Source organism: Mesorhizobium sp. B1-1-8 (genome assembly GCF_006442795.2).
GTDB lineage: Bacteria > Pseudomonadota > Alphaproteobacteria > Rhizobiales > Rhizobiaceae > Mesorhizobium.
Map to the genome: position 1 here is coordinate 953,935 of NZ_CP083956.1, position 54,633 is coordinate 1,008,567.

The following is a 54,633-nucleotide window of genomic DNA, read 5'->3' on the forward strand; positions in this document are numbered from 1 at the left end:
GCCGACGCAAGGCTGCGTGGCGGTGACGGCGCGCACCATGGCAAGGCTGTTGCCGATGCTGTCGCATAGGACGGTGGTGAAGGTGGTGAGGTAGGGGAGTAAGGGAGTAAGGGAGTAGGGGAGTAGGGGAGTGGGGGAGTAAGGGAGTGAAGGGAGTGAAGGGAGTAAGGGAAGCATATTCAGTTGGCTTGCGCGTTTGGCCTGCCTTTTTTCCTACTCCCCTACTCCCCTACTCCCCTACTCCCCTACCGCCTCGGCTGCTGCCAGCCCGAGCCAAGCAGTCCGATCCGGCCAAGCTCCCGGTCCATGGCCTTTGCGATGTCGTGGCGTTCGACGCCGATGTCGCGCAGCTGGCGGTCGGAAAGATCGTCGAGGGATTCGTGGGCAAGCGTGGTGGCAATTCGTGCCTGGCGCAACCAGTCGAATGCCGCGCGCAGCCAGAGCGGGAGGGGCGATTTCGAGGTGGTGTGGCACTTCAGAGCGATCTCAGACATGGCGGTTTCCGGTTCTCCGGATATCAAATCCGGTTTGACAGTGTTTCGACTGCCGCCATCATGCGCGCTTGAAATCCAAACGGGAAACGAGTAGTTCTTTTCCGATCGTCAAGTTTTATTTGGAGATCGAATGTCCCGTCTGCTGCCCGGAACGCGCGCGCTGAGGACGTTCGAGGCAGCGGCCAGGCACCTCAATTTCACCCGCGCCGCCGACGAGCTCGGGCTGACGCCGGCGGCGGTCAGCCACCAGATCAAGGAAATCGAGGATCAGCTCGACCTGGTGCTGTTCACCCGCACCAGCCGCACCATCCGGTTGACGGAAGCGGGGACTGTGCTGCTCGAGGCTTCGGTCGATGCGCTCGACCTGCTCAACCGGGCGGTGTCACGCGCGCGCAAGATGAACCGCGGCAGGTCGCTGCTGAAAGTGACGCTCGACGCGCAGTTCGCGACAAAGTGGCTGATGCGGCGTGTCGACGACTTTCGCAAGCAAAGGCCGGGCATCGAGCTTCGCTTCGACATCACTTACGATGTGCGCGACTTCGAGCTGGACGATGTCGATGTCGGCATCCGTTTCGGCGCCGGCAAATATCCGGGGCTTTGCGCCGATCGGCTGTTCGAAAACATGATCATCCCGGTGTGCAGCCCGGCTTTGCTCGCTTCGGGTCCGCCGCTGAAGGAACCGCGCGATCTTTTCCACCACACGCTCGCCCACATCGAATGGTCACGCCAGGGCGTGACATGGCCGAACTGGCGCATGTGGATGCAGGCGGCCGGCGTCGACGATTTCGATGACAGCCGCACGCTTGTCTTCAGGAACTCGACCGATGCCACGCAGGCGGCGCTCGACGGCAACGCGGTGGCGCTCGCCGATTTCGCCATGGTCGCCAACGACCTTTCGCAGGGCAGGCTGGTGCGGCCCTTCGAGCTTGGCATCAGGGTCGCCTCGGAATTCGCCTATTTCCTGGTCTATCCGCAAGCAGTGAAAGACGACGCACGCATCGTCGCCTTTCGCGAATGGCTGCTCGAAGAGGTGGCGAAGACGCCTACCTGAATGTCAACGCGCCTCAGCCCGCAGATGCCGGCGGGCCGAACCAGCCGATCACGGCGCCGATGATAAGCAGCACGCCCAGCCAATGGCCGGCATCGATGAGCGTCAGGTCCCAGCCGAAGCCTTCATAGCGGTGGTTGACCGAGAGCGTGGTGGCGACAAAGCCCAGCCAGAGCACGAAGCCGAAGATCAGCCCGGCGGGCAGGCTCGGCTCACCGGCTGTTATGGCGCCGATCACCAGGGTCATGACCAGCGCCATGATCAATTCGGCAATGAAGCTGACGATGAATGGAACGGGCGAGCGTTTCATGGTTGCCGGGTCGAGCTTCGCGGCCTTCAGCCAGGGCTTGCTCAAGCCCATGTACCACGCGGCGCCGAACAGCCACGCCACGACGGCGGCAACGATCACCGCCAGCCAGTTCACCGTTGAAAAATCCATGAATGCCCCCACCGGTCGATGTGCGATGGAATCCCTGTTCGGCGGCCGCGTCAAGCCGGCGCATCGGAAGCCCATCGCCAGACGGTGGTGCGCTTGACCTCGGCATCCTCCAGCACGCGCGTCACCGGCACCTGATAGACGGCGAGCGCCTGCAATCCCTTCTTCGGCAGATAGGCGCGGCCGGGATCGCCGACGAGGATGTCGGCGCCTCGCGCCTTCAGGCTGGTGAACCATGGCATCAGCCGGCCGGCCAACGGCTTGTCGTAGAAGACGTCGCCGGCGAGCACGACGTCCCAGCCGCCATCCGCATCGATGCAGTCTGCATCCAGGAAATCGGCGTTGACGCCATTGGCTTCCAGGTTGAGCGTGATCACCGTTTCGCAAAAGGGGTCGATATCGGCGGCGATCACTTCCGCCGCGCCGGCCTTCACGGCGGCTATCGCGACCATGCCGGAGCCAGAGGCGAAGTCGAGCACGGTTTTTCCGCGCACTATCGCCGGGTGGTCGAGCACATAGCGGGCAAGGCCCTGTCCGCCGGCCCAGGCAAAAGCCCAGAAGGGCGGCGGCAGGCCGATCTCGGCCAGCTCCGCCTCGGTGCGCAGCCACAAATCATGCGCCTCGTCGGCAAGATGCAGCAGCACTTCAGGCACATGCGGCGGCGCCATCAGCGCCGTGTTGTCGAGGATGAATTTCTTCGCGTTTTTCGGCGTCAGCCTGGTCACGGGGCCGGGTCGAGGCCGCCCATGCGGCAAACCTCTTTCCATTCGGCCGGCGTCACCGGCTGCACGGAAAGCCGGCCGAGCCGCACCAGCGCCATGTCGGCCAGCTTCGGATTGGCCTTGACCTCTTCCAGCGTCGGCGGGTTCGGCACGTCCCTGACGGCGCGGATGTCGACGCATTCCCAGCGCGGATCGTCGGTTGTGGTGTCGGGATGGGCGAGCGCGCAGACCTCGGCGATACCGACGATGTCGAGCCCTTCATTGGAATGGTAAAAGAAGCCGAGATCGCCGATCCGCATCGCCTTCATGTTGTTGCGGGCGGCGTAATTGCGCACGCCGTCCCACTGCGTGCCGGCCTTGCCTTTCGCCTTCAGCGCCTCGAAGGAGAAGACCGAGGGTTCGGACTTGAACAGCCAGTAGTTCATTCGCTTGCTCCTCCTGCGGCTCGCGCCTGCGAATTAACTAGCCGCCGGCTTGTTGAAAATCCAGTTCCACGGGCGGATTTCGACGCTCTCGAACAGGCCGGCCTCGGCGTAGGGATCCGCCGCCGACAGGGCCTGCGCGGCGGCCATGTCCGGCGCCTCGATCACTGCCAGCGTGCCGTTCGGCTTGCCGTCGGCGTCGAGGAGCGGGCCGGCGAAGGCCAGCCTGCCTTCGCCGATCAGGCCTTCCAGGAAGGCGACATGGGCGGGCCGCGTGTCGAGACGCAGCTGCAGGCTGCCGGGCTTGTCCTTGCAAATCAACGCAAACAGCATGTCAAAACTCCGATGGGTCAGATGTCGGTTTCGGTCTTGAGCGGCCGTGTCATCAGCGCCGTCACCGCCTGGCCGATGGTCACCTTGCCGTCGAGGATGGCGGCGACGGCCGAAATGATCGGCGCCTCGATGCCGCGCTCGGCAGCGATTCGGGCGGCGATCGCGGCCGTCGGCACGCCTTCCGCCAGCGGCAGGCCGGCAAGCGGCTTGCCCTGACCGAGCGCCAGGCCATAGGCGAAATTGCGCGACTGCGCTGACGAACAGGTGAGCAAAAGGTCGCCGAGGCCGGAAAGCCCCATCAGCGTCTCCGGCCTGGCGCCGAAGGCGGCGCCGAGACGGCGCAGCTCGACGAAGCCGCGCGTCACCATGGCGGCCTGGGCGCTGGCGCCGAGCCCGGCGCCGGTGACGGCCCCGGCGGCGATGGCAAAGACGTTCTTCAGCGCGCCGCCGATCTCGACGCCGACGAGGTCGTCGCTGGAGTAGCAGCGCAGGTTTTCGGCCGAAAAACGGGCGGCAAGCTCGGCCGCTAATTCTCCGTTCCGGGCAGCGACGACGACGGCCGTCGGCAGGCCGCGCGCCACATCCGTCGCAAAGCTCGGACCGGAAAGCGCTGCCACCGGATTGTCCGGCAGGCCTTCCTCGACAATCGAGGACAGCAGGAAGCCGGTGTCGCGCTCGATGCCCTTGGCGCAGAGAACCACCGGTACCCCTTGAGGGACATGGCCGCGAGCGACATCCAGAACCGCGCGCAAGGATTGCGCCGGCGTCACCGCCAGCACGCAGTCGACCCTGTCGAGGGCGGCGGCGATATCGCTTGTGGCAAAGACGCCGGATGTGATGGTGATGCCGGGCAGATAGCGCGTATTTTCGCCCCGGCCGATGGCGGCGACCGTTTCTTCATCGCGCGCATAAAGCTGGACGTCGTGGCCAGCCCGCAGCATGGCCAGCGCCAGCGCCGTGCCCCAGGCGCCGCCGCCCAGCACGGCGACGCGCCAGCCGTTTGTGGGGCTCCTGCCGCTCTCGATCATGCCTTGGCACCGCGCCGGCCCGAGCCGACCATAGGGGCGGAAACACTGTCCAGCGGCCAGCGCGAACGCGGCACGAAACTGTCGGCATTCTCGCCGGCCATGCCGGCGCGCAGCCGCTCGATGCCGGCCCAGGCGATCATCGCCGCATTGTCGGTGCAGAGCTTTTGCGGCGGCGCGACAAAGTCGAAGCCGGCCTCGGTGCAGAGGCCTTCGAGCGTCGCCTTGACCGTCCGGTTGGCGGCAACGCCGCCGGCGACCACCAAGGCGGGCTTCGCCTTGTCGGGGAATTCCCGACGAAAGCGCGCGAGCGCCCGCGCAACGCGGTCGCCCAGCGCATCCGCCACCGCCGCCTGGAAGGAGGCGCAGATGTCGGCGACATCCTGGTCGCTCAAAGGGGCGATCGCCGTTGCCGCCTGGCGCACCGCCGTCTTCAGGCCGGAAAAGGAGAAGTCGGGCTGCGCCGAGCCTTTCATCGGGCGCGGGAAGGCAAAGCGGCTGGCATCGCCGGAGGCGGCGGCCTTCTCGACATTCGGGCCGCCGGGATAGGGCAGGCCGAGCATCTTGGCCGTCTTGTCGAAGGCTTCGCCCAGCGCATCGTCGATGGTCGTCGCCCAGCGCTGGTAGTCGCCGACGCCGCGCACGGCGACGATCTGGGTGTGGCCGCCGGAGACCAGCAGCAGCAGGTAGGGGAAGTCGAGCCCGTTGGTGAGCCGCGCCGTCAGCGCATGGCCTTCGAGGTGGTTGATAGCAATCAGCGGCTTGTTCGCGGCGGAAGCGATCGCTTTGGCCGTCATCAGGCCGACGATCAGCCCGCCGACGAGGCCCGGGCCGGCCGTCGCGGCAATCGCGTCGACCTCGTCCAGCGAGACGGCGGAATCGGCAAGGGCTGCCTCGATAATGCCATCGAGCGCCTCGACATGGGCGCGGGCGGCGATCTCGGGCACGACACCGCCGAAAGCGGCGTGTTCCTCGATCTGGCTGAGCACGACGTTCGACAGGATTTCAGGCGCGGAACCACCGTCCAGCGCCACCACACTGGCTGCCGTCTCGTCGCAACTCGTCTCGATGCCCAGAACGCGGATCAATTCGTCACGGTCCTCAAAGATTGTGCAGCAGGGCTTTCCCCATTAGGAAAAGGTCAAGCAAAGCCTCACCTTCCGGGGGTTATCACGGACCGCGCGTCATGCAAACAACCTTGAAAATCGGAACACGCGGCAGCCCGCTGGCGCTTGCCCAGGCGCATGAGACGCGGGCGCGGCTGACGAAGGCGCACGGCCTTCTTGAACAGGCGTTCGAAGTGGTCGTCATCTCGACCAGCGGCGACCGCATCCAGGATCGGCCGCTGTCGGAAGCCGGCGGCAAGGGGCTGTTCACCAAGGAGATCGAGGAAGCGCTGCTCGATGGCCGCATCGACATTGCGGTGCATTCCTCGAAGGACATGCCGACGGTGCTGCCCGATGGGCTGGAGCTTTCCGCCTTCCTGCCGCGCGAGGATGCGCGTGACGCCTTCATCGGCAAGGCGGCAAAGCGGATTGCGGACCTGCCGCACGGCGCCAAGGTCGGCTCGTCGTCGCTCAGGCGCCAGGCGCTGATCCGGCGGCTGCGGCCGGATCTCGACGTGGTGATGTTTCGCGGCAATGTGCAGACCAGGCTGCGCAAGCTGGACGAAGGCATCGCCGATGGCACCATCCTTGCATATGCCGGGCTGAAGCGGCTCGGGCTTGAAAACGTCATCACCGACCTGATGCCGCTGGAGACGTTTCCGCCGGCGCCGGGCCAGGGCGCGATCGGCATCGAAACCCGCATCGGCGATCGCGCCGTCGAGGCCATGCTGGCCGCCATCCACGACGTGCCGACCGGCCAGGCGCTGGCCTGCGAACGCGCGTTTCTGGCTGCGCTCGACGGCTCCTGCCGCACGCCGATCGCCGGCCATGCGACGATCTCTGGCGAAAACCTGTCCTTCGCCGGGCTGATCATCTCGCCTGATGGCACGCAGTCGCACGAGGTCAGGCTGGAAGGCCGGGCGGCGGATGCGGCTGACATAGGCGCGGAGGCAGCGCGGGCGGTACGGGCCAAGGCCGGTCCGACATTCTTCGACGGCTGGGCCTGACATGGTCCGCGTCCTGGTGACGAGGCCGGAACCGGGCGCTTCCAAAACTGCGCGGCGGCTCGAAGAACAAGGCTTTCAGCCGATCGTGCTGCCGCTGACCGCAACGAAGGCTTTGCAAGTCGAGGCAAAGGTCGTCGGCAATGCCGTCGCGGTCGCCGTCACCAGCGCCAATGCAGTGCGCCACGCGCCGAAGGATCTCATCGCGGCGCTGGCCGGCTTGCCTTGCCATGCCGTCGGAAAAAGAACGGCGGAAGCCTGCCGTGCGGTCGGATTTTCCACAGTCAGCGAGGGTCCGGGCGATGCCGAGGCATTGGCCGAGATGCTTGCCGCCGATCTTGCGGGGCAGGCGATCGCCTATCTCTGCGGCCGGGTGCGGTTTCCGGCCTTCGAAGAGAGGCTCGCGGCGGCCGGCGTGCGGGTCCATGCCATCGAGACCTATGACACCGTTCAACTGGATTATCCCGACGCTGAAATCCTCGCCTTGCTGTCCGGCGAACCCGTCGAGGCGGTGCTGCTCTATTCGGCCAATGCCGCAACCGCGATTGCTTCGCTGGCCGGCCGGCCGGGCTTGCACAGCCTGTTCGCAAAAACCGTGTTTTTCGCGCTGTCAGGCCGTGTCGCCAAGGCGCTGCAGGGGATCGGCAACGAGCGGATCCGGATCGCGCCGCGACCCGACGAGGACGCGCTGCTCAAGCTTTTGCCGCCGCCGGGCTGAGGCGCGTCATCACACCGCCCCTTTTCACCGCTTGGTGATGTGCTAGAGCATCCCCTGGACCCTTCGAACCATCCTCAAGCCAATTCGCGGAGCCCAAGCATGGTCAAGACGCCCAAGATGCGGCATTCGAAGAGCCGCCGCGACCCGGTGACGATCGAACTCGATCCTGGCGCCGTCTCGCGAATCACCGACGAGGACGCTGCCCGGACCGAAGCCGATACGACGCCGACGGACGAGGCGAAGGCCGAAGAAGCGGCCACCGCATCGCAGCCGGAAGCTGCAGAGCCTCCGGACGAGCCGATGCATGCGGAGCAGACCGATATCGAGCCGTGGGAACACACGGACGCGGCGCAGGCAAAGAGCGACGAGCCAGACGCCAAGGCCGAGGCGGAACCGCCCTATCCCGGCGGTTCTGAAACTCCGTCGGACGTTCCAAAGAACCAAACCAAAGGCTTCGACTATAATTTCGAGGACGCGACGGCAGCCGGGGCGGGCGCCAGTGCGTCGGCGCCAAAGGCAGGCGAAGGGGACGATCGCATGGCGACATCCAACAGGCGTGCAGGCGTCAACGCGCTTGCCGCCGGCGTCGTCGGCGGCGTGATCGCGCTGGCCGCGGCCGGTCTTCTGCAGTCAGTCGGACTGCTCGGCGCGCCGAGCTCGGGCGGGGCCTCGCTCGACGGCGTCAATAGCGAGATCGCCGCGCTGAAGGGGCAGATCGCAGCGCTGAAGGAACCCGGCGACAGCGGCGCTGCGGCCAAGGTCGACAGCCTGTCGTCGGCGCTGAACCAGGTGAGGTCCGATGTCGCGGCGCTGAAGTCGTCGGCCGGGCAGGGCGGCGACAATGCCGCGCTGAAGGCGCTTACCGACAAGGTCGGCCAGATCGAGACGGCTGTCGCCGACCTGCAAAAGGCCGGCGGAACGGCCCCCGTCGATCTCGGTCCGCTCAACGAGAAGCTCGCCGGGCTGGACGCGCTGGTGAAATCGGCCGGCGACGCGGCGAAGGCCGAGGACGGCCGCATCGCGGCGCTGGAGCAGTCGGTGTCGCAGCTTTCCGGCAAGGTCGAGGCGCAGGCCTCGCAGCCGAAGATCGCACTTGCCATCGCCGCCTCGGCGCTCAAGGCGGCGCTCGACCGCGGCGCGCCGTTCGCGACCGAACTCGACACTTTCGCGGCGATCGCGCCGGACGCGCCCGAAATCGCGGCCCTGCGCTCCTATGCCGAGAAAGGCGTGCCGACCCGCGCCACGCTCGCTTCGGAAGTCGATGCGGCGGCCAACGCGATGGTCGAGGCGGCGACGCCGGTCGACCAGAATGCCGGCTTCTTCCAGAGCCTGATGTCGAGCGCGCAATCGCTGGTCAAGGTCAGGCCGGTCGGCGCCGTCGAAGGCAGGGGCGCGCCGGAAACCGTCGCGCGCCTGGAAGTGGCGGTCAACCAGGGCGACTACGCCAAGGCGCTCAGCGAATACGATACGCTGCCCGACGCGGCGAAGGCGGCGGGCGCCGAGTTTGCCGGGAAACTAAAGGCGCGGCTGGAGGTGGAAAAGCAGCTCGACGCGCTGATCGCCGGCGCGGTGAAGGCGTGAGGACCAGCAGATGATCCGCATTCTCGTCTTCCTCGCCGTCGTCTTCGCGCTCGGCCTCGGCTTCGCCTGGCTGGCCGACCGTCCCGGCGAAATGATGGTCACCTTCAACGGATACCAGTATCAGGTCAGCCTGATGGTGGCGGCGGTGGCGATCGTTGCCGTGGTCGCTGCGGTGATGATCCTGTGGTGGCTGCTGAAGTCGCTGTGGAACAGCCCCTATACGATCTCGCGCTATTTCCGCGTGCGCCGCCGCGACCGTGGCTACCAGGCGCTGTCGACCGGCATGATCGCTGCCGGTGCCGGCGACGGCGCGCTGGCGCGCAAGAAGACCAGGGAAGCCGCCAAGCTGATCAACTCCGACCAGGAGCCGCTGATCAACCTGCTCGACGCGCAGGCTTCGCTGCTCGAAGGCGACCATGAGGGCGCGCGCGAGAAGTTCGAGCGCATGCTTGATGACCCGGAAATGCGGCTGCTCGGGCTGCGCGGGCTCTATCTCGAAGCCGAGCGCCTGGGCGACCGCAACGCGGCGCGCCACTATGCCGGCCGTGCCGCGGCGGCCGCGCCGCAGCTCGCCTGGGCGGCGGAATCGACGCTGGAAGAGCTCACCGAACGCGGCGACTGGGACGGCGCGCTGAAGCTGGTCGAAGCACAGAAATCGACCAGGCAGATCGAGCGCGATGCGGCCAACCGCCGCCGCGCCGTGCTGCTCACCGCCAAGGCGCAGGCGCTGGTCGGCAGCGACCCGAACGCAGCCAGGACAGCCGCCGTCGAGGCCAACAGGCTGGCGCCCGATTTCGCGCCGGCCGCGGTGATCGCGGCGGATCTGCTGTTCAAGCAAAACGATGTGCGCAAGGGCTCGAAAATCCTCGAAGCCGCCTGGCGGGCCGAGCCGCATCCGGAGATCGCCGAGCTCTACACCCATGCCAGGCCGGGCGATGCGGTGCTCGATCGGCTGAACCGGGCGAAGAAGCTGCAGGAGATGAAGAAGAACCACGCCGAATCGTCGATGGCCGTGGCGCGCGCTGCGCTCGACGCGCAGGATTTCGCCACCGCGCGGCGTGAGGCGGAAGCCGCGATCCGCATGGATCGCCGCGAGAGCGCCTATCTGCTTCTGGCCGATATCGAGGAGGCCGAAAGCGGCGACCAGGGCAAGGTGCGGCAGCTGCTGTCGAAAGCCGTGCGCGCGCCGCGCGACCCGGCCTGGGTCGCCGACGGCGTCGTTTCCGAGCGCTGGTCGCCGGTGTCGCCAGTCACCGGCAGGCTCGATGCCTTCACCTGGCGCGCGCCGATGGAGCGGCTTGGGCAATTGATCGATAGCCATGAGGATGTCGCGGTTCCCGCCATTACGGCCGCCTCGCCCGCCGTGCCTGCCGAGGAAAAGGCGATCGCCGTGGTTTCAGACGCTGCGGTCGAAAAACAGGGCGATGCAGCCGATACGGCCGCGAATGGCAGTCAGAGGGACATCGCCGCGGAAAGCGCCGCCGACGTCGAGACGATCGAACAGACGCCTGAGCCGCCGCGCTTGCCGGACGATCCGGGTGTCGCTCCGGAAGACGAGGCGGAAAAATCGTCGCGTCGGTTTCGTTTGTTTTGAAGTCCGGCCTTCGGCCAGCGGGGAATGATCAAGATGTTCGAACGCGTGTTGTCCTTCCTGAGGGATCTGCCGGCCGGCGGAACCAAGTCCAACGCGGACGACCCACGCGTCGCGGCTTCAGCGCTGCTCTACCATGTGATGAGCGCCGACGGCGTGCGCCAGGATGTCGAGTGGGAGCGTTTCAAGAAAATCCTCGCCGAGAGCTATTCCATTAGCGGCCGCGAACTCGACGCGCTGGCCGCCGCCGGCGAACGCGCCGACAATGAGGCGATCGATCTCTACGCCTTTACCAGCGTGCTCAAGCGGCATCTCGATGCCGAGGCGCGCAAGGCCTTCATCGGCCTGATGTGGCAGATCGTCTATGCCGACGGCGAATTGCACGAGCTCGAGGACAACACGGTCTGGCGCGTCGCCGAACTGATCGGCGTCGAGCGCCGCGACCGTGTCGAGGCGCGCCGCGAGGCGGCGGCCGAGGCGCCCGGCGCGCACGGCACGTCGAGCGACGAATAGGATTTTCGCCTGACCATGCCACCCAGGCCGAGACCAAAAATCCTGATCGTGCTGCACCAGGAGACTTCGAGCCCCGGCCGCGTCGGCCATATGCTTTTGGAAGAGGGCTTCGACCTCGACATAAGGCGGCCGCCGCTCGGCGACGCCCTGCCGGAAACGCTGGATGGACACGCCGGCGCCGTCATGTTCGGCGGGCCGATGAGCGCCAACGATAACGAAGATTTCGTCCGCGGCGAGACCGAGTGGCTGGCAGTGCCGCTCAAGGAGAACCGGCCGTTCCTTGGCATCTGCCTCGGCGCGCAGATGCTCGTCAACCATCTCGGCGGCAAGGTCGAGGGCCACGGCGAAGGGCTGGTCGAGATCGGCTGGTATCCGCTCAAGGCGACGGAAGCCGGCAAGAAGCTGCTGCACTGGCCCGAGATGGTCTACCAGTTCCACCGCGAAGGCTTCTCGCTGCCCAGGGACGCGACGCTGCTGGCGACGGCCGAGACCTACCCCAACCAGGCGTTCCGTTATGGCGACAATGCCTGGGGCATCCAGTTCCACGGCGAATTGACCCGGGTGATGATGCAGCGCTGGGTGGTGCGCGGCGCGCATCGCTTCGAATTGCCGGGCGCCCAGCCCGGCCGCGACCATCTCGGCGGCCGGCTGATCTGGGACATGCATTTGAAGCGCTGGCTGCACGAATTTTTGGCGCTGATCTTCGGCAAGCCGGCTGTGGGGTAGAGCAAAAGCAGATTGCTCTGAATGGCCGAGCTAGCCCCGAAGACGACTTACGCCTGGCGAGGCGTGGACGTCCGCGCCTGATCCCGGTAATTGCGCTGACCACGTCCGCGTTGCGCGAGGTGCCATCGTTTGTTCCTTGGCTGCTTTGCGCAAGCGGACCTCCCGATCTGATGCAGACAGGTGGCGAGCATTTACGGGGTGCGAGTGCGAGATGACTTCGGCCAGTAGGGAGTCTAGGCTCGAATGCCTTTCTACCAGCACAAGAAGAGCGCGCCGCATGCCCCGCTTTCTCGCCGTCTACACCATGAAACCCGAAGACCTCGCCCGCTTTCGCAGCCTGCCCAAGTCCGAGCAGAACGCGATCGACACCGTCGGGTTAAAGCAGTGGGCGGACTGGGAGCAGAGGAACGCTGCGTCATTCCCCGATCGTGGTGGCATGGTCGGCAGGACGACGCGGGTGACCAAGGATGGCATCGCCGCCGCCGCGAATCCCTTCTGCGGCTATATTGTCGTTGAGGCCGAGACCATCGAGGCCGCCGCCCGCCTCTTCGAGAACCACCCGCATTTCTCTGTCTTTCCAGGGGACGGCGTGGACATCATGCCCTTCCTCACCGACCCCGCGCCCTAACCGTCCACCTGAGTCGCATACGTCACGACCCCTCGACTGTTCCGCTACCGATCATGCCAGGGACGCGATGCTTCTATGGCGACATGGATCCTTCCGACGCCAAGCTGCCTGAAGTGGGGACTCGATAAAGAGCGCCCCTCTTGACTCGTTCGGGCGCACCATTAGTAGACTATTTAGCGTCCTGTGCTGGGCGATCTTGTTGATCCAGGCGAAGGCAATCGAGATCAATGCAGAATTCGATGGGGCTGTCATGAACAACGCTGCGATATTTGATCGGCGAACAGCGCTGCGACTTTCGGCTTGGCTGCTTCTTGTGGGCCAAATTCTATACGTAGTGGTCACCCTATTTCATGCTGGCGGAGACGCCAACAACCACCCCGTCATCTTCGCAAGGTATGCCGCCAGCGGCACGTGGACTATCGTACATGTTGCCCAGTTCGCTTGCACCGCCATTTTGCTGGCGGGTCTATTGGCTTTGTTCTTTGGCCTCGATCCTCAGACTGAAACTGCGAAGTGGACCGGCCGATTCGGCGCGGCTTTGACGGTAGCGGCCTTTGCAATTTACGGCGCTGTGCTGGCGGTGGATGGGGTCGCGCTCAAGCAGACGGTGGACGCTTGGGTGAGCGCACCGGAGGCGGAGAAGGCTGCCCGCTTCGCGACGGCCGAGGCAGTCCGCTGGCTCGAGTGGGGGATGAGGAGCTACGAAAACTTCACGTTGGGGTTCGCAGTGCTCCTCTTCTCGGTCACGGTGGCGCTAACGGCGAGGATCCTACGGCCGATTGCCTGTCTTATGGCGCTCTCGGGCCTTGCTTATTGGCTGCAGGGCTGGACGGCCGGGTCCGACGGCTTCTCGACAAGCCACGTAATCGGCATCGAGGCGTCCGAGGTCCTGAATGTGGTTTGGGCCGCATGGCTGCTGGTCGTCGTTTCGCGAGATCATGAGTTAATGCCATCAAGTTCAAACCCGGCGGGCGCGGGTTAGGTGCTGAGTGGCAGCGCCAACCGGTAATCCCGAAAAGTGACTGCCGCCTGCCAGGCGTCTCTGGCGCGTTCCTGCCGTCCTCCAAACATCCAAGCACAGTCGGCATGAATGAGTTTCAGCCCCTTGAGCATCAGGTTCTTAGATCCGGCGCCAGTCAGTTCCGGCTGTTGAGATGCTGCACCCGCCGCAGCGCTGGGAACAGCCAGGCCCACAACCCCGCAACCGCGATGGCGCCGATGCCGCCGACCACCACCGCCGGTACGGTGCCGATCAGCGCCGCCATGGTGCCGGCGCGGAATTCACCGACTTCGTTGGAGGCGCCGACGAAGACCTGGTTGACGGCGTTGACGCGGCCGCGCACGTCGTCGGGCGTCCACAGCTGGATCAGCGTTTCGCGGATATAGACGCTGAACATGTCGGTGGCGCCAAGCAAGGCAAGGGCCGCGATCGACAGCCAGGTGATGGTCGAAACGCCGAACAGCACGGTGAAGGCGCCGAACAGGCCGACGAAGCCGAGCATGATCTTGCCGGCATGGCCGCGGATCGGATGGCCGGCCAGCCAGACGGCGACGCAGATGGCGCCGATGCCGGGCGCGGAGCGCAACAGCCCGAGCCCCCACGGGCCAAGCTGCAGGATGTCGCGCGCATAGACCGGCAGCAGCGCCGAGGCGCCGGACAGAAGCACGGCGAACAGGTCGAGCGAGATGGCGCCGAGCACGATCTTCTCGCTCCAGATGTAACGGAAGCCGGCAAACAACGTCTGCATCGTCGGCTTGTCGGTGGCGGTCTGCTGGGCAGGCTTGGGAATGGTGTAGATCAAAAGCGCGGCGACCAGCATCAGCGCGGCGGCGGTGGCGTAGGCGATTTCGGCGGAGACGCCGTAGAGCAGGCCGCCGGCGACCGGGCCGACGATGGTCGCCGTCTGCCAGGCGGACGAGTTCCAGGCAATCGCGTTGGCGAAATCCTCCTGCGGCACCAGATTGGCGAACAGCGAGGAGGACGCCGGTCCGTAGAAGGCGCGCGCGATGCCGAACATGGCGAGCACGAGGAAGATCGGCAGCGGGCTGGTCAGGCTGCGCAGCGTCAGGACCAGCAGAAAAAGCGCGCAGCCGCCCTCGACCAGCGTCGACAAGGTCATGATCAGGCGGCGGCCGAAGCGGTCGGCGACGACGCCGGTGACCAGCACCAGAAGCAGCGACGGCAGGAACTGGACGATGCCGACAATGCCGAGGTCGAACGGATCGCGGGTCAGATCGTAGACCTGCCAGCCGACCGCGACGGAGACGATCATGGTCGCGAAAGTGGTGAGGAAGCGCGCCGTCCAGTAGCTGAGGAACGGGCGGTGCCGGAAGGCGGCGTAGCGCTGTTCCGGCGAGGTCTGTTCAAGTGCCATGGAGAGAGGGGCCCCGTTGCGATCATATCGGCCGGCGGGGCACTTCCCTGGCGGGCGCTGTTCCGGCCACAGGACCTTCGAGCGAAGGCCCATGCCGGATTTGCGCTAAAAACCGGACCGGATCAAGGGTTTTCGGGTGCTTCGTTTGAAGCGTAGGCGGACGTTACGCCCTCAGCGCAGCGGAAATGGCTTCGAGCCCGCCGCGCAGTTCCGCTTCTCTCGGCCAGCCGAAGCCGACGCGGAAGAAGCGCTTCGGCATGTCGAACCAGTGGCCGGGGCCGACATAGGTGCCGTGTTCTTCCAGCAGCCTGGTATAGAACCGGTCGAGATCGAAGCCGGCATCGACGTTGAGCCGCGGGAAACCGACGACGCCGCCTTGCGGCCGCACCCAGTCGACCAGCATCTCCTGGTCGATCCAGGCCTGGACGATGTCGCGCCGCTTCGACATCTCAGGCAGCAGCGACGACAGGAAGGCGTCGCGGCGCTCAAGCATTTGAAGCGCCACCGCCTCGTCGATGACGCTGCCGCAGATACCGATCTGCTCCTTGGCGGCAAGGAATGTCTCCTGCAGTTGCGGATCGCGGGTGGTTAACCAGCCGATGCGGATGCCCGGAATGCCGAAGGCTTTCGACAGCGAGGAGACGCTGATGGCGCTCGCGCTGAGCGATGCGGCAGACGGCAGGCGCTGCCCGTAAGAGAGGTCGCGATAGGTCTCATCGACCAGCAGCCGGCATTCATGTCTTTCGGCAAGCGCGATCAGCGCGTCGAGCTCGGTCCGCGCAATGACCGTGCCGGTCGGGTTATGCGGGCAGGTGACGCTGATCAGCTTCGTGTTCGGCCGCATGGCTGCCGCGACGCGCTCGACGTCCGTGGCGAAACCCTGGTCGAAATCCAGGTCGACATAGGAGATGGCGCAGCCGATCGCCTTGGGTGTCTCGATGTTGGTGGCGTAGTTCGGCCGCACGACGACGAGGTGATCGCCGGGCGAGAGCAGCGAGGTGGCGATGATGAACAGCGCGCCGGCAGCACCCGCGGTCACCAGCACGTCGTCGGGGGAAAGCCCCTCGTTCTGTGCCGCGATCAGAGAACGCAATTGCTTGTCGCCGCGATGTTCGCCGTAGAACAGCGTCAGATCGGGCAACGACAGGCCGATATCGGAAAGCTTCTGGTCGGCGATCGAGCTTTCGGAGAGATTGTAGCGGATGCGGTCGTAGCCGTATTCCTCCGGCGCCTCCTTCTCGATCACCATCCTGGCGTAGTTCATCGCCGTGCTCCCCAAAATGCCGGCTTACCCAAGCCATAAAAACATGAAGCCTGCCAAGGCGGATTCGCCGGCAGGCTTCTCAAATCGTTGGCACAGGCAGGCTTCGCCTCAGGCGGTAGCCTTGGCCCTTCTTCCCCTGGCGGGCTTCACCGGCTCGGGTTCCGCTTTGCGGCCGAGGCCGATCGCCTTGGCCAGTTGCGAGCGCGAGGCCGCATAGTTGGGCGCGACCATCGGGTAGTCGGCCGGCAGCCCCCATTTGGCGCGGTAGGCTGCCGGGGTCAGCCCGAAATGGACGCCGATATGGCGCTTCAGCGACTTGAACTTCTTGCCGTCCTCGAGACAGATGATGTAGTCCGGCGTCACCGACCGTTTGGGGTTGACGGCGGGAGTCTGCGGCGGCGCGGCCGGCGCCTGCGGCTGGCCAAGCCCGCCGATCGAAGTGGCGACGCTGGCGATGAGCTCGCTCAAGCCGGAAACGGGCAGGCGGTTCTTGGCGACATAGGCCGACACGATGTGAGCGGTGAGCTCGAGCAGGTCGGCTTCGTTGGCAGTGTTGGCGTCCTCGTCCACGTAAAATCCTCCGTCTGTGCCGCATGGCCCGAAAATCGGGCTGTAGATAGATGTAGATAAAAGCGCTGCCACCTGCCTTGCGCGTCCGTGCGGGCGCGAGGCTGCAGTCGCGCGAATTCCTAGTCGGCAAATCTGCACGATGCAATGATTTATCGTGCGATCACACGTTGTTTTGAACAACTATACTGAAATGTAACAATATCAGACGATCAGCGCTTTGTCGCGCCATAGTCGAAATCCGCCCTCGAAAGCGCGTGTGTTGTCACCGCGTCTGGATCTGGCGGGCAATTCATCAAGCTTGTCGACATTGCCGCCGCCGATGACCACATAGTCCGGCTGCAGGGCGGCGCAAAGCCTGTCGACGACGTCGAAAACGTATTTGCGCCACCGTTTCTTCCCGTGTTTTAAAAGACCGCGTTCGCCGACATAATCCTCGAAACTGAAGCCCTTCCGGTAGGGTAGGTGAGCGAGTTCCATCGGCTGCGCGACATGTTCGAGGATCATCGCGGCGCCGAGGCCCGTGCCCAGGCCAAGGAACAGCATGCGGCCGCCCTCATAGCTGCCGATTGCCTGCATCAGCGCGTCGTTGACCAGCTTGACCGGCTTGCCGAAGGCGGCGCCGAAATCGTAGCCGTTCCAGCCCTTGCCGAGATTGAAGGGATCGAGCGACGGCTTGTTGTCCCGCACCGGGCCTGGATAGCCCATCGAGATGACGTCATAGTCCAGGCCCTCGGCCAGTTTCTTGACCGATGCGACCACCTGCTGCGGGGTCAGGCCCGGCCCCGATTCGGTGCGGCGCAGCTCGCCGCCGGCGCTGGTGAGGATTTTTACATGCGAGCCGCCGACGTCGATGGTGAGCACGATCTGCTCAGCTGCCGGCACGGCTGGTCTTGCCGTCTTCGCCATTCCCGTTTCCCCAAACTATTTCGTCGGATTGATCCAGCCATTGGGCGGGCCGAAGCCGTTCATGGCCTCGGCCGGTCCCCAGGTCTTCGGCGCATAGACGTGCGGCGGCGTGGTGTCGCCAAGCACCGGTCCGACGATGCGCCAGGCAAGCTCGGCCGCGTCCTGGCGCGTGAACAGCTGGCCGTTGCCGTTCATGGCGTCGCCGATCAGCCGCTCATAGGGCGGCATGTCGCCCTTCGAGTCGTCGAGCGCGGTGAGTTCCACCTGCTCGCCGAGCATGTCGTCGCCGGCCATCTTGCGCTGCGCGCCGATCGAGATCGCCACCTGCGGATCGATGCGGAAGCGGACGTAATTGGCGTCGCTTGGCTTGATCGGGTCGAAGACATCGAGCGGCGGCCGCTTCATCCGCACGATCACTTCGGTAGCATGCACCGGCATGTTCTTGCCGGCGCGGATAAAGAACGGCACGTCCCGCCAGCGCCAGGTGTCGACGAGGAACCGCACCGCGGCGAAGGTCTCGACCGGCGAGTTCGGCGCGACGCCGGGTTCGGCCAGATAGCCGTCGAACTGGCCGCGCACGACATCTTCCTTGGTCAAGGTGCGGATCGCGCGCAGCACCTGCACCTTCTCGTCGATCAAATCGTCGGCGGAGCGACCGACCGGCGGCTCCATGGCCAAGAGCAGGAGGATGTTGAGCAGATGGTTCTCGATGACGTCGCGGATGCAGCCGACCTCGTCATAAAAGCGGCCGCGGCCCTCGACGCCGAAATCCTCGGCCATGGTGATCTGCACGCTTTCGACGAAATTGCGGTTCCAGATCGGCTCGAGGAAGGAGTTGGCGAAGCGGAAATAGAGCAGGTTCTGGATCGCCTCCTTGCCGAGATAGTGGTCGATACGGAAGATCGACTGCTCGTCGAACACCAGATGCAGCACGCGGTTCAGCCAGCGCGCCGATTGCAGATCGTGGCCGAAGGGCTTTTCCACCATCAGCCGCGCGCCATGCGTCGTGCCCGACTGCTCCAGCCCCTGGACAACGGTCTCGAACATGGTCGGCGGCACGGCCATATAATGCAGCGGCCGCTGCGCCGAGCCGAGCGCCGTCTTCAGCTTCTCGAAGGTGGCGCCGTTGCGATAGTCGCCGCTGACATAGCGCAGCAGCGAGGCGAATTTGGCGAACACCTTCTCTTCGATGCCGCCGAGCGCCGTGACGATGCCGTCGCGGGCGCGCGCCTGCAATTTGGCGATGTCCCAGGGGTCGAAGGCGACGCCGATCACCGGTTCGGTGAGCGAGCCCTTGGCGACCATCTGATAAAGAGCGGGAAATATCTTCTTGTGGGCAAGGTCGCCGGTCGCCCCGAAAAGCACCAGCGTGTCGGACCTCTCCTGGCTCATGCTTGTTCTCCCCTCACGCGCCGGTCTTCGGCTTCTCGACATGGCCGCCGAACGCATAGCGCATGGCGGACAACAGCTTGTCGGCGAATTCGGATTCGCCTTGCGAGGAGAAACGGTCGAACAGCGCCGAGGACAGGACGGGCGCCGGAACGCCGGTGTCGATGGCCGCCTTGAGCGTCCAGCGGCCTTCGCCGGAGTCCGACACGCGGCCGCCGAACTGGGCCAGCGTCGGATCGTTCTGCAGCGCGCCGGCGGTGAGGTCGAGCAGCCAGGAGCCGATGACGCTGCCGTGCCGCCAGACCTCGGCCACCTGGGGCAGGTCGATGTCGAACTGGTAGTATCTGGGGTTCTCCAGCGGGCTGGTCTCGGCGTCCGCGCTGCGCTGCCTTTTGCCGGCATTGGCGGATTTCAAAATGTTCATGCCCTCGGCATAGGCGGCCATGACGCCGTATTCGATGCCGTTATGCACCATCTTGACGAAATGGCCGGCGCCGCTCGGCCCGCAATGCAGGTAACCGAAGGGCGCGGTTCCGGCATCCTTGGGCGGATTGGCGCCGGCATCGGCGCCGGGCGCCAGCGTGGCGAAGACCGGATCGAGGTGGCGCACCGCCTCGTCGGGGCCGCCGATCATCAGGCAGTAGCCGCGCTCCAGGCCCCAGACGCCGCCGCTGGTGCCGACATCGACGAAGTTGATGCCCTTGACCGCCAGTTTCGCGGCTTGGTCGACGGCGTCGTGATAATAGGAATTGCCGCCGTCGATGACGATGTCGCCCGGTTCCATCAGCGCCGCCACCTGGTCGACGATCCTGCCGGTGATCGCCGCAGGCAGCATCAGCCAGGCGCAGCGCGGCTTGGCGAGCTTGGCCACGAATTCTTCGAGCGAGGCGGCGCCGACGGCGCCGTCCTTGACCATGCCGGCGACGCTCGCCGAGTTGATGTCGTAGACGACGCATTCATGGCCGTCGCGCATCAGGCGGCGCACCATATTGGCGCCCATCCTGCCCAGTCCCATCATTCCGATCTGCATGGTTTCATCCGATTGCTGGAGGAAGGAAAAATCTACTGGCTGTCCGGCGCGTCGATGCCGACTGTGAAGTCGACATTCTCCCAACGCTGCGCTTCGGGCCAGAAAAAAGTGAAGACGATCGTGCTTCCGGGCCGCAGGCCGGCAACGGACAAGTCGACCAGATGGACGCCGAAGGCATTTTCGGCGGTCCTGTCGTCGCGCACCGTCAGCCATTTGTCGCTGCTCCAATGCACGACGCCGCGCGCCGGCAGTTCTATGCGCAGCGTCTTGCCGGCGGGGATCGAGCGGATCTTGTTGTTGAAGCGCCATATCCTGAAGGGCGAGACCGTGTTGCCCTTGATGTAGCGCTCGACGCCTTGCGGCGGCAGATCGAAGACGGCGCCGTCGCGCAGCGAGCGCAACAGCTTGATGTGCTCGGCATGCGCCCAGACCAGCGGCATGGCGCTGCCAGAAGGCGCGCCGAGCCGCAACTCGCGCTCCGGCATGTCGGGGCCGTCCCAGACCTGCTCCGGAAGCAGGCCGCCAGGCCCGGCCGAGCGCTCGAAGGTTTCCAGCAATTCTGCGGCTTTGTCCTTGCGGCCGGCCGCGAGTTCGTAATGCGCCCGCTCGCCGGCGAGCAGCGGCCAGGGCCGGCCTTGTCCGGTGCCGTCGAAGGGCGAACCGTCCTCATGCTCGCCATAGCCGTCGCCCGTATAGCGGTACCAGAGCGGGCCTTGCGGCAGCTCGCAGCGCAGCTCGGCGTCGATGGCCATGATGGTGTCCAGAATGCGCGGATCGTCGGGCGCTCTGAGGCCGAAGCGGACCAGCGCCAGCGCGTCGGGGCTGATGATGGCTTCGGCCGGGCGGTCGCTGTCGCCCGGCAGCCGGTTCCTGATCGGCACGAAGCCATCCTTCGGCGAGGCGGCGCCGGCATCGTCGGGCGGCGCGATGCGGACATAGTAGCCGGCGACGCCATACCTGGCGCACAGCTGTGTGCCCGCGACATAGGTCCAGCGCTCGATCTGGTCGTTCCAGCAATCGGCGGTCTCACGCAGATAATTCGCCGGCTCATTTTTGCCGCAGGCGTCGAGCATGTCGGCGGCTGCCAGAAGCGCCGCGATCTCGACGGCAAGCGTGAACGGGCTGTAGCCGGCGTCTTCCTCCCAGCGGTCCTCGCCGGTAACCGGGCCGTTGCGCACGACATAGGAGGCGGCGTTCTCGATCATCGGCAGGAAGTCGGCAAGCGCGGCGCGCGGCAGGTGGCCGGCGCGGCGCAAGGCGTCGGCAAGCAGCAGCGGAAAGGCGCATTCGTCCATCTGGATGCCCGGCCAATAGGCGGTGCCGTCGGACCAGGCATTTTGCGGCCAATGGCCGTCCGGCTGCTGGATCGAGCGCAGATAGGCTAGGATCTGCAGCGCCTGCCTGCCGTCGCCGGCGGCGAGGAATCCGCCCGCCGTCTCGACCAGGTCGCGCGGCCAGACCAGGTGATAGCCGCCGAGATCGTCATCGCCCTTGCTGAAACCCCAGGGGATCGACAGGCTGGCGACGGCGGCGCCCGGCTTGGCGACGGACAGATGCGTGGCGAGCACCGCCGTGCTGACGCGGTAGGTGTTTTGGCCCGATGCTGCGCGCCGGTCGAGCTTTTCCAGCCTGGCCTGAAATTTGCGCCAGTTCGCGACGTAGATCTCTGCGGCGGGCTCGAAGCCCTGCTTGAGGCTCGCCAGGGCTAGGTCCGCCGCCTCTTCCGGCGAGGCGCCGAAGCCGAGCGCCAGCAAAACAGTGTCGTTACCGGTCGAAAAGCCGATCTCGCCGGTCAGCGCCACATTGCCGTCCTCCGCTCGCTGGCAGGCGAGATCGAGCACGCCGCCATCCTTCAGCTGCTGCCAGCCGTCGGAAAAGCCGACATAGCCGGCGGAGCAGTCGCCCCAAGGCAGCGAGGAAGCCAGCGCGATCGAGACTCCGCGCCCCGATGCAAAGAGGAGCCGCTTTCCCTTGTGCTCGCCGACCCATGCCGTGTTGCCCATGCCGGCATTGACGAGATGCGGCGCAAGCAGCGCATAGGCGCGATAGTCTCCGGCCGAGCCCTTCAGCGGAGCGAATGTAACTTCCTGCAGCAGGACAGGCCGTTTCGGGTCCGTGATGATGCGCTTTCCAATCCGGTAGGAACCGTCGATCGCGGTGTTGGTCAGCCGGTAGCCGGGGACGCCATCTTCGAAAGGCTGCGTGGCGTGGAGGGTATCGCGCTTCTCTTCCGAGAAAGTGCCGCCAGGGCCGGTGACGATCAGGCCGAAGTCGCGCGTGCAGGCCTTGTCGAGGCGGGGATAATAGATTTCGTTCAGAATGCCGTGGCTGATGGTGAACCAGAGCGGGCTCTTTGCCGAAAGCGCGGTGCCGACGCCGCTCTTGGCGCTTGATGTCCAGCGTGCGGGAATTCCGGGCGCGCCTTTAGCAACGGTCGGCGTCACTGCCATGCATTGGTCTCCTGCCGCGTTCCTAGACCAGGAGTCGCCGTCTTTTCAATCGTCGCACCGCAAGTTGATCGAGCAGTGCCAATGCTTTGCAGTTGACAGCTTGCGGTTCCTCTGAATTTGTCTGACAATAGATAAAAAACAGAGAATTCGCGTTACGGCCATCTGTTAATAGCAGCAACCTCGGGAGGAACCGACATGAAGAAACTGCTCGTACTGAGTGCATTCGCGGCGATGCTCGCCTCGGGCACCGCGCTTGCCGACACCAGCGGCAAGAAGATCGCCTTCTCCAACAATTACGCCGGCAATTCATGGCGCCAGGCGATGCTCGACAGCTACGGCATCGTCTCCAAGAAGGCGGTCGAGGACAAGGTGGTCGGCGCGGCCGATGTCTTCACCACCGCCGACAAGGAAGTGCCGACCCAGGCCGCGCAGGTGCAGAACCTGATCCTGCAGGGCTATGACGCCATCGTCATCAACGCCGCTTCGCCGGATGCGCTCAACGGCGCCATCAAACAGGCCTGCGATGCCGGCATCGTGGTCGTCTCCTTCGACGGCACCGTGACCGAGCCCTGCGCCTACCGGGTCGTCGTCGACTTCAAGGACATGGGCAAGCAGGAAGTCGAGCAGATGGCCAAGTTCCAGCCGAAGGGCGGCAATCTTCTCGAAATCCGCGGGCTGGCCGGCACCTCGATCGACGATGCCATCCATGCCGGTATCCTCGAAGGCGTCGCCGCCCATCCCGAATTCAAGATCGTCGGCTCGGTCACCGGCGACTGGGACCAGACCACGGCGCAGAAGGCGGTGGCGACCATCCTGCCGTCGCTGCCGGACGTCGTCGGCATCGTCGACCAGGGCGGTGACGGCTACGGCGCGGCGCAAGCCTTCGCCGCCGCCGGCAAGCCGCGCCCGACCATCATCATGGGCAACCGCCAGGACGAGCTGAAGTGGTGGAAGGAGCAGAAGGAGAAGGACGGCTACAAGACCTGGTCGGCCTCGATCGCGCCCGGCGTCTCGACGCTGGCCTTCTGGGTGGCGCAGCAGGTGCTCGACGGCCGCAAGGACGTTCCGCACGACCTTCTGGTGCCCTATCTCGCCTTCACCCAGGACGATTTCGAGGCCGCGCTGCCGAAGATCAAGGAAGGCAGCGTCGCCACGCACGAATACACGCAGGAAGATGCTATCGCGGCCATCAAGGCCAACATCAAGCAATAGCGGCGCGAAATTTGCCAACCGCATCGCCAACCGGATAAAAGTTGAGGATGCTCCAGGCTATTGCAGATATCGTCAGGCTGAACGGCGCCGAAAAGCATTTCGGCGCCGTTCGGGCGCTCAACGGCGTCGATTTTCATGTCGGCGCCGGCGAATGCGTCGGTCTGGTCGGCCACAATGGCGCCGGCAAGTCGACGCTGATGCATATGGTGGCGGGCACGCTGCGGCCCGACGGCGGGCAGATCGCCGTGCGCGGCAATGCGGAAGCGAGCTATTCCGTGGCGCGCGCACTCGAGCTCGGCATACGCTGTGTCTTCCAGGAGCTGTCGCTCTGTCCCAATCTAAGCGTGGCCGAAAACACGCGCATCAATCATCCCTCGCTCGCCGGCCTCGGCTGGCGGCGCAAGGCAGCCGATCTTATCCAGGCCAAGCTCGACGAAATCTTTCCGGACCACGGCATCGCGGCGGACGACATCGCCGGAGATCTCTCGATCGGCAGGCGGCAGATGGTCGAGGTGGCGCGCGCCTTCACGCTGACGCGCGAACCGCTGCATCTGGTCATCCTCGACGAGCCGACCTCCTCGCTCGATGCGCATACAGCCGGCCAGCTGCTGGCCTTCGTGCGCCGCTTCGTCGAAGCGGGCGGCAGCTGCATCCTGATCTCGCATGTGCTGAACGAAGTGCTGCAGAATGCCGACCGCATCGTCGTCATGCGCGACGGCAAGGTTGTCGCCGCCGACGCGGCCAGCGCCTTCGACCGCGACAAGCTGGTCGCCACAATGGGCGGGGCGGAGGCGCATCGAAAAGCGGTTACCGAGAAAGCAAGATCGGAGGCAGGTCCACTCAGGGTCAAGGCGCGTCCGGTACAGCAACAGGACGGCAAGGAGCTTGTCGCCCGCGCGGGCGAGATCATCGGCCTTGCCGGGCTTGCCGGGCATGGTCAGACGGACCTGCTGCTGGCGATATTTGCGGCAGCGTCCCGCGCCAGGGCCGGCATCGAGGTGACGGCGCCGGTGGCGCTGGTGGCCGGCGACCGCCAGGCGGACGGCATCTTTGCGCAATGGTCGATCGCCGAAAACATCGGCATCCGTTCGCTGGCGCGCTTGCGCAACGGCCTCCTGATCTCGCCGCAGCGCGAGGCGGAACTCGCCGATTTGTGGAAGAAGAAGATCGGCATCCGCACGCCGGACATGAACAACAACATCTATTCGCTGTCGGGCGGCAACCAGCAGAAGGCGCTGTTTGCCAGGGCGCTCGGCTCCGACGCCCAGATCGTGCTGATGGACGACCCGATGCGCGGCGTCGACATCGGCACCAAGCTCGAAGTCTACGACCTGGTGCGCGAGGAAGCCGCCAAAGGCCGCACCTTCCTCTGGTACACCACCGAAACCGAAGAGCTCGACAATTGCGACCACGTCTATGTCTTCAAGAACGGCCGCATCGTCGCCAATCTCGGGCGCGACGAGCTGACGGAGGAAAAGATCATCCAGTCCTCTTTCGGCGATGCGGCCTGAGATGACGGCGATCGCCCCGGGTACAACTCCCAGATCCTCGCCGCGCGGCAATGCTGCGCGGGCGCGCATGCTGCGCAGCCTGTTGCCGGCGCTGTCGCTGGCGCTGGTGCTGATCGCCATCGCCTGGCTCAACCCGCGCGCGATCAGCTATTTCGGCTTCACACTGATGCTCAATTTGGCGATCCCGATCGCCTTGGCGACGATCGCGCAAATGTTCGTCATCGCCGGCAACGAGCTCGACCTCTCGATCGGCACCTTTGTCGGCTTTGTCGGCTGCGTCACCGCGACCTGGCTGCGGGAGGCGCCGCTGCTCGGCATCGTCGTGCTTGTGGGATCGATCGGCATTTACGCGCTGCTCGGCGCGCTGATCCATCTGCGCAATTTGCCGTCGATCGTGGTGACGCTCGGCATGAGCTTCGTCTGGCAGGGCCTTGCCATCCTCATCCTGCCCAAGCCTGGCGGCAAGGCGCCGGACTGGCTGCTTTCGATCATGGCGTTCAAGCCGCCCTACATCCCGTTCCCGATCCTCGCCGCGCTGCTGATCGCCGCGATCGTGCATTTCGGCCTGATGCGCACCTCCTACGGCGTCATCCTGCGCGGCTCCGGCGGTAACGCGGCGGCGCTGCGGCGCGCCGGCTGGTCTCTGCTCAAGACCAAGATCGTGCTGTTCGCGCTGACCGGCCTGTTCGGCGTGCTTTCCGGCATGGCGCTGATCGGCATCACCACTTCGGCCGACGCCAATATCGGCAACGGTTACACGCTGCTGTCGATAGCCGGCGTCATTCTGGGCGGCGGCGAATTCGTCGGCGGCCGGGTGTCGCCGATCGGCGCGGTCATCGGCGCGCTGACGCTGGCGCTTGCCGCCTCGCCGCTCTTGACCTTCATGCACATTCCGCCCGACTGGCAGGTGGCGGCCAACGGCGCCATCCTGATCATCGTGCTGGCGGCCAGGGTGCTGATCAGCCGCAGGGAGAGGTGAGCGATGGCCTCGCTGCGCATGGTGCTCACAAAGCCCTGGATCTGGTCGTTCATCGGCGCGCTTTTCGTGTGGCTGGCGACCATCGCCTTCACCGGCGGTTACGGCGCCGGCGGCATGGTCACCGCCGCGCTGTCGCTCGCCGTCTTCACTGTCATCGTCGGCGTCGGCCAGATGTTCGTCATCACACTCGGGCCCGGCAATGTCGACCTGTCGCTGCCGGCCAATATCGGGCTCGCCAGCGCGGTGGCTATGAAAGTAATGGGCGGCAGCGATTCCATGATAGTCGTCGGGCTGCTCGCCGCGCTCGCCTGCGGCGCGGCGATCGGCGCCATCAACTACCTGCTGATCTGGGCGCTCAGGATCCCGCCGATCATCGCGACGCTCTCGGCAAGCTTCATCATCCAGTCGGTCGACATCAGCTACGGCCGCGGCCTGCAAATCAAGCCGCCGCCGGGCTTCGCCGATTTCACCAACTGGCAAATCCTCGGCATTCCGGTGCTGGCGATGCTGACGATGGTCTTCACCATCGGCGCGGCGCTCGCCTTGCGGCGCATGATCTACGGCCGCTCGGTCCTGGCGATCGGCCAGAACATCCGCGCCGCCTGGCTGGCCGGCGTCGATGTCGGCCGCATCCGCTTCCTCACCTACACGTTGTCCGGCACGCTCGGCGGCCTGGATGGGGCGCTGCTCGCCGGCTATTTCCGCGGCGCCAATGTCGATATCGGCAACGAATACCTGCTTGCGTCGATCGCCGTCGTGGTCATCGGCGGCACCTCGGTCGCCGGCGGCAAGGCCAATGTGCCGGGCGTGTGGGGCGCCGGCCTGTTCCTTGTGCTGCTACTCACCATGCTCAACACATTCGGCGTCAGCGCCGGGGTGAGGCTGGTGCTGACGGGGCTGATCATTGTCGGGGTGATTACGGCGGCGGGCGGGGAGAAGGCGGTGCGGTGAGGTATCGCGCTTCGTCATCCTCGGGCTTGACCCGAGGATCCATTCCGTGATCGTCGCCGAAGGGCGCAGCGCCTCAGGATAGGTTCGATTCGCTGGCATCGAACGGCAAGAGCGAAACCTCCACCGCCATAGCGCACCTGCGTCACGGAATGGATCCTAGGTGTTTAGTCCCTGCATTTGATGGATTGGATCGAGTCTGAACCGCTCAGGCTCTTTTTTCCAGACATTGCAGATGAACTCGAAGGGAGTGATGCCCTTGAGGGTCTTCAGTCGCCGGCCGAAATTGTAGGCTGCGACGAAGTCGTTGAGGTGCTGTCGCAATTGGTCGTGATCGTCGTAGTGGAAGCGCTTGACGGTCGCGTCCTTGATGGTGCGGTTCATTCGCTCGACCTGGCCGTTGGTCCAGGGATGCTTCACCTTGGTGGTACGATGCTCGGTGCCGTTGTCGCGGCAGGTGCGCCCGAAGATGTGCTCCATGGCGGTGCGGTCCTGCTCGCGGTTTTTGAACTGGACGCCGTTGTCGGTGAGGATCGTGTGGATCTGGTAGGGAACTGCCTGGATGAGGTGGCGCAGGAACTCGGCCGCGATCATTTTTGTGGCCCGCGTGTGGAGTTCGACGTAGGTGAACTTGCAGGTTCGGTCGATGGCCACGAAGAGATATAGCTTGCCCTCGGCGGTCTGCACCTCGGCGATGTCGATGTGGAAATAGCCAATCGGATAGGCCTTGAACTTCTTCTTGGGCTGCTTGTCGCCTTCAACCTCGGGCAATCTCGAAATGCCATGACGCTGCAGACAGCGATGCAATGACGAGCGCGTCAGGTTCGGGATCGTTGGCTGCAGCGCATAGAGACAATCATCCAGGGGCAACAGCGTATGCCGGCGGAAAGCGACGATGACAGCCTCTTCCTCGATCGACAGCACCGTCGACTTCGGGGCTTTGGGACCAGTCGGCAGATCAGCGACCGAAGTTCGCCCCTTCCATTTGGCAACCGTCTTCGGATCGATCCCGTAGCGCTTGGACAGCTTCCTCAGGCTCTCTTGACTATTTTGTATTGCTCGACGGATTGCCTCTGTCGTCGTGGCGCGCCCATGCAGAACCTGGCCCATAGTGCCTCCTTCCAATCGGGGGAAAATAATGAACCATTAAAGCCTGGGATGAAACATCTAGAGACCCAACACTGAGCCAAAGGAGACCGGTCGTGAAAGTAATCCCCTTCCTGATGTTCGAAGGCAGGGCCGAGGAGGCCATGATCCTCTATTGCGAGACCATCCCGGAGAGCCGCGTTGTCGACGTTACGCGCTACGGTGCGGGCGAAGACGGGCCCGAAGGGACGGTCAAGCTGGCTCGCGCCTCGATCGGCGGCACGGAGGTGATGATCTTCAACAGTCCGGTGCACCACGCCTTCACCTTCACGCCGTCGTTCTCGCTCTTCATCGACTGTTCCTCCGAAGAGGAACTGCAGCGCATCGTCGACGTCCTTTCCAGGGACGGGGGATTTCTGATGCCGACCGGAGATTACGGTTTTAGCCGCCGCTTCGCCTGGCTCAACGACAGGTTCGGGGTCTCCTGGCAGATCAATTTGCCCTGACGAACAGGAGGAAGTCGTGGAACTCAAAGAAGCTCCCACCGCCGAAACGGCCATGCTGATCCGCCGGCCGGTCGCCGACGTCTTCGAAGCCATCGTCGATCCGGCAATCACGACGAAATTCTGGTTCACCCATTCCAGCGGCAGGCTGGATAGCGGCAAGCCGGTTCAGTGGGAATGGCGCATGTATGGCGTCTCGACTGACGTCGAGGTCAGCGAGATCGTCCCCAACGAAAAGATCGTCATGCGCTGGAGCGATCCGCCGACCACGGTCGCCTGGACATTCACCGCAATGCCGGACAACGCGACCTTCCTCGAAGTCCGCAATTTCGGCTTCGCCGGCACTGGCGACGAACAGGCCAAGCATGCGGTCGAATCGACCGGCGGCTTCACGCTGGTGCTCGCCGGCGCCAAGGCCTGGCTGGAGCAAGGTCTGACGCTCGGCCTGATTGGCGACCGCCATCCGAAGGGCTTGTAGAAGGCTAGGATCGACGTCTCTCCTGCTCCGTCACATAGTGGCGGAGCACCCGGTTGATTTCTGTTTGATAGCCACCGCCCTTCTTTACATGCTCTCTGAACCAATCGAGCACGTCAGCATCAAGACGAATAGTGACGGGCTGTTTGAGGGGGCGATAGAACTCTCCCCGGCGAGCGTAGGCCCAGTTCTCCGCCGGCGCTTCCGGAATATCCAAAGTATCGATCTGATCGTCAGGCAGATCGGTCAGCTTAGCCAGTTGATCACGTTGATCCTGATTAAGGTCCTTCCTGCTCATAGCACTTCCTTCCATACGGCGCGGCTTTGCGAGCGCCGACAATTCTAACACGCTCTTCGTCTGCCACGGTCGGATACGTGTGAACAACGAGCAGGATCACCTGGGTTCCGACCATACCGATCGCATGCCATCGCTGTTCCCCGTCTTCGAAACGATCGGGCACAATCAGATGAAGCGGCTCGTCAAAAACCTTCTGCGCGAGGTCAAAGGCGACACCCATGTTTGACAAGATTGTGTCGCGCTTTCTCAGGATCCCACTCGAACCGCATCGCGTTCCTTCGGCATACAAATATGTATGTACAAATCTGTAAAAGTCAATGCTTATTGCCCGCCGCCGGACCTTTGCTTCTTGCGCCGCCGCGCCAGCATGTTGAGCCCTTCGACCAGCGCCGAAAAACCCATGGCGGCGTAGATGTAGCCCTTGGGCACATGGTAGCCCATGCCGTCGGCGATCAGCGTCATGCCGATCATCAACAGGAAGCCCAGCGCCAGCATGACGATGCTGGGGTTCCTGGCGATGAAGTCGGCGAGTGGCCCGGCCGCCAGCATCATCACGCTCACCGCCACGATCACCGCGATGTACATGATGGCGATCTCGTCCGTCATGCCGACGGCGGTGATGATGGAATCGATCGAGAAGACGAGATCGAGCAGCAGGATCTGAAAAATCGCCCCGGCAAGCGAGATCTGCAGCGTCTCGCCGAGCATGGAATCCTGATGGTCGACGGGGTCGACCGTGTGGTGGATTTCCTTGGTCGCCTTCCAGACAAGAAACAGGCCGCCGGCGATCAGGATCAGGTCGCGCCAGGAAAAACCGTGGCCTAAGGCGGTGAACACCGGCGTCGTCAGCTGGACGATGACCGAGATGGTGGCAAGCAGCACCAGCCGCATCACCAGCGCCGCCGAGATGCCGAGCCGCCGGGCCCGGGCCCGCTGGGCTTGCGGCAGCTTGTTGGTGAGGATCGAGATGAAGATCAGATTGTCGATGCCGAGCACGATCTCCAGCACCACCAGCGTCAGCAGCGCGATCCACGCGGTCGGATCGGAAACGAAGGCAAAGTGCGGTGCCAGGAATTCGACAAGCTGCATGAAGGTCGTTCCCTCTACGATCTAGAGCAGTTTTCGCGGGTTCCGTCGCCAGTTAGGTGCTGGCGTAGCTCATATCAATGTCACGACCAGAAGGATGGCGCCGTTTCCTCCAGCCGCGGCCCGCGACGAAACGGCGCGATCTTCTCGGCCAGCCCGCTGCGGTCGGAAATCTCGACGCCGACGCCGCATAAAGTCGCCGGCCCTGTCGACGCCTCGAAGCGGCCCTTCGGTACTTTCGACAGGAAGCGGTTGAGCGGTTCTTCCTTGTCCATGCCGAGCGAGGAATCATAGTCGCCGCACATGCCGGCATCGGAAATGTAGGCGGTGCCGCCATTGAGGATCTGGTGGTCGGCGGTCGGCTGGTGGGTGTGGGTGCCGACGACCAGACTGGCGCGGCCGTCGACGAAATGCGCGAAGCACATTTTTTCCGAGGTCGCCTCGGCATGAAAATCGATCACCGCCGCATCGGCCTGTTCGCCGAGCGGGCAGGCCGAAAGCTCGCGCTCGCCGGCCTGGAACGGATCGTCGAGCTCGGGATGCATGAAGACGCGGCCCATGATGTTGGCAACCAGCACCCGCGCGCCGTTCCTGGCGATGTAGACGCCGGAGCCGCGGCCTGGCGTGCCCTTGGGGAAATTGGAGGGGCGCAGGAAGCGTTCCTCGCGCGGCGCGAAGATCAAGGCGTCGCGCTGGTCCCAGACATGGTTGCCGGTGGTGACGACGTCGGCGCCCGCCGAAAGCGTCTCGCGAAAGATCTCCTCGGTGATGCCGAAGCCGCCGGCGGCGTTCTCACCGTTGACGATGACGAAGTCGAGCTTGAAGTCGGCAATCAGGCCAGGCAGTTGTTCCCACACCGCCGTCCGTCCTGTCTTGCCGACCATGTCGCCGAGGAAGAGAAGTCTCATGCAGCGTCGCGCGGACCAAGCGCCCGCGAGACCGTCTCCGGTTCCTTGACGATGACGCGCAGGTAGGCCTGCGCCGCCTGATCCGGCTCAGTCCTGCCTTGCTCCCAGTCCCTCAACGTGCCGAGCGGAATGAGATAGCGGACGGAAAACTCCTCCTGGGTAAGATGCAGGGCCCTGCGGATCACCTTGACGCGCGCGACAGGCGCTACGTTTATTCGATCTCCGCTCATGGGCGGATTGTCTTTGTCGGCCAAGGCGCCGGACTCTGCCTCCGCATCACTCATGCTGCGCAGACGCGCCCAATCGCTTTCAGCCTTGGCGTGCTTCGTCATATGCTTTCTGCTCATGGCGTGTCGCCTTTCTGGCGGAGATCAGTCTTATTCGGTCGCCACGTTCGGTATAGACCACCGTCAAGACCACGCCATTGATCATACCAATACCAATGAAGCGCTCTTCCTCATAGTGCATGGACGATCGACATAGTGCAGTCCATGAATGTCATCGAACAGACGCTTGGCATCTGAAAATGCCACACCGTGCTTGGCAAGATTGCTCGCTGCCTTGTCCCCGTCCCATTCGAATTCAAGCATATTTCCCTACTGGATTTCAGTAGTATCCGCCTGACAGGCGCTTGCGTCAAGCGGCGAACCGGCGCAACCCGCTCTCGGTGAGTATTTCCGCGATGACCACGTCATGGTCTTCGTTCGGCACCTGCTGCACTTCCTGGCAGTCGAAGGCGATGCCGATCAGCCTGGGCGTCAGCCCCTTGTCGACGAGCTTGCCGATGGCGCGGTCGTAATAGCCGGCGCCGTAGCCGATGCGGTGGCCGCGCGCGTCGAAGGCGGCAAGCGGCACCAGCATGAGAGAGGGGTCGAGCACCTCGGCCTCCTCATGCGGGCCGACGGTGCCGAAGCCCATCTCGACCATCTGCGCGCCGCGCACAAGTTCGCGAAAGACGATGGTGGTCTTGTCGAGGATCGCCGGCAGGCAAAGGCGTGCGCCCTTTTCGCGCAGCGCAAACATCAATGGCCGCACATCGACCTCGGAGCGCATCGGCCAGAAGCCGGAGACGACCTGGCCGGGCTCGATGGCGATATGGTCCTTAGCGGTCTCGGCCATTTCGAGCGCGATTTCCACCCGCCAGAATTCGTCGAGCGCGTCCCGCCGCGCCAAGGCTTCCTTGCGCAACTGTTTCTTCAGGTCTTTTGATGAGGTCGTCATGCGCAGACGCTAGAAAAGGTCAGATTTGGATGGAGTTTTAGGAGCGACGTTTTCTACCGCATGATCCACCGAAGTGTCAGCGGGTCGGTGAAAAGATCATGCGCAAAAAGAGGTCAGCGGAGCGAACTTTTCGTTCGTGAGCACCGCACAAAGCGGTGCGACGACAAAATCCGCCAAATATGGCCTCTTTAGATCAGTGACGATCCACACAACCGGTGGAGAGGTCGATCCCGGGTGCCTACAAAGTAGGTGGGCGCCGTGTGAGAAAACCCACGGGTCTTCCCAGGGACAGCTCCCTAAGGATCGATAAGGCCCCGGGGATAAGTTTCTCCTGCCGCGAAGCGCAGACCGTCCCAGCCAATATAGGCCGATGGTTAGCCGAGCGCCAGAAAAAGCGGGATCTGGAGGCACCATATTCGCTGCCCCCGAAATCATCGAACAAGGCTTGCCTCGATCGCTGCCCTTGCGCCGCCGGGATCGCCTCCTTACGGTCGCCGCAGAACGGCTAAGGAGAAAAGATGCGTTTCGAAGGCACCGCGGCCTATGTCGCCGACAAGGATCTGATGGTGGCGGTCAATGCTTCGATCGCGCTGAAGCGGCCTTTGCTGGTCAAGGGCTAACCCGCCACACCGGCAAGACCGAAAAAAGCGCTGCCCAACCTGCATTGCGCGCCGATGAGAAACTAACAGGACGTGCATCTGTTCGAGCGCCTGGCCTTCATGGCGAGACGGCAAGGGTAAGCAGCAACAGCGCTTTCCCTTGCGTGGACCTTTGCCGCCGAACCATCGCCGAGGCAGCGTCAAATAGAAAAATCGGAGGGAACCAAATGTCCGAAATCACCGTCCGTCCCTTGGCGCAATCCGACCACGCCGACTGGCGTCGCCTTTGGACCGCCTATCTCACCTTCTACGAGACGAAATTGCCTGATGATGTCTACGACGTCACCTGGAAGCGGCTATTCACCGAAGGCGAGTTCGAGCCGAAAGGTTATATCGCCACGCTCGACGGCAAGGCCGTTGGCCTGACCCACTATCTCTACCATCGCTCCTGCTGGTCGCAGTTGAACAATTGCTACCTGCAGGATCTGTTCGCCGATCCGGAGGTACGTGGCAAGGGCGTGGGCGCCGCCCTGATTGAAGCCGTCAAGCACGAGGCCGGCAAGATCGGCGTCAGGAACGTCTACTGGATGACACACGAGACCAACGCCACGGCGCGCAAGCTCTACGACCACGTGGCAAGGCGGACAGGGTTCATCGAGTATGATCTGCTCTGATCAGTGGCCGAACGCGGTCTGACTCAACCCGGAAGCTGAGAAGAACTGGCGCTACACCCATGATCCGCGACATCTTCGGCGGCCACATGTTCCCGCTGACGCTGGCCGGCTCGAAACCGCGACCAGGCAGCTTTCAAGGAGGCATTGAGCCATCCCGGCGCTGGGCAGGCACGTAACAAATGCCTATCTTGTTGCGAATATGAGTTGCAACCAACAACAAGCCGCCAAGGCCGAGGAGATTTCATGGACACCCACGCCTATCCCGTCACACGCACCGATGCCGAGTGGCGCGCCCGGCTGACGCCTGAGCAGTACGCCGTCATGCGCGGTCACGGAACCGAGCGCCCCGGCAGCTGCGCCCTGCTCCACGAGAAGCGCGCCGGCACCTTTTCCTGCGTCGGCTGCGACCAGCCGCTGTTCGAATCCAAGCTGAAGTTCGAGAGCGGCACCGGCTGGCCGAGCTTCAACGATCCGGTGCCGGGCTCGGTCGAAACCACGGTCGACCGCAGCTACGGCATGGTCCGCACCGAATGTCATTGCTCGCGCTGCGGCAGCCACCTCGGCCATGTCTTCGACGACGGCCCGCCGCCGACCGGCCTGCGCTACTGCATCAATGGCGTGGCGCTGAAATTCGAGCCGGCTGCCTGACGGCATCCAATAACTTTTCAGCAGGGGCGGCTTCGGCCGCCCTTTCTTATGCAGGCGCCTGACTATGCCTCACACGACCACCGTCGCGATCAGCCAGAATGCCGAGCCCAGCATCATCAGCGAGGCCTTGGCGCCGCCGGATTTCTCCGCGGCGCGCCAAACGGCAAGAGCCAAAAAAATGTTGTAGGGCACCGGCAGGAAATGCACTGCCAGCACGATCCCGAGCGGCAGCGTCAGCCCGAGCAGGACGAGTGCAAGCACTGTGGACGCGATGTTGATGACGGTGCCGACAAGTACCATGTCGCGCCAGAACAGCCGATCGAGCGACACTTGGTTCCGCCAGCGTGCGCGGAAGAAATCGGTTTTGCGGCCGATTTTTCCGGACACCTCACCGGTCGGATCGAAGTCGTTCATCAACCGAGCCTCTCAGAGCGCAGCGCCAAAGATTTCGACCACTCCGACAGGAGGATGTCGCAAAATTTGACCCGAATGATGCAGAAATCCGGCGCCCAAACGTCTACCATCACAGAACTGTGACCCATATCCTATTCTGTCGTTTTCGCCGCAACACGGAGGAGTTCGGAATGAGCGATCAAGTCTACAACGTTCTCTTTCTCTGCAATGCCAACTCGGCCCGCTCGATCATGGCCGAAGCCATACTTAACAAGCTCGGGGCTGGCCGTTTCAAGGGCTATTCCGCCGGCTCGCGACCGAAGGGCACCGTCCACCCCCGTGCGATTCAGTTGCTGGAGAACATGGGCCACGACACCTCGTTTGCCCGGTCGAAGAACTGGAACGAATTTTCAGGGCCGGACGCGCCGGAGATGAACTTCGTCTTCACGCTCTGCGACACTACGGCGAATGAAAGTTGTCCGGTCTGGCCAGGCCATCCGATGACCGCGCTTTGGGCTGTCCCCGATCCCTCCAAGGCCGGCGGCACCGAAGCCGAGCAGCATTTCGCTTTCGCCGAGGCCTACCGCATGGTCGGCAACCGCATCGCGCTGTTTATAAATCTGCCGATGGTGTCGCTCGACAAGCTGACGCTGCAGCGACATCTCGAAGAAATTGGCCGCGACGAAGCAAGGCCAAACTGAACGCGACTTTTTTGTATCCTGAATCAGGTCGTCATGGCCGCGCCCTCGTCCCCCAGGACTTCGATAATGGCGCGCTCGAAACGTGAGCACTCCGTCACCATCCAGTCGGCCATTGCCGGCCAATTGTCCTCGGCAAAGCAGTTTACCCGCCACTGCGAATTGATGCCGAGGTTCTGAGCGCTTTGTTCCGGCCTGAGCTTCAGCCTCGCCTCGATTGCCGGCTGGAACGGCTTCAGCCGTGTCCAGACGTCGGTGGCGCCAAGCCTCTCGTTGCGGCCGAAAAAGACGCCGACGACGTTTTCGCTGGGCGCCACATACATGGAAAGCACCAGCCCGAATTCAGGCAGCCCGCGCTGCCAGAACCAGGGCCCGCGCCTCGCCAGCCGGGCCGTTTCTTGCGGATGGCGCTCGGCGAACAGGGCCCAGAAGCCGCGATGGCGAAACTCCGAGGCGCGACGGCCGCCGAAGTCGAACTCGCTCACGGCCGGGTATCCCGCACATCCTGGCCGAGACTGTTTCGAAATTCGCTCTGGCGAGTCATATGGTGGTGGTTTCGAGAACCGTAGCGCAGCGGACATTTAGGTCCGTGAGCAACGGAAGCGCAGAAAACGCCATCAGATGGCCGCCGGAGTAGAATTTCCAAACAGTCTCCTTAGACCATGCCGAGCGCGGCTTTGTAGAGGTCGAGGATGGACTCTTCCTCCTGGCGCTCGGCCTGGTCCTTCTTGCGCAGGCGGATGATCGTGCGTATCGCCTTGGTGTCGAAGCCGGTGCCCTTAGCCTCGGCGAAGACGTCCTTGATGTCGTCGGAAATCGTCTTCTTCTCTTCCTCGAGCCGCTCGATGCGCTCGATGAAGGCGCGCAGCTGGCCGGCGGCTACAGTCTGGCTGGTCTCGGTGATGTCGTCGGCCATTTTCTCTCCGCATCATTTCGTCGCCGCGATTCTGGCGCTGCAAATTGGAGCGGGTTCCCTGCCCGAGCAGGCGCGGCGGGTCAAGACATTATCGATGCGGCAGAAGGGCTGCCGCCAGCTGTCCCCAAGCGATCGATCTGCCGGTCAGCCAAAAGCGATCAGCAGGTCCTTGGCGTCGATCTGGTCGCCGGCCTTGACCAGCACTTCGGCGATCACGCCGTCGCGCTCGGCATGCAGCGCCGTCTCCATCTTCATCGCTTCGATCGACAGCAGCACGTCGCCCGCCTTGACCGGCTGGCCGGCGGCGACGGCAAGCGCCGACACTACGCCCGGCATCGGCGCGCCGACATGTGCCTCGTTACCCGGCTCCGCCTTGCGCCGCGCCTTTGCGGCGGACGCGCCATGCGCCCTGTCCGGCACCTTGACGCGGCGCGGCTGGCCATTGAGCTCGAAGAACACCGTGACCATACCCTTGTCGTCGACGTCGCCGATCGCCTGGCAGCGCACGACCAGCGTCTTGCCTTTCTCGATATCGACGAAGACCTCGTCTTCCGGCTTCATGCCGTAGAAATAGGTCGGCGTCGGCAGCACGCTGACCGGCCCGTAGGTCTCCTGCGCGGCGGCGAAGTCGGAAAACACTTTTGGATACATCAGCCACGAAGCGAATTCGAATTCGCTGAGCTTGCGTTCGAGCTTTTCCTCGATCTCCTTGCGGCTGGCCTTGAGGTCGGCCGGCTTGAGCAGCGAGCCCGGCCGCACGGTGATCGGCTTCTCGCCCTTCAGCACCTTCTTCTGCAGTGCCGCGGGCCAGCCGCCGGGCGACTGGCCGAGATCGCCGCGCAGCATCGACACGACCGAATCCGGGAAGGCGATGTCCTTGGCAGGGTTCTCGACATCGGCGACGGTAAGATCCTGGCTCACCATCATCAGCGCCATGTCGCCGACCACCTTGGACGACGGCGTCACCTTGACGATATCGCCGAACATCAGATTGACATCGTGATAGGCCTGCGCCACCTCGTGCCAGCGCGTTTCCAGTCCGAGCGAGCGCGCCTGCTCCTTAAGGTTGGTGAACTGCCCGCCCGGCATCTCATGCAGGTAGACCTCCGAGGCAGGTCCCTTGAGGTCGCTTTCGAAGGCGGCGTACTGGTTGCGCACCGCTTCCCAGTAGAAGGAGATGTGGCGGATCCATTGCGGGTCGAGGCCAGGATCGCGCTCGGTTCCCTTAAGCGCCTCGACGATCGAGCCGAGACAGGGCTGCGAGGTGTTGCCCGAAAACGAGTCCATCGCCGCATCGATAGCGTCGACGCCGCTCTCCACCGCCGCCAGCACCGTCGCCGCCGACAGGCCCGACGTGTCGTGCGTGTGGAAATGGATCGGCAGGTCGGTCGCCTCGCGCAGCGCCTTGAACAGCACGCGGGCAGCGCTCGGCTTCAACAGCCCGGCCATATCCTTGACGGCGATGATGTGGGCGCCGGCAGCCTCGAGTTCCTTCGCCAGCCCAACATAGTATTTCAGGTCGTATTTGGCCCGCGCCGGGTCGAGGATGTCGCCGGTGTAGCACATCGCCGCTTCGATCAGCTTGCCCTCGGCGCCCACCGCGTCCATGGCGACGCGCATGTTCTCGACCCAGTTCAGGCAGTCGAAGACGCGGAAAAGGTCGACGCCGCCGGCGGCTGCCTGTTTGACGAAATGCTGCACGACGTTGTCCGGATAATTGGTGTAGCCGACGCCGTTGGCGCCGCGCAAAAGCATCTGCAGCAGAAGATTGGGCGCCGCCTCGCGCACTCTGCCCAGCCGCTCCCAGGGATCCTCGGTAAGGAAGCGCATGGCGACGTCGAAGGTGGCGCCGCCCCAGCATTCCAGCGACAGCAGCTGCGGCAGGGCGCGGGCATAGGTGCCGGCAATGCCGGCGATGTCATGCGTGCGCATGCGGGTGGCGAGCAGCGACTGGTGGCCGTCGCGCATCGTCGTGTCGGTGACCAGCACCTGGGTCTGCTCGCGCATCCAGCCGGCAAATTTTTCCGGGCCGACCACGTCGAGCTTCTGCTTGCTGCCGCCCGGCACATTGCCGTTGAGATAAGGCACAACGGGGGCCGCCGCGTCGGCCTTCGGCATCGGCCGGCCACGCGTCTCGGGATGGCCGTTGACGCTGACATCGGCCAGATAGTTGAGCAGCTTGGTGGCGCGGTCCTGGCGCTTCACCTGCTGGAACAGCTCCGGCGTCGTGTCGATGAACCTGGTCGTGTAGGAATTGTCGGCGAAGCTCGGGTGATTGATGATCGCTTCGAGGAAGGTCAGGTTGGTGGCCACGCCGCGGATGCGGAACTCGCGCAGCGCCCGGTTCATGCGCGCGATCGTCTCGGCCGGCGTCGGCGCCCAGGCCGTCACCTTTTCCAGCAGCGGATCGTAGAAGCGGGTGATCACCGCGCCCGAATAGGCGGTGCCGCCGTCGAGCCGGATGCCGAAGCCGGTGGCGCCGCGATAGGCGGTGATGCGGCCATAATCGGGGATGAAATTGTGCTCCGGATCCTCGGTGGTGATGCGGCACTGCAGCGCGTGGCCGTTGAGCCTGATGTCCTTCTGCGCCGGCACACCGGAATCCGCCGTGCCGATGGCGAAGCCGTCGAGGATGTGGATCTGCGCCTTCACGATGTCGATGCCGGTCACCATCTCGGTGACCGTGTGCTCGACCTGGATGCGCGGATTGACCTCGATGAAGTAGAACTTGCCGGTGTCGGCGTCCTGCAGGAACTCGACCGTCCCAGCGCCGACATAGCTGGTCTCGCGCGCGATCTTCAGCGCATAGCCGCAAAGCTCCTGGCGCAGCTTTTCGCTGAGATAGGGCGCCGGCGCGCGCTCGACGACCTTCTGGTTGCGGCGCTGGATCGAGCAGTCGCGTTCGAACAGATGCACGGCATTGCCGTGCGTGTCGCCCAGCACCTGCACCTCGACATGGCGGGCGCGTTCGATCAGCTTTTCGAGATAGACCTCGTCCTTGCCGAAGGCGGCCTTGGCCTCGCGCTTGCCTTCCATCACCTCGCGGGCGAGATCGCTTTCCGCGCGGATGGCGCGCATGCCGCGGCCGCCGCCGCCCCATGATGCCTTGAGCATCACCGGATAGCCTATTTGCGCGGCGAGCTTCTTCACCTCCTCCATGTCGTCGGGCAGCGGATCGGTAGCCGGCACGACCGGCACGCCGACCTCGATCGCCAGGTTGCGCGCCGCGACCTTGTTGCCGAGCCGGCGCATCGTCTCCGGTCGCGGCCCGATGAAGGTGATGCCGGCGGCAGCGCAGGCCTCGGCGAATTCCGGGCTCTCCGACAACAGCCCGTAGCCTGGGTGAATGGCATCGGCGCCCGAGAGCCTGGCGACGCGGATCACCTCGTCGATCGACAGGTAGCTCTCGATCGGCCCCATGTCCTTGGCAAGATGCGGTCCGCGCCCGACCTGATAGCTTTCGTCGGCCTTGAAGCGGTGCAGCGAATATTTGTCCTCCTCGGCCCAGATCGCCACGGTTTTGAGACCGAGTTCGTTGGCCGCGCGAAAGACGCGAATGGCGATTTCGGACCGGTTGGCGACGAGGATCTTCGTGATGGCCAAGGACTGGCTCCAAGGATGGAGAGGATGGGGCTGGCGCAATGATTAGCGTGAAAATGCTGCAGCGCAAACAAAATCGCGCGTCAATTCAAACGATTTAAATCGCCTGTTTGCGGCAGCAGCGCCCCACCAGCCCGGCCGAGCGTTTGAGAGCACAATCTGCATAGCTTGCGGACCAGGCCGCCGTCGATCCGTCGGAGTGTTCAGTTAATAAAAATGCCCGGCGCTTGCGCCGGGCATTCCTTTCAAAGTCGGCGTCTGTTTGCCGGCTTATTTCTCGAAGTAGCTGTACTTGCCGTCCTCGCCCTTCTTCCATTCGTAAATGACGTAGTCCGGACGGGTGATGTCGCCCTTGGCGTCATAGCCGATGTCGCCGATGGCCGTCTTCCACGGGCCGCCGGACTTGATCACTTCGGCAACCTTCTGCGCGTCGTCGGCGGAACCGACCTTGGCGATCGCCTGGGAAATGATCTGCACCGCGGCATAGGAGTAGAGCGTATAGGCCTCCGGCTCGAAGCCGGCGGCGCGGAACTTCTCGACGACTTGCTTGGCGGCCGGGTTCTTGCGCGGATCCGGAGCGAAGGTGTTGAGCGTGCCGTTGACGGCGTCGCCGGCGATCGAGGCCAGTTCGTTGGAGACGATGCCGTCACCCGAGAACAGCGGCGCCTTCAGGCCCTGGTCGGCCGACTGGCGGATGATCAGGCCGGCCTCGGTGTGCAGGCCGCCCCAGTAGATCAGCGTGACGCCGTTTTCCTTCATCTTGGCGATCAGGGCCGAGAAGTCCTTGTCGCCGACATTGACGCCTTCATACATCACTTCCGTGATGCCGTTGGCATTGAGGTTCTTTTTGGTCTCGTCGGCGAGGCCCTGGCCGTAAGGCGTCTTGTCGTGGATGATGGCGATCTTGGCGTCCTTGAAGTTCTTGGCGATGTAGTCGCCGGCCACCTTGCCCTGCTGGTCGTCGCGTCCGCAGGTGCGGAAGGTGTTCCACAGGCCGCGCTCGGTGAGCTTCGGATTGGTCGCCGCCGGCGTCATGACGAGGATGCCGTTCTCGGCATAGACTTCCGACGCGGGAATGGTCACGCCCGAGTTGAAATGGCCGTCGACGAACTTGACGCCGTCGGCGACGAACTTGTTGGCGACCGAAATGCCCTGCTTGGGGTCGGAGACGTCGTCACCGATCTCAAGCTTGAGCTGCTGGCCATTGATGCCGCCCGCCGCGTTGATGTCGGCGACCGCCTGTTCCGCGCCCTTCTGCAACTGCGCGCCGAAGGCGGCGTTGGGGCCGGTGATCGGGCCGGCGACGCCGATCAGGATGTCGGCCCACGCGCTGCCGCTGAACGCGATGAACGCGGTCAGAGCCACGGCGGACAAGAGTGATTTTTTCATTGAAAACGCTCCCATTTACGGAGTGGGCGTGGATGATACTTTCATGCGATGCCCACCCTTATCGCAGAAAGCATTGATTGCCGATTTTCAGGCACTTGTCACGCCGATTCATTCTCGAAACGGCGTTAATCATGACCTTCAACCCTTCGGTTTCCAGCTCAACAGGGAAGCTCTTTCGTAGAGCCAATTATACTGTGTGACCATCTGGTTTGTGCGCGTGTATTGATAGCCGAGAAAGCCCAATATCATCAGCACAATGGTGTCGACGATATAGTAGTGCAGCGAGAACATCGTGCCGGCGAACAAGGCATGATGGATAAATCTTATGCCGATGCCGAGGCCGAGCATGTAGAAGAACAGGCGAACGTGGGTGCCCCAGGTCTGGGCCACGGCTTTGCCGGTCATCCATGCCGCCCCGCCGCCGAGCAGCCCGGTGACGAACAGAAAATGCCAGATCGAGGCCTCTTCGTAGAGAATACCCATGATGATGACCCCTGTTTAGTGATGGCCGCCTTCGAGATAGGCGGCGCGCACTTCCGGATTGGCGAGCAGCTCCCTGCCGGTGCCGCTCATCGTCACATTGCCGTTGACCATGACATAGCCGCGGGTCGCAAGTTTGAGCGCGCCGAAGGCGTTCTGTTCGACCAGGAACACGGTCAGCCCTTGCGTCCTGTTCAACTCGCGGATGGCGTCGAAGATCTGCTTGACGATCAGCGGCGCCAGGCCCAGCGACGGCTCGTCGAGCAGCAGCAGCTTCGGCCGCGCCATCAGCGCACGCCCTATCGACAGCATCTGCTGCTCGCCGCCCGACAGCGTGCCGCCGCGCTGGCCGATGCGTTCCTTCAGCCGCGGGAACAGGGTGAACACCTTCTCGGCATCCTCGTCAAAATGCTTGAGGTTATCGATGCTGGCGCCCATCTGCAGGTTTTCCATCACCGTCATGCGCGGGAAGATGCGGCGTCCCTCCGGCGACTGGGCGATGCGCATGCGCGCGATCTCGTGCGTCGGCAACTGGGTGATGTCGGTGCCGGCGAAGGTGATGGAGCCGGCGCGGGCGCGCGGCGCGCCGAAGATGGTCATCATCAGCGTCGACTTGCCGGCGCCGTTGGCGCCGATCAGCGCCACGATCTCACCCTGGTTGACGGTGACGTCGACGCCGTTCAGCGCGCGGATGTTGCCGTAATAGGTCTGGACGCCCTTGATATCGAGCAGCGTTGTCCCGGCCATTATTTCCGCCCTCCGCGCTTGCCGCCCTCGGTTGGTTTTTTCGGAGCTGCTTTTGCCGTGCCGGACCTGGCCGCGGGCTTGCCCCCCACGGGCCTGCTCGCTACCGTCGCCGTGCGGGCATCGACCTGGGCTGCTTTCGAGGCGCCCTTCGAGACGGTGACGCGCTCACCGTCACTGTGGCCGATCGTGTCCGTCACCGGTCCGGCGAGATAGGAAGACGATGAGCCGGGGCCATGCGCGGCATCGGGGCCGGTATCGAGCTGCTCGATGACGTCCTCGTCGCCGACTTCGGTCAGCACCGTTTCAACTTCCTCGTCGTCGACGCCGAGATAGGCGGCGATGACGCGCGGGTCGGTCCTGACCGATTGCGGATTGCCGTCGGAAATCTTGCGCCCATATTCGAGCACGACGACATGGTCGGAAATCTGCATGACCACCGACATATCGTGCTCGATCAACAGGATCGAGGTGCCGGTGTTCTTGATGTCGTTCAGCAGCGCGTTGAGCGCGGCCGACTCCTTCGGGTTGAGGCCCGCTGCCGGCTCGTCGAGGCACAGAAGCTCCGGCCCGGTGCACATGGCGCGCGCGATCTCCAGCCGCCGCTGCGCGCCATAGGGCAGGTCGCCGGCGGGATCGTCGGCGCGGTCGACGAGATTGGCCTTCTCCAGCCAATGCCTGGCGAGGTCGATCGATTCGGCCGACGCCTGCCGGTAGCTCGGGAAACCGAAAAGGCCAAGCAAGGTATAGCCCGAGGCCTTCATCAGCTTGTTATGCTGGGCGACCAAAAGGTTCTCGAGCAGCGTCATGCCCGAAAACAGGCGGATGTTCTGGAAGGTGCGCGCCACATTGGCGCGCGCCGGAATCTCGTGGTTGGGCAGGCGCTCGAGCAGGAAGGTCGAGCCGTCCCGCTTGTTAAGCGTGATCATGCCTTCAGTCGGCTTGTAGAAGCCGGTGATGCAATTGAACACCGTGGTCTTGCCGGCGCCGTTCGGCCCGATCAGCGCGGTGATCTCGCCGCGCCTGGCCTGGAAGGACAGGTCGCCGATGGCGACCAGGCCGCCGAACTTCATCGACAGGTGCTCGACCTGCAGGATGATATCACCTGCGGAAGCTTGCGCGCTCATCAGCCGTGGCCCTCCTTGGTGAAGGAGCTCGAGACCGCTCTTCGCTTCTTCAGGAAGGCCGTCGGCTCCCGGCTGCCGACAAAGCCGCGCGGCTTCCACAGCATGACGATCACCATGGCCATGCCGAACAGAAGCATGCGGTAGAGTTCAGGTGTGAAATCGGGCCCGAAGCCCGGAATGATCGTGGTGTTGCCCCATCTCAGGCCCGTCTTGAGGAAATCCAGCTCGCGCAGAATCTCTGTGCCTCCGATCATCACTGCCGCCGCCACGGCGATGCCGCCCAGCGAACCCATGCCGCCAAGCACCACGATGGCCAGCACGATCGCCGATTCCAGGAAGACGAAGGATTCGGGGCTGACGAAGCCTTGCCGGGCGGCGAAGAACGAGCCGGCGAAGCCGCCGAACATGGCGCCGGTGGCAAAAGCCGTCAGCTTGGTTGTGGTGGTGTTGATGCCGAGCGAACGGCAGGCGATCTCGTCCTCGCGCAGCGCTTCCCAGGCACGGCCGACCGGCAGGCGGCGCAGCCTAATGGTGACGAAGGCGGTGAGAAGGCAGAGCAGCAGGATCAGGTAGTAAAGGAAGATCTTGTAATAGGCGCCCGACTGGGCAATGCCCAACACCTTCGAGATATAGTTCGGATCCGAGATGTTGAACGACATCAGGCCGAAGAAGGAAACCTTCGGAATGCCGGAAATGCCGGCCGAACCGTTGGTCACCTCGCGCCAGTTGATCAGCACGAGGCGAATGATCTCGCCGAAAGCCAGCGTGACGATCGCCAGATAGTCGCCGCGCAATCTCAGCACCGGAAAGCCGAGCATCACGCCCCAGAAGGCGGCCATGGCGCCAGCCGCGGGCAACAGGATCCAGAACGAAAGGCCGAAATGCGTGCCGAGCAGGGCGTAGGCATAGGCGCCGACGGCATAGAACGCGACATAGCCGAGATCGAGCAGGCCGGCGAGGCCGACGACGATGTTGAGCCCCCAGGCCAGCATCACATAGATCAGGATCTGGATGCCGAAATTATCGACCCATTTCAGCGATCCCTGGAAGCCGAAGGCGAGCACCATCGCCACCGGGTAGAGAAAAAGGACGAGCAAGCCGATCGTGTTGAAGTTGCGGCGCAGCAAGCCGGGCTCCACCGCTGCCACCGCTGGAGCCGCGGCTTTTTCGGCCTTCGACCGCTCCATCGCCGGAACGGCATAAGCGACATAGAGGAACCGGCCGACAGCGACTGCGGCGACCACCAAGGCCAGCAGGCCCCAGCGCTGCACCAGGATCAGTTCGTTGCTGATGTTCTGGTCGGTCCTGAGACCAATGAACAGCACGAACAGGCCGAGCGCGATGGCGCCGGCATAGAGCGCTTCGCGCAAAGCGCGCTGCATTGGAGTAGCGACGGCCTGGCGATCCGGAGACACTGTAACGGCCATGAGATCAGACCTTTTCGACTTCAGGCCGGCCCAGAATGCCGGAGGGAAGGAAGATCAGCACGATGGCCAGGATCGAGAAGGCGGCGACGTCCTTGTAGTCGATCGAGAAATAGGCCGACCACATGCTTTCGATGAAGCCGATCAGGAGCCCGCCGAGCACGGCGCCCGGCAGCGAGCCGATGCCGCCGAGCACCGCAGCCGTGAAGGCCTTCACGCCCGGCACGAAGCCGTCGGAAAACACCACCACGCCGTAATACATCAGGAACAGCGTGCCGGCGACGGCGGCAAGGGCAGCACCCATGATGAAGGTGATGGAGATGGTGCGGTCGACATCGACGCCGAGCAGCGCCGCCATCTTGCGGTCCTGCTCGCAGGCGCGCTGCGCCCGTCCGAGCGCGGTTCTGTTGACGAGGTACCAGAAGATCGCCAGCAGCGCGGCGGTGACCAGCACGATGATGATCTGCTTCAGCGAAACGCTGATGCCGTCGATCGTGTAGACCTGGCTGACCATCGGCGGGATCGGCTTGTTGCGCGGTCCTTGCGTGACCTGCACGAAATTGGACAGCGCGATCGACATGCCGATGGCAGTGATCAGCGGCGCCAGCCGGAACGATCCGCGCAGCGGCCGGTAGGCCACCTTCTCGATCGTCCAGTTATAAAGGCTGGTCAGAAGCATCGCCACGATCATCATGATCAGAAGCGCCACCACGATCGGGAGCGAGTAAAACAGCGCGCCGAGGATGAGGAAAACGATGAGTGCTGTGAAGGCGCCGACCATGAAGATGTCGCCATGGGCGAAATTGATCATGCCGATGATGCCGTAGACCATCGTGTAGCCGATTGCGATCAGCCCATAGATAGATCCCAGCGTCAGCCCATTGATAAGCTGCTGGACGAAGTACTGCATATTTACGCGGCTCCCCTGGAATGTCGCCTTTTGGGTCGCATTCCTTTTCGTATTTCCCCTAGTCGTAAAGTTTCGAGGCCGGATTGCAACGTGATTTTTTCAATCGCCCCGCGCGTTTTGGAAGCGCGCCGCCCGATTGCCCGTTTTTTGCCGCCCGACCCCTGGACTATCGCGGACCCTATCATTGGCACAACGCAATGTCTTTGACGATTCAGCCATATAATGCGCGCCGTTTCGAAGAAATCGCCGTCAAAATTAGGTGAAGAGGCGATTCCTTGCACCAAAGAGGGGTGTCCATTTTTCGCGAAGCGCCTTCCCCAGAGTCAGGTTGTGACGGCTACGTGACAATAAATCCATGCGCGAAGGGGTCACGCTCGTCGATGAAAATGGTGTTCAACCCGGTCATGCGCGCCCAGCCACCGATCGACGGAATGATGGCCGGCTTGCCGGCCACGCTGACCTCTTTTTCGATCCTGCCTTTGAACAGCGAGCCGATGATCGATTCATGCACGAAGCTGTCGCCGGCCTTGAGCTTGCCCTTGGCGTGGAGCTGCGCCATGCGCGCCGAGGTGCCGGTGCCGCAGGGCGAGCGGTCGATCGCCTTGTCGCCGTAGAAGACGGCGTTGCGCGCATCGGCTTCGGCATCTCTGGGCTTGCCGGTCCACAGCATGTGCGACAGCCGGTTGATGCCCGGGTTCTCCGGATGCACGAACGAGTATTTCTCGTTGAGGCGCTGCCGCACCACCGGGCTCCAGGCGATGAGATCGCCGGCCGAATGGTCGGCCATGTCGCGGTAGTTCTCCTGCGGCTCGACGATGGCGTAGAAATTGCCGCCATAGGCGACGTCGACGCTGATCTCGCCGAGCACGGGACACTCCACCGTCAGCGCTTCGGCATAAAGGAAGGACGGCACGTTGGTGATGCGCACCTCCTCGACATACTCGCCGATCTGTTTGTATTCGGCGACGACCAGCCCGGCCGGCGTATCGAGCCTGAGCACGCCCGGCGTTTTCGGCTTCACCAGCCCATGCTCAATCGCCATCGTGACCGTGCCGATGGTGCCGTGGCCGCACATCGGCAGGCAGCCCGAAGTCTCGATGAACAGGATAGCGATGTCGCAGTCCTCGCGCGTCGGCGGATAGAGGATCGAGCCCGACATCACGTCGTGGCCGCGCGGCTCGAACATCAGCCCGGTGCGGATCCAGTCATATTCCGCCAGGAAATGCGCCCGCCGCTCCATCATCGTCGCGCCTTCGAGCAACGGCCCGCCGCCGGCGACCAGTCTGACCGGATTGCCGCAGGTATGGCCGTCGATGCAGAAGAAGGATTTTTTGGCCATGATGCTTCCTAGAGCAATTTCAGGAAAAGTGTGAAGCGGTTTTCCGTCTGGAATTGCGTCAAAACAAAGAGAATGTCAGAACCGCTGCGGGCTGAAAGGGGCGAGATCGAGCGGCGGAGTCTGCCCCAGGACGATGTCGCGGATCAACCGCCCGGTCGCCGCCGACTGGGTCAGGCCGAGATGGCCGTGACCGAAGGCATAGAAGATATTCGGCGCCCGCGCCGCGCCGATGACCGGCAGCGAATCCGGCAGCGACGGGCGATAGCCCATCCATTCGCGGCCGCCTGACGGGTCGAGCCCGGGCAGGAAGCGCCGGGCCTTTTCCAGCATGGCTTTCGAGCGGTCGAAATTGGGCGGCCGCGAAAGGCCGCCGAGCTCGACGGCGCCGCCGATGCGCAAGCCTGTCTCCAGCGGCGTGATGACGAAACCATGGCCGCCAAAGATCAGCATCCGCTTCACGTCGAAGGCCGAGACCGGCAGCGTTGTGTTGTAGCCGCGCTCGGTCTCCAGCGGGATGCGGTCGCCAAGATTTCGGGCCAGAAGATGCGACCATGCGCCGGCGGCGATGACGACCTGTCTCGCAGTCCGCGTCGTGCCGTCGGCAAGCACGATCGCCGCCCCATTCGTTCCGGCCTCGACGTGCTCGACCCGCGCCTTTTCGAAGCGGGCGCCGAGCCGCTCGGCATAGGCCCAGACCGCCTTGCCGAGCAGTTTCGGGTCGGCAACCGTCTTCCAGCCCGGCACGAAGGTTGCCTTGACGAAGCGCGGCGACAGGCCCGGCTGCAAGCCTGCCATCTCGTCGCCTTCGACATGGCGAAAGCCGATGCCGAAACGCTCGCGCGCCGCCCAGCCCGGCAGCGAGGCGCGGAACTCCGTCTCGCTCTCGTAAAGTTCCAGCGAGCCGTCCTCGCGCAGCATCGGCCTTGTGCCGGAGCGGCCGAGCAGATCCATCCATTCGGCCTCGGCGAGCTTCATCATGCCGGCCTGCGCCGCCAGGCCCGCCTCGTAGTGTTTTGTGGCTCCTGCCCGCCGGAAACGGATCAGCCAGGGCAGAAGCTTCGGCAGGTAGGCGGGCGGGATGGCGAGCGGGCCGAGCGGGTCGGCCAGCCATTTCGGCAATTGCCGCATCATCCCCTTATGCGCCAGCGGCAGCACGTCGGAAAAGGCGAAGGCGGCCGCGTTGCCGGAACTCGTCTCCTCGCAGATGCCGGTGCGGTCGAAGACAGTGACGCTGCGCCCCGCCTCGGCGACACGGGCAGCGGCGCAGATGCCGACGATGCCGCCGCCGACGATGGCGACGTCAATGCCAGGATTGTTATTCATGGCTGCGCGCTGTGCTGCATGCCCCGAACCTCGTCCTGCCTCGGCATAGCAACCCTTAGTACTGCGGCAGCGTCGGCCGCGCCGCCAATGCATCCTTGACGATCTTCTCCACCGCCTTGCGGCGCTCGCCTGACAAAGGCTGGCGCGGCATGCGGACGCGGTCATTGCTGTCGATCGCCAGCACTTCGGCAAGCTTGATGTTCTGGACCAGATAGGTCGAGACATCGAGATCGAGCAGCGGCCGGAACCAGCGGTAGATGGCAAGCGCCTCCTCGCGCCGCCCGTGCTTCATCAGCTGATAGATGGCGACCGTCTCGCGCGGGAAGGCCGTCACCAGCCCGGCCACCCAGCCGACGGCGCCGACCGACAGCGCCTCGAAGGCGAGGTTGTCGACGCCGGTGAACAGGTCGTAGCGGTCGCCGAATCGGTTGATGATCTCGGTCGAGCGGCGGATATCGTCGCAGGATTCCTTGATGGCGACGAAGCGCTTGTCGGAGGCCAGCTCTTCCATCATGTCGACGGTGACGTCGACGCGATAGGCAAGGCGGTTGGAATAGATCATGACCGGCAGGTCGCCGGCTTCAGCCACGGCCCGGAGCGCCGCCACCGTCTCTTGGCGGTCGGTGTGGTAGATCGGGCTCGGCACCACCATCAGGCCGTCGGCGCCTTCCCTGGCGGCGCGGCGCGCGATGCTCGCGGCCTCGCGAGTGCCGGGCTCGTTGACGGTCAACAGCACCGGCTTGCCGCCGGCGACCTTCTGCGCCGTCTTCAGCACCTCGATCTTCTCGTCATGCGACAGCATCGGCCCTTCGCCGAGCGAGCCGCAGACGATGATGCCGTCGCATTTGGCCTTCATCTGCAGGCCGAAGCAGCGCTCCATCTCGGCATGATCGAGACGGTCATCCTCGGTGAATTTGGTGGTGACTGCTGGGAAAACTCCGGTCCACATGGTCGTTGCTCCATCTGATATATCAGTGGTATATTTGTTCGAAAATCCACTGTCAATATGGATTCAGCCATGATATATCACAAATATATCAGGAGCGGCCCTTTGATATCTACAGAAGCAAACGCAGTGTCGACCGAGCCGGTCGCGACCAAAGCCTATCGTGTTCTGGAGCACATGATCGTAACGCTCGAGCTGGCGCCGGCGAGCTTCGTTACCGAAAGCGCGCTGATCGAGCGCTGCGGCCTCGGCCGCACGCCCGTGCGCGAGGCCATTCAGCGGCTGGCATGGGAAGGCTTGCTGGACGTGCGCCCGCGCGCGGGCATCGTGGTCGCGCCGCTGCATCCCGGCGACTGGCTGCGCGTCATCGACGCCCGGCGCGGCGTCGAGGTGGTGCTCGCCCGCTCGGCCGCCCGCTTCGTCACCCGCGAGGCCGCCGACATGTTTCACGAGGCGGCGCTCGCCATGCAGCGGGCGGTGATTGCGGGCAATGTGCTTGCCTTCATCCAGGCCGACAAGGCGCTCGACGAGGCGCTGGCGGTGGCCGCCGATAATCCGTTCGCGGCACGGCTGGCGGCGCCCTTGCAGACCCACAGCCGCCGCTTCTGGTTCCGCTACAAGGCTGATACGGGCCTGGCTGAATCAGCCGAGCACCACGTCGCGCTGATCCGCTCGATCCTCGACGGCGACGAGGAAGGGGCTGCCAAGGACGCCAAGAAGCTGATGGCCCTGCTGCGCGGCCACGCCGAGGCGGCCGCGACGCGCTGACTCTGGCAGCAGCTTAGCGCTGAAATTGCGCTGCTCAGCCGCCCGGCTGTCCGACCGCGGTGGCCAGCGTGTCTTCCCATCCCTCGCCCGCCGCCAGGATGCAGCTTTGGCCCTTAACGTCGGTCATCAGGATGGTCCAGGTTCCGCTTGCTGACACAAACACCTCGAAGATGGCGGCTTCTCCGGCCACGCCGTAGCCAAGTCGCTTCTCCTCGAATGCCGCTGCCAGCCTCGCGACCAGATAGTCATGGCCGCCACAGACGATCTGCGCCTGCACGGAAATGCCGACGACGCCATCGCGGCGCCGATCGCGGCGAGCTTGATCCATTGAAATGAAAGTAAACGTGCCATTTGGGCACCTCCTTTGCCTTCGCTTTCCGGCAAGGGAGGCACATTCGGCCGCCTCAGTATGCCGGAACGCTCCAGGCCGGATTCGACGTCTTCATCACGTCACTCCTTCTGGTTTCCGGTCTGTCGTGGGGATTTCAATGTTCCCACTATGTTCCATATATGGTGTCGTCGCGGAAAAACCGCAAGCAGCATCCGCGAATCCTCCAAATCGTGCCGAGCGGACCCGCGGATCTGCTCGGCGACGCTGCTGCGTGACGGATAGGAATATCGTCAGGCGCCGGGCATGGCGGCTGTTATGGTCGGGCTATCCCAGCCTTCGCCGACCGACAGGACACAGCTTTGGCCCTTGGTGTCGGAGGCAAGCACCGTCCAGCTTCCCTGGTCGGAAACGAAGATCTCCAGCACCACATTGGGATTGATCAGGCCGCGACCGGCCTCGCTTTCATGGAACTTGTCGCCGAGCGCCTTGATGATGTCCGCGCGGGGGGCGCATTGCGCGGCTGCATTGGCTGTCACAGCGCCGCTGGTCATCGCCGCCGCAAGGACAATCGTCGCCATAAGATATCGTGTCATCCGACACCTCCTCGCGCCAGACGAGAACCCCGGCTGCCACCGGCGCTGTTTGATTGGCCTGCCCGTTTGGCAGGAATGCAATTTAAGGCGGATGATGGCCGGTTGGTTCCATCCTTTCGTCGTTTTGGCGGCTGATACTACGACCCGAATGCAAAGGCCCGGACGTTGATCCGGGCCTTTGCATTTGCCGAATTTCACATCGCGGCGAGGACGCGCAAACCGGAATCGTCCGGCTAGTTCATCGTCGGAATGACGAACTCGGCCCCGTCCTTGATGCCGGACGGCCAGCGCGAGGTGACCGTCTTGGTCTTGGTGTAGAAGCGGAACGCATCCGGGCCGTGCTGGTTGAGGTCGCCGAAGGACGACGCCTTCCAGCCGCCGAACGTATAGTAGGCGATCGGCACCGGGATCGGCACGTTGACGCCGACCATGCCGACCTGAACGCGCGAGGCGAAGTCACGCGCGGCATCGCCGTCGCGGGTGAAGATCGCCACGCCATTACCCATTTCGTGGTCGTTGGCGAGCTTGATGGCGTTCTCGTAGGTTGGGGCGCGCACCACCGACAGCACCGGCCCGAAGATCTCTTCCTTGTAGATGCGCATGTCGGCGGTGACGTTGTCGAACAGGCAGCCGCCCATATAGTAACCCTTCTCGTAGCCCTGCATCTTGAAGCCGCGACCGTCGACGACCAGCTTGGCGCCTTCCTTGACGCCGATGTCGACGTAGCCCTTGACGCGCTCAAGCGCCTGCGCCGTGACCAGCGGGCCGAAATCGGCCGAGGAGTCCGTCGACGGGCCGACCTTCAGGCTTTCGACGCGCGGCACCAGCTTCTCCATCAGCCGGTTGGCGGTGTCGTTGCCGACGGGCACCGCCACCGAGATTGCCATGCAACGCTCGCCGGCCGAGCCGTAGCCGGCGCCGATCAGCGCATCGACGGTCTGGTCCATGTCGGCGTCGGGCATGATGATCATGTGGTTCTTGGCGCCGCCGAAGCACTGCACGCGCTTGCCGGACGCGCAGCCGCGCGCATAGATGTACTGCGCGATCGGCGTCGAGCCGACAAAGCCGACGGCCTTGATGTCCGGGTCGTCGAGGATGGCGTCGACCACTTCCTTGTCGCCGTTGACGACGTTCAGCACGCCTTCCGGCAAGCCGGCCTCGATGAACAGCTCCGCGATGCGCAGCGGCACGCCCGGATCGCGCTCCGACGGCTTCAGGATGAAGGCATTGCCGCAGGCGAGCGCCGGCGCGATCTTCCACAGCGGGATCATGGCCGGAAAGTTGAACGGCGTGATGCCGGCTACGACGCCGAGCGGCTGACGCATCGAGTAGGTGTCGATACCGGGGCCGGCGCCGTCGGTGAATTCGCCCTTCATCATGTGCGGCGCGCCGATGCAGACTTCGACCACTTCGAGGCCGCGCTGGATGTCGCCCTTGGCGTCGGCGATGGTCTTGCCATGCTCGCGCGCCAGGATGTCGGCCAACTCGTCATAGTCGCGGGCGACCAGTTCGAGAAATTTCATCAGCACGCGCACGCGGCGCTGCGGGTTGGTGGCGGCCCATTTCGGCTGCGCCGCCTTGGCGTTCTCGACCGCGGAGCGCAGTTCCGCCTGCGAGGCCAGCGCCACCGTGCCGCGCACGGTGCCGTCCATCGGCTGCATCACGTCCTGCTTGCGGCCGCTGGTGCCGGCGACACGCTTGCCGCCGATGAAATGACCGTATTCGATCATGGTTTCTCTCCCTGTTTGGTGATGAGGCATTGTCCGCCTTTGCGGCGCCGATGGCAACGCGAGGGGAGGCGCAACCGTTGTGCGAAAAATAGACAACAGTTGACGGCAGAGCATCAATTCTCGCAAAATCGACCCGACCTATTTACGGCAAGGATGGAAAGATTGAGTTCCTTCGCGCCCCCCTCTGTCCTGCCGGACATCTCCCCCACTTGGGGGGAGATCAGCCGTCACCCCTGCTTTCGCCAACCTTCAGCGTTGCGGGAAAGATGCCGGCGGCGCGGCCAGCTGATCTCCCCCCTTGTGGGGGAGATGTCCGGCAGGACAGAGGGGGGCGCGAAGGAACGCAACGTTGATAATCACAATGCGGGCCATCTCCATGAACTGGGATGACGTGCGCATCTTCCTCGCCGTCGCCCGCGCCGGCCAGATCCTCGGCGCCGCCCGGCGGCTGGAGCTCAACCACGCCACCGTCTCGCGCCGCATCGCCGCGCTCGAGGAGGCGCTCAGGACAAAGCTCTTCCGCCGCCTGACCACCGGCAGCGAGCTGACGCCGGCCGGCGAGCGCTTCCTCGACATCGCCGAGCGCATGGAAGGCGACATGATCGCCGCGCGTTCGACAATATCAGGCGAAGGCGACGATGTTTCCGGCACGGTGCGCATCGGCGCCCCCGACGGTTTCGGCGTCGCCTTCCTGGCCAAGCGCCTTGGCGAACTGACCGCGCTGCATCGCGAGCTCACCATCCAGCTGGTGCCGGTGCCGCGCTCCTTCTCGCTTTCCAGGCGCGAGGCCGATATCGCCATCACCGTCGAGCGGCCGACCGAAGGACGGCTGGTGGCCGGAAAGCTGGTCGACTACACGCTCGGCCTGTTCGCCTCGCGCGCCTATGCTGAAGCCAATGGCCTGCCGGAAACGGCGGCCGAGCTCGGCCGGCACACGCTGATCGGCTATGTGCCCGACCTCATCGTCAGCCCGTCGCTCGACTACGCCGCCGAGTTCAGCGCCGAATGGCGCACCAGCTTCGCCATCTCCTCGGCGCTCGGCCAGGCCGAAGCGGTGCGCTCCGGCGCCGGCATCGGCATCCTGCACACTTTCGTCGCCCGCTCGATGCCGGAGCTCGTGCCCGTCGATATCGTCGCGCCCATCCGCCGCGCCTACTGGCTGGTCTATCACGAATCGGTAAGGCCGCTGCGCCGGGTCCAGCTTGTCGCCAACTTCATCACCAAGGCGGTCGAGCGCGAACGCGGCCTGTTCACGTAGCGGTCAGGGCGGATCGAGCACGGCGGGACAGTGCGACCGTCATTTCAGATAGCGCTCCGGGCTGAGATCGAGCGCGTTGATCTCCGGCACCCGGTTGGAGATGATGTCGGCAAGCACCCTGGCCGAGCCGCAGGCCATGGTCCAGCCGAGCGTGCCGTGGCCGGTGTTGAGATAGAGGTTGGACA

The 54,633-nt window shown here is 64.1% G+C and carries 59 protein-coding genes, 1 other RNA gene and 2 pseudogenes (2 of these 62 cut by a window edge); 22 read left to right on the forward strand and 40 right to left on the reverse strand.

All coding sequences use genetic code 11. The features are described from left to right. Nucleotides 1-94 carry the 3' portion of a L,D-transpeptidase family protein gene (locus FJ974_RS04630; RefSeq protein ID WP_226891474.1) on the forward strand. It extends 440 nt beyond the left edge of the window, so 94 of the gene's 534 nt are visible here — the last part of the coding sequence; its start codon lies beyond the left edge, outside the window; it ends in the stop codon at nt 92-94. A gap of 151 nt (nt 95-245) precedes the next feature. On the opposite strand, the gene FJ974_RS04635 is transcribed toward FJ974_RS04630, so the two are convergent. Then, entirely contained in the window at nt 246-494 is a 249-nt protein-coding gene (locus FJ974_RS04635; protein ID WP_140536391.1) for a DUF1127 domain-containing protein, read from the reverse strand. Between the two features lie 130 nt (nt 495-624). Between FJ974_RS04635 and gcvA the strand changes: the two genes are divergently transcribed. Further along, nucleotides 625-1,545, forward strand: coding sequence for a transcriptional regulator GcvA (gene gcvA / locus FJ974_RS04640; RefSeq protein WP_140536394.1), 921 nt, complete (start codon nt 625-627; stop codon nt 1,543-1,545). A 13-nt stretch (nt 1,546-1,558) separates the two neighbouring features. Here gcvA and FJ974_RS04645 read toward each other — a convergent pair whose 3' ends face one another. Genes FJ974_RS04645 through tsaD form a run of 6 tightly spaced genes read right to left on the reverse strand, consistent with a single transcriptional unit; the run spans nt 1,559 to nt 5,565 of the window. Next, a complete protein-coding gene (locus FJ974_RS04645; RefSeq protein ID WP_140536397.1) occupies nt 1,559-1,981 on the reverse strand; it encodes a DUF1761 domain-containing protein in 423 nt (140 codons plus the stop codon). A gap of 50 nt (nt 1,982-2,031) precedes the next feature. Continuing rightward, on the reverse strand, nt 2,032-2,745 hold the full coding sequence (locus tag FJ974_RS04650; protein ID WP_181177222.1) for a class I SAM-dependent methyltransferase: 714 nt from the start codon (nt 2,743-2,745) through the stop codon (nt 2,032-2,034). Beyond that, nucleotides 2,700-3,125 carry an EVE domain-containing protein gene (locus tag FJ974_RS04655; RefSeq protein ID WP_140536402.1) on the reverse strand — a complete coding sequence of 142 codons (426 nt, stop codon included), beginning with the start codon at nt 3,123-3,125 and terminating at the stop codon, nt 2,700-2,702. Before FJ974_RS04655 ends, FJ974_RS04650 begins: the two co-directional genes overlap by 46 nt. A 33-nt stretch (nt 3,126-3,158) precedes the next feature. Beyond that, nucleotides 3,159-3,455: a YciI-like protein gene (locus tag FJ974_RS04660; RefSeq protein WP_140536405.1), complete on the reverse strand. Its 297-nt coding sequence runs from the start codon at nt 3,453-3,455 to the stop codon at nt 3,159-3,161. Between the two features lie 17 nt (nt 3,456-3,472). Further along, nucleotides 3,473-4,483: an NAD(P)H-dependent glycerol-3-phosphate dehydrogenase gene (locus tag FJ974_RS04665; protein ID WP_140536408.1), complete on the reverse strand. Its 1,011-nt coding sequence runs from the start codon at nt 4,481-4,483 to the stop codon at nt 3,473-3,475. Continuing rightward, nucleotides 4,480-5,565, reverse strand: coding sequence for a tRNA (adenosine(37)-N6)-threonylcarbamoyltransferase complex transferase subunit TsaD (tsaD, locus tag FJ974_RS04670; RefSeq protein ID WP_181177225.1), 1,086 nt, complete (start codon nt 5,563-5,565; stop codon nt 4,480-4,482). Before tsaD ends, FJ974_RS04665 begins: the two co-directional genes overlap by 4 nt. Before the next feature lie 101 nt (nt 5,566-5,666). Between tsaD and hemC the strand changes: the two genes are divergently transcribed. From hemC to FJ974_RS04710, 8 genes are all read left to right on the forward strand, one after another. Then, the gene (gene hemC, locus FJ974_RS04675; protein WP_140536414.1) at nt 5,667-6,593 is read left to right on the forward strand and encodes a hydroxymethylbilane synthase; all 927 of its coding nucleotides are present in this window, start codon (nt 5,667-5,669) and stop codon (nt 6,591-6,593) included. Nucleotide 6,594: 1 nt separating this feature from the next. Continuing rightward, nucleotides 6,595-7,308 (forward strand): uroporphyrinogen-III synthase, encoded by a 714-nt coding sequence (locus FJ974_RS04680; protein ID WP_140536417.1) that lies wholly within the window; start codon nt 6,595-6,597, stop codon nt 7,306-7,308. 99 nt (nt 7,309-7,407) lie between these two features. Beyond that, on the forward strand, nt 7,408-8,889 hold the full coding sequence (locus FJ974_RS04685) for a COG4223 family protein (RefSeq protein WP_140536420.1): 1,482 nt from the start codon (nt 7,408-7,410) through the stop codon (nt 8,887-8,889). 10 nt (nt 8,890-8,899) lie between these two features. Beyond that, complete coding sequence (locus FJ974_RS04690; RefSeq protein ID WP_140536422.1) at nt 8,900-10,483, forward strand: heme biosynthesis protein HemY; 1,584 nt, start codon at nt 8,900-8,902, stop codon at nt 10,481-10,483. A gap of 33 nt (nt 10,484-10,516) precedes the next feature. Then, a complete protein-coding gene (locus tag FJ974_RS04695; protein ID WP_140536425.1) occupies nt 10,517-10,993 on the forward strand; it encodes a TerB family tellurite resistance protein in 477 nt (158 codons plus the stop codon). Nucleotides 10,994-11,008: 15 nt separating this feature from the next. Further along, nucleotides 11,009-11,719, forward strand: coding sequence for a glutamine amidotransferase (locus FJ974_RS04700; RefSeq protein ID WP_140536428.1), 711 nt, complete (start codon nt 11,009-11,011; stop codon nt 11,717-11,719). Between the two features lie 277 nt (nt 11,720-11,996). Then, nucleotides 11,997-12,347, forward strand: coding sequence for a hypothetical protein (locus tag FJ974_RS04705; RefSeq protein WP_181177223.1), 351 nt, complete (start codon nt 11,997-11,999; stop codon nt 12,345-12,347). 199 nt (nt 12,348-12,546) lie between these two features. Then, a complete protein-coding gene (locus tag FJ974_RS04710) occupies nt 12,547-13,329 on the forward strand; it encodes a hypothetical protein (protein ID WP_140536430.1) in 783 nt (260 codons plus the stop codon). A 154-nt stretch (nt 13,330-13,483) separates the two neighbouring features. Here the strand turns inward: FJ974_RS04710 and FJ974_RS04715 are convergent, their stop codons facing one another. The 7 genes from FJ974_RS04715 to FJ974_RS04745 all read right to left on the reverse strand — a co-directional run bounded on the left by FJ974_RS04715 (nt 13,484) and on the right by FJ974_RS04745 (nt 22,331). Further along, a complete protein-coding gene (locus FJ974_RS04715; RefSeq protein ID WP_140536432.1) occupies nt 13,484-14,722 on the reverse strand; it encodes an MFS transporter in 1,239 nt (412 codons plus the stop codon). Nucleotides 14,723-14,885: 163 nt separating this feature from the next. Beyond that, complete coding sequence (locus FJ974_RS04720; protein WP_140536435.1) at nt 14,886-15,986, reverse strand: pyridoxal phosphate-dependent aminotransferase; 1,101 nt, start codon at nt 15,984-15,986, stop codon at nt 14,886-14,888. 108 nt (nt 15,987-16,094) lie between these two features. After that, the gene (locus tag FJ974_RS04725; RefSeq protein ID WP_140536437.1) at nt 16,095-16,556 is read right to left on the reverse strand and encodes a MucR family transcriptional regulator; all 462 of its coding nucleotides are present in this window, start codon (nt 16,554-16,556) and stop codon (nt 16,095-16,097) included. A gap of 201 nt (nt 16,557-16,757) precedes the next feature. Continuing rightward, nucleotides 16,758-17,462 (reverse strand): ROK family protein, encoded by a 705-nt coding sequence (locus FJ974_RS04730; RefSeq protein WP_140536440.1) that lies wholly within the window; start codon nt 17,460-17,462, stop codon nt 16,758-16,760. Nucleotides 17,463-17,477: 15 nt separating this feature from the next. Then, nucleotides 17,478-18,854, reverse strand: coding sequence for a glucose-6-phosphate dehydrogenase (zwf, locus tag FJ974_RS04735; protein ID WP_140536442.1), 1,377 nt, complete (start codon nt 18,852-18,854; stop codon nt 17,478-17,480). 13 nt (nt 18,855-18,867) lie between these two features. After that, entirely contained in the window at nt 18,868-19,881 is a 1,014-nt protein-coding gene (gene gnd / locus FJ974_RS04740; protein ID WP_140536445.1) for a phosphogluconate dehydrogenase (NAD(+)-dependent, decarboxylating), read from the reverse strand. Between the two features lie 32 nt (nt 19,882-19,913). Beyond that, on the reverse strand, nt 19,914-22,331 hold the full coding sequence (locus FJ974_RS04745; RefSeq protein WP_140536447.1) for a glucan 1,4-alpha-glucosidase: 2,418 nt from the start codon (nt 22,329-22,331) through the stop codon (nt 19,914-19,916). 195 nt (nt 22,332-22,526) lie between these two features. Between FJ974_RS04745 and FJ974_RS04750 the strand changes: the two genes are divergently transcribed. The 4 genes from FJ974_RS04750 to FJ974_RS04765 are packed head-to-tail and all read left to right on the forward strand — an operon-like array spanning nt 22,527 to nt 26,984. Beyond that, on the forward strand, nt 22,527-23,543 hold the full coding sequence (locus FJ974_RS04750; protein ID WP_140536450.1) for an ABC transporter substrate-binding protein: 1,017 nt from the start codon (nt 22,527-22,529) through the stop codon (nt 23,541-23,543). A 47-nt stretch (nt 23,544-23,590) separates the two neighbouring features. Then, entirely contained in the window at nt 23,591-25,054 is a 1,464-nt protein-coding gene (locus FJ974_RS04755) for a sugar ABC transporter ATP-binding protein (RefSeq protein ID WP_140536452.1), read from the forward strand. Between the two features lies 1 nt (nt 25,055). Next, a complete protein-coding gene (locus FJ974_RS04760; protein WP_181177224.1) occupies nt 25,056-26,033 on the forward strand; it encodes an ABC transporter permease in 978 nt (325 codons plus the stop codon). Between the two features lie 3 nt (nt 26,034-26,036). Continuing rightward, entirely contained in the window at nt 26,037-26,984 is a 948-nt protein-coding gene (locus FJ974_RS04765) for an ABC transporter permease (protein WP_140536457.1), read from the forward strand. A gap of 156 nt (nt 26,985-27,140) precedes the next feature. On the opposite strand, the gene FJ974_RS04770 is transcribed toward FJ974_RS04765, so the two are convergent. After that, nucleotides 27,141-28,091 (reverse strand): IS481 family transposase, encoded by a 951-nt coding sequence (locus FJ974_RS04770; protein ID WP_226891475.1) that lies wholly within the window; start codon nt 28,089-28,091, stop codon nt 27,141-27,143. 92 nt (nt 28,092-28,183) lie between these two features. Between FJ974_RS04770 and FJ974_RS04775 the strand changes: the two genes are divergently transcribed. Further along, nucleotides 28,184-28,573 (forward strand): VOC family protein, encoded by a 390-nt coding sequence (locus FJ974_RS04775; protein ID WP_226891476.1) that lies wholly within the window; start codon nt 28,184-28,186, stop codon nt 28,571-28,573. 16 nt (nt 28,574-28,589) lie between these two features. Beyond that, nucleotides 28,590-29,048 carry an SRPBCC family protein gene (locus FJ974_RS04780; protein ID WP_140538122.1) on the forward strand — a complete coding sequence of 153 codons (459 nt, stop codon included), beginning with the start codon at nt 28,590-28,592 and terminating at the stop codon, nt 29,046-29,048. Between the two features lie 4 nt (nt 29,049-29,052). Here the strand turns inward: FJ974_RS04780 and FJ974_RS04785 are convergent, their stop codons facing one another. The 8 genes from FJ974_RS04785 to ssrS form a co-directional block, all read right to left on the reverse strand. After that, nucleotides 29,053-29,343 carry a BrnA antitoxin family protein gene (locus FJ974_RS04785; protein WP_140538120.1) on the reverse strand — a complete coding sequence of 97 codons (291 nt, stop codon included), beginning with the start codon at nt 29,341-29,343 and terminating at the stop codon, nt 29,053-29,055. Further along, on the reverse strand, nt 29,324-29,563 hold the full coding sequence (locus FJ974_RS04790; protein WP_264296815.1) for a BrnT family toxin: 240 nt from the start codon (nt 29,561-29,563) through the stop codon (nt 29,324-29,326). Before FJ974_RS04790 ends, FJ974_RS04785 begins: the two co-directional genes overlap by 20 nt. Nucleotides 29,564-29,664: 101 nt before the next feature. Further along, nucleotides 29,665-30,432 (reverse strand): TerC family protein, encoded by a 768-nt coding sequence (locus FJ974_RS04795; protein ID WP_140538119.1) that lies wholly within the window; start codon nt 30,430-30,432, stop codon nt 29,665-29,667. 80 nt (nt 30,433-30,512) lie between these two features. Then, entirely contained in the window at nt 30,513-31,337 is an 825-nt protein-coding gene (locus FJ974_RS04800; protein ID WP_140538117.1) for a YmdB family metallophosphoesterase, read from the reverse strand. After that, nucleotides 31,334-31,684: a helix-turn-helix domain-containing protein gene (locus tag FJ974_RS04805; RefSeq protein WP_226891478.1), complete on the reverse strand. Its 351-nt coding sequence runs from the start codon at nt 31,682-31,684 to the stop codon at nt 31,334-31,336. The genes FJ974_RS04800 and FJ974_RS04805 overlap by 4 nt, the downstream gene beginning before the upstream one ends. Further along, nucleotides 31,647-31,805, reverse strand: coding sequence for a BrnT family toxin (locus FJ974_RS30375; protein ID WP_226891479.1), 159 nt, complete (start codon nt 31,803-31,805; stop codon nt 31,647-31,649). Before FJ974_RS30375 ends, FJ974_RS04805 begins: the two co-directional genes overlap by 38 nt. Before the next feature lie 168 nt (nt 31,806-31,973). Then, complete coding sequence (locus FJ974_RS04815) at nt 31,974-32,558, reverse strand: 5-formyltetrahydrofolate cyclo-ligase (protein ID WP_140538116.1); 585 nt, start codon at nt 32,556-32,558, stop codon at nt 31,974-31,976. A 197-nt stretch (nt 32,559-32,755) separates the two neighbouring features. Further along, nucleotides 32,756-32,911, reverse strand: a non-coding RNA gene (gene ssrS / locus FJ974_RS04820) — 6S RNA. 165 nt (nt 32,912-33,076) lie between these two features. Between ssrS and FJ974_RS04825 the strand changes: the two are divergent. The 3 genes and pseudogenes from FJ974_RS04825 to msrB all read left to right on the forward strand — a co-directional run. Continuing rightward, nucleotides 33,077-33,175, forward strand: a pseudogene (locus FJ974_RS04825) (ATP-binding protein); the annotation flags it as partial. A gap of 209 nt (nt 33,176-33,384) precedes the next feature. Then, on the forward strand, nt 33,385-33,831 hold the full coding sequence (locus FJ974_RS04830; protein WP_140538114.1) for a GNAT family N-acetyltransferase: 447 nt from the start codon (nt 33,385-33,387) through the stop codon (nt 33,829-33,831). 243 nt (nt 33,832-34,074) lie between these two features. After that, nucleotides 34,075-34,479 carry a peptide-methionine (R)-S-oxide reductase MsrB gene (gene msrB, locus FJ974_RS04835; protein ID WP_140538113.1) on the forward strand — a complete coding sequence of 135 codons (405 nt, stop codon included), beginning with the start codon at nt 34,075-34,077 and terminating at the stop codon, nt 34,477-34,479. 69 nt (nt 34,480-34,548) lie between these two features. On the opposite strand, the gene FJ974_RS04840 is transcribed toward msrB, so the two are convergent. Further along, nucleotides 34,549-34,893 carry a hypothetical protein gene (locus FJ974_RS04840; RefSeq protein WP_140538111.1) on the reverse strand — a complete coding sequence of 115 codons (345 nt, stop codon included), beginning with the start codon at nt 34,891-34,893 and terminating at the stop codon, nt 34,549-34,551. Nucleotides 34,894-35,063: 170 nt separating this feature from the next. Here FJ974_RS04840 and FJ974_RS04845 point away from each other — a divergent pair, with 170 nt between their 5' ends. Beyond that, the gene (locus FJ974_RS04845) at nt 35,064-35,573 is read left to right on the forward strand and encodes an arsenate reductase ArsC (protein WP_140538109.1); all 510 of its coding nucleotides are present in this window, start codon (nt 35,064-35,066) and stop codon (nt 35,571-35,573) included. Between the two features lie 23 nt (nt 35,574-35,596). On the opposite strand, the gene FJ974_RS04850 is transcribed toward FJ974_RS04845, so the two are convergent. The 12 genes and pseudogenes from FJ974_RS04850 to FJ974_RS04905 all read right to left on the reverse strand — a co-directional run bounded on the left by FJ974_RS04850 (nt 35,597) and on the right by FJ974_RS04905 (nt 49,771). Further along, nucleotides 35,597-36,055 (reverse strand): hypothetical protein, encoded by a 459-nt coding sequence (locus FJ974_RS04850; protein WP_140538108.1) that lies wholly within the window; start codon nt 36,053-36,055, stop codon nt 35,597-35,599. Nucleotides 36,056-36,225: 170 nt separating this feature from the next. Beyond that, nucleotides 36,226-36,486: a DUF2312 domain-containing protein gene (locus FJ974_RS04855; protein ID WP_140538106.1), complete on the reverse strand. Its 261-nt coding sequence runs from the start codon at nt 36,484-36,486 to the stop codon at nt 36,226-36,228. Nucleotides 36,487-36,630: 144 nt separating this feature from the next. Next, complete coding sequence (gene pyc / locus FJ974_RS04860) at nt 36,631-40,089, reverse strand: pyruvate carboxylase (RefSeq protein ID WP_140538105.1); 3,459 nt, start codon at nt 40,087-40,089, stop codon at nt 36,631-36,633. Between the two features lie 267 nt (nt 40,090-40,356). Then, nucleotides 40,357-41,475: a branched-chain amino acid ABC transporter substrate-binding protein gene (locus tag FJ974_RS04865; RefSeq protein WP_140538103.1), complete on the reverse strand. Its 1,119-nt coding sequence runs from the start codon at nt 41,473-41,475 to the stop codon at nt 40,357-40,359. Nucleotides 41,476-41,613: 138 nt separating this feature from the next. Beyond that, nucleotides 41,614-41,961: a DUF6867 family protein gene (locus tag FJ974_RS04870; RefSeq protein WP_140538101.1), complete on the reverse strand. Its 348-nt coding sequence runs from the start codon at nt 41,959-41,961 to the stop codon at nt 41,614-41,616. A 12-nt stretch (nt 41,962-41,973) separates the two neighbouring features. Then, complete coding sequence (locus FJ974_RS04875) at nt 41,974-42,702, reverse strand: ABC transporter ATP-binding protein (protein ID WP_140538100.1); 729 nt, start codon at nt 42,700-42,702, stop codon at nt 41,974-41,976. Between the two features lie 32 nt (nt 42,703-42,734). Then, nucleotides 42,735-43,826, reverse strand: a pseudogene (locus FJ974_RS04880) (ABC transporter ATP-binding protein); the annotation flags it as partial. Next, a complete protein-coding gene (livM, locus tag FJ974_RS04885; protein ID WP_140538096.1) occupies nt 43,826-45,253 on the reverse strand; it encodes a high-affinity branched-chain amino acid ABC transporter permease LivM in 1,428 nt (475 codons plus the stop codon). The pseudogene FJ974_RS04880 and the gene livM, both read right to left, overlap by 1 nt. Nucleotides 45,254-45,257: 4 nt before the next feature. Beyond that, on the reverse strand, nt 45,258-46,160 hold the full coding sequence (locus FJ974_RS04890; RefSeq protein WP_140538095.1) for a branched-chain amino acid ABC transporter permease: 903 nt from the start codon (nt 46,158-46,160) through the stop codon (nt 45,258-45,260). Nucleotides 46,161-46,497: 337 nt separating this feature from the next. Next, nucleotides 46,498-47,499, reverse strand: coding sequence for a 4-hydroxyproline epimerase (locus FJ974_RS04895; RefSeq protein ID WP_140538093.1), 1,002 nt, complete (start codon nt 47,497-47,499; stop codon nt 46,498-46,500). Between the two features lie 75 nt (nt 47,500-47,574). Then, entirely contained in the window at nt 47,575-48,822 is a 1,248-nt protein-coding gene (locus FJ974_RS04900) for an NAD(P)/FAD-dependent oxidoreductase (RefSeq protein WP_181177278.1), read from the reverse strand. Between the two features lie 55 nt (nt 48,823-48,877). Then, a complete protein-coding gene (locus tag FJ974_RS04905; protein WP_140538091.1) occupies nt 48,878-49,771 on the reverse strand; it encodes a dihydrodipicolinate synthase family protein in 894 nt (297 codons plus the stop codon). Between the two features lie 69 nt (nt 49,772-49,840). On the opposite strand from FJ974_RS04905, the gene FJ974_RS04910 reads away from it, so the two are divergent. Continuing rightward, on the forward strand, nt 49,841-50,536 hold the full coding sequence (locus FJ974_RS04910) for a GntR family transcriptional regulator (protein WP_181177277.1): 696 nt from the start codon (nt 49,841-49,843) through the stop codon (nt 50,534-50,536). Nucleotides 50,537-50,570: 34 nt separating this feature from the next. On the opposite strand, the gene FJ974_RS04915 is transcribed toward FJ974_RS04910, so the two are convergent. The 3 genes from FJ974_RS04915 to FJ974_RS04925 form a co-directional block, all read right to left on the reverse strand. After that, a complete protein-coding gene (locus FJ974_RS04915; RefSeq protein ID WP_226891485.1) occupies nt 50,571-50,864 on the reverse strand; it encodes a hypothetical protein in 294 nt (97 codons plus the stop codon). A gap of 293 nt (nt 50,865-51,157) precedes the next feature. Further along, nucleotides 51,158-51,460: a hypothetical protein gene (locus FJ974_RS04920; protein WP_140538087.1), complete on the reverse strand. Its 303-nt coding sequence runs from the start codon at nt 51,458-51,460 to the stop codon at nt 51,158-51,160. Between the two features lie 233 nt (nt 51,461-51,693). Next, complete coding sequence (locus FJ974_RS04925; RefSeq protein WP_140538085.1) at nt 51,694-53,190, reverse strand: CoA-acylating methylmalonate-semialdehyde dehydrogenase; 1,497 nt, start codon at nt 53,188-53,190, stop codon at nt 51,694-51,696. A gap of 376 nt (nt 53,191-53,566) precedes the next feature. On the opposite strand from FJ974_RS04925, the gene FJ974_RS04930 reads away from it, so the two are divergent. Continuing rightward, the gene (locus FJ974_RS04930) at nt 53,567-54,448 is read left to right on the forward strand and encodes a LysR family transcriptional regulator (protein WP_140538135.1); all 882 of its coding nucleotides are present in this window, start codon (nt 53,567-53,569) and stop codon (nt 54,446-54,448) included. Nucleotides 54,449-54,487: 39 nt separating this feature from the next. Here FJ974_RS04930 and FJ974_RS04935 read toward each other — a convergent pair whose 3' ends face one another. Next, nucleotides 54,488-54,633, reverse strand: partial view of a D-amino acid dehydrogenase gene (locus tag FJ974_RS04935; RefSeq protein ID WP_140538083.1) — the 3' end only. Its footprint extends 1,111 nt past the window's final position; only the last 146 of its 1,257 coding nucleotides appear in the window; the start codon falls outside the window, past its right edge; it ends in the stop codon at nt 54,488-54,490.

What these genes read in the sequence shown, in the direction of transcription:
- FJ974_RS04660 (WP_140536405.1), bottom strand. Translation starts at nt 3,455, where the DNA reads ATGCTGTTTGCGTTGATTTGCAAGGACAAGCCCGGCAGCCTGCAGCTG.
- FJ974_RS04915 (WP_226891485.1), bottom strand. Translation starts at nt 50,864, where the DNA reads ATGGATCAAGCTCGCCGCGATCGGCGCCGCGATGGCGTCGTCGGCATT.
- FJ974_RS04750 (WP_140536450.1), top strand. Translation starts at nt 22,527, where the DNA reads ATGAAGAAACTGCTCGTACTGAGTGCATTCGCGGCGATGCTCGCCTCG.
- FJ974_RS04720 (WP_140536435.1), bottom strand. Translation starts at nt 15,986, where the DNA reads ATGAACTACGCCAGGATGGTGATCGAGAAGGAGGCGCCGGAGGAATAC.
- zwf (WP_140536442.1), bottom strand. Translation starts at nt 18,854, where the DNA reads ATGAGCCAGGAGAGGTCCGACACGCTGGTGCTTTTCGGGGCGACCGGC.
- FJ974_RS04790 (WP_264296815.1), bottom strand. Translation starts at nt 29,563, where the DNA reads ATGGGTGTCGCCTTTGACCTCGCGCAGAAGGTTTTTGACGAGCCGCTT.
- FJ974_RS04920 (WP_140538087.1), bottom strand. Translation starts at nt 51,460, where the DNA reads ATGACACGATATCTTATGGCGACGATTGTCCTTGCGGCGGCGATGACC.
- FJ974_RS30375 (WP_226891479.1), bottom strand. Translation starts at nt 31,805, where the DNA reads ATGCACTATGAGGAAGAGCGCTTCATTGGTATTGGTATGATCAATGGC.
- FJ974_RS04845 (WP_140538109.1), top strand. Translation starts at nt 35,064, where the DNA reads ATGAGCGATCAAGTCTACAACGTTCTCTTTCTCTGCAATGCCAACTCG.
- FJ974_RS04830 (WP_140538114.1), top strand. Translation starts at nt 33,385, where the DNA reads ATGTCCGAAATCACCGTCCGTCCCTTGGCGCAATCCGACCACGCCGAC.
- FJ974_RS04680 (WP_140536417.1), top strand. Translation starts at nt 6,595, where the DNA reads ATGGTCCGCGTCCTGGTGACGAGGCCGGAACCGGGCGCTTCCAAAACT.
- FJ974_RS04815 (WP_140538116.1), bottom strand. Translation starts at nt 32,558, where the DNA reads ATGACGACCTCATCAAAAGACCTGAAGAAACAGTTGCGCAAGGAAGCC.
- FJ974_RS04695 (WP_140536425.1), top strand. Translation starts at nt 10,517, where the DNA reads ATGTTCGAACGCGTGTTGTCCTTCCTGAGGGATCTGCCGGCCGGCGGA.
- FJ974_RS04925 (WP_140538085.1), bottom strand. Translation starts at nt 53,190, where the DNA reads ATGATCGAATACGGTCATTTCATCGGCGGCAAGCGTGTCGCCGGCACC.
- FJ974_RS04805 (WP_226891478.1), bottom strand. Translation starts at nt 31,684, where the DNA reads ATGAGCAGAAAGCATATGACGAAGCACGCCAAGGCTGAAAGCGATTGG.
- FJ974_RS04715 (WP_140536432.1), bottom strand. Translation starts at nt 14,722, where the DNA reads ATGGCACTTGAACAGACCTCGCCGGAACAGCGCTACGCCGCCTTCCGG.
- FJ974_RS04705 (WP_181177223.1), top strand. Translation starts at nt 11,997, where the DNA reads ATGCCCCGCTTTCTCGCCGTCTACACCATGAAACCCGAAGACCTCGCC.
- FJ974_RS04700 (WP_140536428.1), top strand. Translation starts at nt 11,009, where the DNA reads ATGCCACCCAGGCCGAGACCAAAAATCCTGATCGTGCTGCACCAGGAG.
- FJ974_RS04840 (WP_140538111.1), bottom strand. Translation starts at nt 34,893, where the DNA reads ATGAACGACTTCGATCCGACCGGTGAGGTGTCCGGAAAAATCGGCCGC.
- FJ974_RS04635 (WP_140536391.1), bottom strand. Translation starts at nt 494, where the DNA reads ATGTCTGAGATCGCTCTGAAGTGCCACACCACCTCGAAATCGCCCCTC.
- FJ974_RS04890 (WP_140538095.1), bottom strand. Translation starts at nt 46,160, where the DNA reads ATGCAGTACTTCGTCCAGCAGCTTATCAATGGGCTGACGCTGGGATCT.
- FJ974_RS04910 (WP_181177277.1), top strand. Translation starts at nt 49,841, where the DNA reads ATGATATATCACAAATATATCAGGAGCGGCCCTTTGATATCTACAGAA.
- FJ974_RS04900 (WP_181177278.1), bottom strand. Translation starts at nt 48,822, where the DNA reads ATGAATAACAATCCTGGCATTGACGTCGCCATCGTCGGCGGCGGCATC.
- FJ974_RS04690 (WP_140536422.1), top strand. Translation starts at nt 8,900, where the DNA reads ATGATCCGCATTCTCGTCTTCCTCGCCGTCGTCTTCGCGCTCGGCCTC.
- msrB (WP_140538113.1), top strand. Translation starts at nt 34,075, where the DNA reads ATGGACACCCACGCCTATCCCGTCACACGCACCGATGCCGAGTGGCGC.
- FJ974_RS04765 (WP_140536457.1), top strand. Translation starts at nt 26,037, where the DNA reads ATGGCCTCGCTGCGCATGGTGCTCACAAAGCCCTGGATCTGGTCGTTC.
- livM (WP_140538096.1), bottom strand. Translation starts at nt 45,253, where the DNA reads ATGGCCGTTACAGTGTCTCCGGATCGCCAGGCCGTCGCTACTCCAATG.
- FJ974_RS04685 (WP_140536420.1), top strand. Translation starts at nt 7,408, where the DNA reads ATGGTCAAGACGCCCAAGATGCGGCATTCGAAGAGCCGCCGCGACCCG.
- FJ974_RS04645 (WP_140536397.1), bottom strand. Translation starts at nt 1,981, where the DNA reads ATGGATTTTTCAACGGTGAACTGGCTGGCGGTGATCGTTGCCGCCGTC.
- FJ974_RS04895 (WP_140538093.1), bottom strand. Translation starts at nt 47,499, where the DNA reads ATGGCCAAAAAATCCTTCTTCTGCATCGACGGCCATACCTGCGGCAAT.
- FJ974_RS04785 (WP_140538120.1), bottom strand. Translation starts at nt 29,343, where the DNA reads ATGAGCAGGAAGGACCTTAATCAGGATCAACGTGATCAACTGGCTAAG.
- FJ974_RS04905 (WP_140538091.1), bottom strand. Translation starts at nt 49,771, where the DNA reads ATGTGGACCGGAGTTTTCCCAGCAGTCACCACCAAATTCACCGAGGAT.
- FJ974_RS04745 (WP_140536447.1), bottom strand. Translation starts at nt 22,331, where the DNA reads ATGGCAGTGACGCCGACCGTTGCTAAAGGCGCGCCCGGAATTCCCGCA.
- FJ974_RS04800 (WP_140538117.1), bottom strand. Translation starts at nt 31,337, where the DNA reads ATGAGACTTCTCTTCCTCGGCGACATGGTCGGCAAGACAGGACGGACG.
- FJ974_RS04770 (WP_226891475.1), bottom strand. Translation starts at nt 28,091, where the DNA reads ATGGGCCAGGTTCTGCATGGGCGCGCCACGACGACAGAGGCAATCCGT.
- hemC (WP_140536414.1), top strand. Translation starts at nt 5,667, where the DNA reads ATGCAAACAACCTTGAAAATCGGAACACGCGGCAGCCCGCTGGCGCTT.
- FJ974_RS04865 (WP_140538103.1), bottom strand. Translation starts at nt 41,475, where the DNA reads ATGAAAAAATCACTCTTGTCCGCCGTGGCTCTGACCGCGTTCATCGCG.
- FJ974_RS04855 (WP_140538106.1), bottom strand. Translation starts at nt 36,486, where the DNA reads ATGGCCGACGACATCACCGAGACCAGCCAGACTGTAGCCGCCGGCCAG.
- gcvA (WP_140536394.1), top strand. Translation starts at nt 625, where the DNA reads ATGTCCCGTCTGCTGCCCGGAACGCGCGCGCTGAGGACGTTCGAGGCA.
- FJ974_RS04655 (WP_140536402.1), bottom strand. Translation starts at nt 3,125, where the DNA reads ATGAACTACTGGCTGTTCAAGTCCGAACCCTCGGTCTTCTCCTTCGAG.
- FJ974_RS04650 (WP_181177222.1), bottom strand. Translation starts at nt 2,745, where the DNA reads ATGGAAAGAGGTTTGCCGCATGGGCGGCCTCGACCCGGCCCCGTGACC.
- FJ974_RS04760 (WP_181177224.1), top strand. Translation starts at nt 25,056, where the DNA reads ATGACGGCGATCGCCCCGGGTACAACTCCCAGATCCTCGCCGCGCGGC.
- FJ974_RS04875 (WP_140538100.1), bottom strand. Translation starts at nt 42,702, where the DNA reads ATGGCCGGGACAACGCTGCTCGATATCAAGGGCGTCCAGACCTATTAC.
- FJ974_RS04730 (WP_140536440.1), bottom strand. Translation starts at nt 17,462, where the DNA reads ATGGCGAAGACGGCAAGACCAGCCGTGCCGGCAGCTGAGCAGATCGTG.
- FJ974_RS04795 (WP_140538119.1), bottom strand. Translation starts at nt 30,432, where the DNA reads ATGCAGCTTGTCGAATTCCTGGCACCGCACTTTGCCTTCGTTTCCGAT.
- FJ974_RS04755 (WP_140536452.1), top strand. Translation starts at nt 23,591, where the DNA reads ATGCTCCAGGCTATTGCAGATATCGTCAGGCTGAACGGCGCCGAAAAG.
- FJ974_RS04930 (WP_140538135.1), top strand. Translation starts at nt 53,567, where the DNA reads ATGAACTGGGATGACGTGCGCATCTTCCTCGCCGTCGCCCGCGCCGGC.
- gnd (WP_140536445.1), bottom strand. Translation starts at nt 19,881, where the DNA reads ATGCAGATCGGAATGATGGGACTGGGCAGGATGGGCGCCAATATGGTG.
- FJ974_RS04665 (WP_140536408.1), bottom strand. Translation starts at nt 4,483, where the DNA reads ATGATCGAGAGCGGCAGGAGCCCCACAAACGGCTGGCGCGTCGCCGTG.